The following is a 57,671-nucleotide window of genomic DNA, read 5'->3' as shown; positions in this document are numbered from 1 at the left end:
GCATGAATGGCAGCTTGTTCATGACGAGTTAAAACATGTTTCAAACCACTTTCGTATAACGCATCGTATACTGGTAAGATCGCTCCGCCTGGATAGCCGAAAACGGTCGTTACACCCAATTTCTTCAAACATTGAATCACGTGCCCAGCGCCTGTCATTTCTTCACACTGTAACTTCTCATACGCTGTATACTGCTGCTTCATTTCAATTAACTCCTCTCCTTATTTATGCTAAGCTTTCCGTCAGCCCGGGAACACGTACTCCTCTTTCTCTCGTTAATTTTTTAAATTCTTCGGTCAATTGTTTCGTTACACTTCCTGGTTTCCCATCTCCAATTTCTCTCGAATCAACTTTTACAACTGGAATTAACTCCGCTGCTGTTCCTGTTAAAAATACTTCATCCGCTACATATACATCATGGCGAGTGAATGGTCTTTCCTCACATGGAATACTCAGTCGTTCACATAGCTCGATAACACTATTTCTCGTAATACCTTCTAATGCTCCTAAATAGGATGGTGGGGTTAATACTTTTCCATCTTTCACAACGAAAACATTATCGCCAGAACCTTCACAAACATATCCTTGTTGATTTAACATAAGAGCCTCTAACACTCCTGCTTGTGCCGCTTCAATTTTTACAAGTACGTTATTTAAGTAGTTCATTGACTTAATGCGTGGATCTAATGCATCTGGCGTATTACGTCTTGATGCAACAGATACAACGCTTAATCCATTATCGTAAAATTCCTGAGGGAATAACTTTAATTGTTCTGCAATGATAATAACGCTCGGTTTCACACAACTTCTAGGGTCGAGCCCTAAGTCACCTTTTCCTCGTGAAACAATTAAACGAATGTAAGCATCCGCATACTCATTTTTTTGCAACGTTTGTAAAACTGCTTCTTCCATTTCGTCAACTGTCAGTGGGACTGTAAGTAAAATAGATTTTGCCGATTCATATAATCGTTTTACATGTTCTTTTAAACAAAATACATTTCCTCCGTAACTACGAATCCCTTCAAATACACCGTCTCCGTATAAAAAGCCGTGATCATATACTGAAACAACTGCCTTTTCTTTTTCTACAAATTCCCCATTCATGTAAATGTACTGGTTTCCCATCTCACATCGCTCCTCTTTTTTTCTCTATTTTTTGCAATCTATTTCTACATCGATTGCTGAGATGAGTATTTTTAACAGAATATTCAGTATATAAATATTAAAAATATACTCGTCTCAACAATCGATTACTTACATACTTGTAGCAATCCATTGCTGAGACGAGGGAATCGTGGTACCACTCAGCTTCCTTACACTTCTCACGAAATATAAGCTCTGCAAGTCCAATTAGACTTTTGTTTTTCTATCGGGAACAAACCCGCTACTTTTTACTAATTTTCAAAAGTAGTGCTCCGAGGTGATTTTCAATGAGTGCATTGTTACCACCCTCACAGCCTCGGGGCAGCTCTCTGAAACAATCTTTATCATTTACTCTCCTCTTCCACGCATTCTCTTATTCTATTTTCTAAAATAAAAACTCTCGCCTCAGCAATCAACTACTACAATTTAGTAGCTTTGATTGCTGAGGCGAGAGTTTCGCGTTACCACTCAGCTTCCTTATACTTCTCGCGAAATATAAGCTTCGTAGGTCCAATTAGACCCCCGTCCTTTTACCGGAGACGATGCCGCCGCCCTCTACTCAGTTTCCCTTTCGCAAGCGATGCTCCGAGGTGATCTTCAATGATTTGATTGTTACTACTCTCGCAGCCTTGGAGTAGCTCTCTGAAACGATCATAATCATCTACTTTCCTCTTCTTTGCATATACAACATATAAAGTTAGAAAATTTTTAATTAACTTTTATTTGTTACACGTATTATAGGACGTTGTTCTTTTCTTTGTCAACATGTTTTTTCAAAAAAAATCTAAATTCATTCTATTTATTTTTTCTCAAATCAAAATTGGAATGAATTACTTACATACACTCATATATTGCTTAAGTATGTTTGCACTACTACATAAAGAAAAATTTATGAGGAGATGAGAAAACTATGTTAAAAGGGAAAGTAGCGTTAGTTACAGGGGCAAGCCGAGGAATTGGACGAGCGATCGCTAAACGTTTAGCAAATGACGGTGCATTGGTTGCTGTTCATTACGGTAATCGAAAAGATGACGCTGAAGAAACTGTTCATGAAATTCAATCAAATGGTGGCCAAGCTTTTTCTATCGGCGCAAATTTAGAATCCTTACATGGTGTAGAAAACCTTTATAAAGCTTTAGATACTGAATTACAAAAGCGCACTGGTGAAACACAATTTGATATTTTAATAAACAATGCTGGCATTGGTCCTGGTGCTTTTATTGAAGAAACGACTGAACAATTTTTTGATAGAATGTTTTCAGTAAATGCAAAAGCACCATTCTTTATCATTCAACAAGCACTGCCACGTTTACGTGACAATAGCCGAATTATTAATATTTCATCCGCTGCGACCCGCATTTCTTTACCTGATTTTGTTGCATATAGTATGACGAAAGGCGCTATTAATACAATGACTTTTACACTAGCAAAACAGCTTGGAGCACGAGGAATAACGGTGAATGCAATACTTCCAGGATTTATTAAAACAGATATGAATGCAGAACTCTTGAGCGACCCGATGATGAAGCAGTACGCTACTACTATTTCCGCTTTCAATCGCTTAGGTGAAGTAGAAGACATTGCCGATACTGCTGCATTCCTTGCTTCTCCAGACAGCCGCTGGGTAACTGGACAATTAATTGATGTGAGCGGAGGATCTTGTTTATAAAAAACATATATTTTCAAATCTTTTTTATTGCGCAATAAAACAATTTATATAATACTATATAAAACATATACATTTAGGAGGATTACAGCAATGTCCGAAAAAACATACGAACTCGCAACCTTCGCAGGCGGTTGCTTTTGGTGCATGGTAAAACCATTTGATGAACTTCCTGGTATTCATAAAGTACTTTCTGGCTATGCAGGAGGTCATGTAGAAAACCCAACATATGAACAAGTAAAAGTTGGAACATCTGGACATTTAGAAGTTGTTCAAATTACATTCGATCCTTCTATTTTTCCTTATCAGAAATTACTAGACTTATATTGGCCACAAATCGATCCCACTGATGATGGCGGACAATTTTTTGACCGTGGTCCATCTTATCGTACCGCTATTTTTTATCATAACGAAACACAAAAAGGGCTTGCTGAAAAATCAAAACAAGCTCTTACAGAAAGCGGTATGTTTAAAGATCCAATCGTGACTGAAATTCGTCCTGCTGCACCTTTTTACGCAGCAGAGGAATACCACCAACATTTCTATAAAAAGAATCCAGAGAAATATGCTACTGAGCAAAAGGAATCTGGTCGTGAAGACTTTATTAAAGAAAATTGGCAAAAAAAATAATAAAAACGCATCGTGCTTTTTTAGTACGATGCATTTTTATTTTTGATAAAAGTACCATACAATTAATAGAACAATTGCTGTTAGTGACCAAAGTACTATCTCGTTTTTTACGCTATTCTTTTTCTTAGTCATTTCATTCCCTCCTAATAACAATTAAACATATTCAAGTTTTTCTTTGTTTAATTGTCCACCTTATATACGTGAATACATCCTTACAAATTCTAATAGCAAGACCACCAATAATTCCGATTGCAATTGAAATTACTAACATCTGTCCAAAACTAAAAGAATTTGTGTACGTTATGTAGAGAACGATACATATAAGTAAAACATCCGGTAAAGAAAGTAAAAACCTTTTAAGCATTCCTTTATCTCCTCTATACTTTATTTATATCTTCTACTGTAATTTTGAAATATAGTTTGTTCAAAAATTCCATTTAGACCCTCATTTTATGATAAATAATAAAAATCCCTTTTCAAAAGAGATTCTTATTCAGTAGATTTAAGTTTAATTATTTTCTACATATCCTATTCCATAATTACTCCTAAAATAGAATAATATTACTAATCATTTATTGTAAATTGACTATTTGCCAGGCGACCGAATGTCGCGCCAGCTACCTACATCGCATTGGCCAAATTCATTATTACCTACCGCTACCACCGTGCCGTCTGATTTTAGTCCGACTGTATGTGCACAACCAGCCGCTATCGCTACAATATCGCGCCAATCGCTTACGTTACATTGACCATACTCATTCCAGCCCACTGCCACCACGGTACCGTCTGATTTTAGTCCGATTGTATGATTCGTACCAGCCGCTATTGCTACAATATCTATCCAGCCACTTACATCACACTGGTTATGTTTATCATTCCCCACTGCCGTCACCGTACCGTCTCGTTTAAGACCAACAGTATGAAGATACCCAGCCTTGACCGCTACAATACCTCGCCAGCTACTTACATTGCATTGACCATATCGATTATTCCCCACAGTCGTCAATGTGTCGTCCAATTTAAGACCGACTGTATGCCAGTCACCCGCTGTGACTGCCACAATACCTTGCCAACTGCTTACATTGCATTCTCCTTCTTTATTTCGGCCCACCGCTACTACCGTGCCATCCGATTTCAGGCCAATAGTACGACGCCACCCTGCCGCAACCGCTACAATTTTATGCCAATCGTTTACATCACATTGTTCATGCTTATTCCAACCCACTGCTACCGCAGTACTGTCACATGTAAGACCGATTGTATGAGCATTACCCGTGTTCGTTGCCATATGAACATTGCCCACTGCGACTGCTTCAATATCTCGCCAGCCACTTACATTACATTCCCCTTCTTTATTCCGGCCCACCGCTACTACCGTGCCATCCGATTTCAGGCCAACTGTATGACAACGCCCCGCCGCTATCATATCTTTGGGCCATCGCTTCACTTTTTCTCTCGATAAAAGGTAATCCATGTTTTACCTCCTTGCATATAAGCAACTGTATCATAATAGATATTTTTATCAAATTTCATTATAAATCTACATTTACAAAGAAAGCTTATTTTACTTCTTCCAAAAATAAAAACCTCCAGTTTAAATACTAGAGGTTTTCTCGTTATTTCTTCAAGCGTTCAATAAAATCGTTCAATTTATCTAGCGATTTCATATTCTGATTGCAAGCTACACCATCTTTGCAAATGTAGTTTCCCTTTTTAACGAAAGTTCCTGGTACATCACCTTTAATTTCAACTAAAAACATCCCTACTTCTTCATGCCCATGACATAATGAACAAATACTTTTTTTATTTAAACTTTGGAACGTTCCTTGCAGACCAACAAACTTATTTTTATCATTTTTCGCTATAATAAATTTCCTGCTTGATCCTTTGTCAATCCAGCTTAAATAAGATAATTCTTTCATATCCAGTTCTTCCATATCGGGAAGTTTTAGCTTTTTTGCTTTAGGAAATAATTTTTTTAATGTTTGTGCTGTAACTTCTTGAAACGGAATTACATACGGATTTATTTTCATTAAAAATGATTCTGCATCTTCTCTATTTTGAACTGTTAATACCGTATCAATTAACTCTTTCTGTTCATCGGTTAAATTCTCAAATACATGTATTATCTTTTCGATCGCAAGTGATTTTAACGCTTGAATTACACCTCTATCGTTTGCCGTTGCATGCCCGTTTGCTAAAATATAAGCTTGTGATTTTATAAAATTATATTGATCACTTCTAATAAACGCTTCCATCTTTATCACTCCATACAAATTGTTGATCTAGTTTTATTGTATACAATGATTACGTTTTTTGATATGTAAAAGATAACTTAGAAACAAACATTACATACATCACTTATTCTCTACCGCTGCATTTCCTGACAAAAGAAGCCATCATCTGTTTTCCATTCCGCATATAATACGTCTTCAAATTTAGTAATTCCTTTTTGCTTTATTTGTTTATAAAGCCACCCTTCATCAAATCCTGCTTCCCTCAAATTATCCTTAACTACTTTCCCATCACTAATTAATGAAATTGGTAAGTAGACAGGCTTATGTTTTAAACTTAAATCATTTATAGTAGGAGATTCGTATTTACTTTTTTTCAGAACGCTTATGTTTCCATTAGGTTCCAATATCATATATTCAACTTCTCGGATTGAAAATATATCTTTTTGTTGCCTAAGCATTTGTTGTAATTGGTTTATATCCAAATGATTCGATTTTAATTGATCTCTGTCAATATATCCATTACGAATAATAATAGAAGGATATCCTTCAAAAAACCTTCTTGTCCCCCTATATTTTTGCGTTATCACTTCTATTGCGTAAATTAATACTGTCCATACTAGTACCGCATATAAAATGGACCAGACTTTCACTTCAGGGTCATATATCGTATTTCCAACCAATTCTCCGAGTACAATGGCAGAAATAAAATCAAAAGGTGTTAGCTGCGATATTTGTGTTTTCCCTAATATTTTAGTAGCAATTAATAAAACAAAAAAACCAACAAAAAGTTCTATCGTTATTTGTCCAAGATGATTCATATATGTTCACCTTTCTGCTTTTCACTCAAATGTTATGTATCCAATTTAGTAAAAAATGGCACATTGTCGCTATTATCATGTCCATTCACATCCAATAAATACAAAACAAAAAGAGTCTGATTCAAAGTAATATATGAATCAGACTCTTTTCCTCTTATTTAGAATACACAATCTTTTTAATCGTTTCCCCAGAAAGAAAATATTCTTCTGCAAGTTGATGAATAGCAATCCCACTTTTAAACGCTTCTTTAATTGCTTTATTTCTTTCATCTAGTTGTTTTCTTCCGCCAGATCGTGTACCCCATTTATAATGTTTCGTTTCTTGTTTCGGAATGTAAATTGTTTCACCTTGTATATACTTTTGAATTTCAGTAATTAAACTCTCTGGTAAAACAGCATTAGCTTTTACGTATTTCATTTCTGCTCGCCCCTTATTTTTTATGGTTCATTTCAATAAGGTGCAAAGCCAAATATAAAAAATGATACGAGCTCATATAGGCGATTGTATATTACTTGTCTACCTCACGCAAAGTATCGCCATTTCCATACTTGGCTTTGCATGAGACGTTGCAGTGTCTGGCAATTGAATTATAATCGCCATATAAACACCTCCTAATATACCTTTTGCATTTTATTATATGATAAAATCCCTCTCCTTGCATCTTCATACTTTTTCAGCAATAAATAATTAATTTTGATATAATACTTTTTATTGAATCAAAAATCATTGTGAGGTTACGTTATGAGGAAAAAAATTATCATTACAATCGTTACACTATTCTTTATTATCACGGCATTATTCGGAACATACAAATTGATGAACGCAAGAAGCTTTCAATTATTTGGAGATTTAACACAACGCGTAGAAACAAATGAAAAAGTGATCGCTTTAACTTTTGATGATGGCCCTACTAACAATGTAAAACAAATATTACCGTTACTAGATAAATACAACGCTAAAGCTACTTTCTTTTTAATTGGAAATGAATTAGAGAAAAGTCTATCATTAGGAGAAGCTATCGCGCAATCTGGGCACCAGCTTGGAAACCATACATATTCTCATAAAAGAATGATTTTCAAAACACCTTCTTTTATTAAAGATGAAATAGAAAAAACGAATTCATTAATCCGCCAAACAGGATTTACAGACGAAATTGATTTTAGACCGCCTAACGGAAAAAAATTAATTGGACTACCCTATTATTTAAATAAAAATAATATTGAAACGATTATATGGGATCTTGAGCCCGATACTTTTTATAAATCTGCGGCTGATAAAATTAAATATGTTAATAAAAATGTAAAACCAGGTTCTATCATTTTACTGCATTCTATGTATGATGAGTCTGATGACAATTTAAAAACGATTGAAGGTATTTTAGATTCTTTATCTAAGAAGGGCTATCAGTTCGTAACAGTAAATGAATTGCAAAAAAGAGCAAAATAAAAAGAAAGGTAGCGTATCTTTGTATGATACGCCACCTTTCTTTTTATATAATGCCAAGTACATTTAAGAATACGATAATAATCGCAATTGGTGCGATAAAGCGAAGTAAGAATAACCATAATACGAATAGTTTATAACCTTTATTTTTACTTACACCTAGCTCTTTCATTAATACATCTTTCTTCATTTTTAAAGGAACAAAGATAGAAACTAATAATACACCAAGTGGCATTAAAACGTTACTTACTGCATAGTCCGCTAAATCAAAGACTGTCTTTCCGAAAATCTTCAGATCACTTAATATACCGAATGATAATGCTGATGGTACCCCAACAACGAAGATTAATAACCCTACGATTAAGGCCATTTTTTCACGTTTCCCTTTACCTTTTGATGTTAACGATGCAACACTAATTTCTAACATCGAAATTGCTGATGTAATCGTAGCGAAGAAGAATAGTAATAAGAAAACGATGAAGAATAATTTTCCGAATGCCATTTTACTGAAAATAGCTGGCAACACGATAAATAATAGTCCCGGCCCTTGAGATGGTTCCATTCCAAATGCGAACACAACTGGGAAAATTGCAAGTCCTGCAAGTAATGTAATAACAAGAGTTAAGGCTACGATAGAAAATGCTGAACGTGGTAAGCTTTCTTCTTTCGGTAAGTATGAGCTATACGTTACCATAACGGCTACCCCGACAGATAATGAGAAAAACGATTGCCCCATTGCGTATAATATAACTTCTGATGTTACATGTGAGAAATCAGGTTGTAAGAAGAAACGAACGCCTTCTCCAGCACCATCTAATGTAAGTGCACGAACGATTAATACAAAGAATAAAACGAATAGTGCTGGCATGAAATATTTATTTACTTTTTCAACACCATTTTGTACACCTTTACTTACGATGAAAATAGTAATAAGGATGAATAATAGCTGTGATCCAACTGCTAAATATGGATTGGAAATGATTTCACCAAACGTAGCTTCGTATGCTCCATTTCCTTCCCATAGTCTACCTGTAATTGCATTCCATAAATATAATAAAATCCAGCCTCCTACAACACTGTAGAAAGAAAGTAATATGAAACATGTTACAATTCCTAATTTACCTAACCAAGGCCATAACGTTTTAGGAGCAATCTCTCTATATGCATCGACAGCCTCTTTTTGTGTACTTCTTCCAATAACAAATTCAGCTAATAATAGCGGTAAACCAATTAATAATGTGAAACCGATGAAAATTAGGAAGAACGCTCCGCCTCCTCCAATGCCGGCCATATATGGGAATTTCCAAATCGCCCCAAGACCAATTGCCGAACCTGCTGCAGCTAATACGAAACCTAATTTCGATGTCCATTGCTGTGAATTCATTTGTTAATCTCCTCTCTACCTCTTTTTCTTTGTTACAATTCGGTATTTATATTGTTCTATCAATACTCTTTTCTAATACGTTCACTTCCTCCCTAATAAAAAAACGTCCCTACGTAAATACGTAGGGACGACAAAAATATCGCGGTACCACCCTAGTTGTGAAGAACACTAAGAAACCACCTAAATAAAAACGCCCCTACGCAAAAACGTAGGGACGATAAAATATCGCGGTACCACCCTAGTTATGAAGCCACACCAAAGTTAGGACCTAAATAAAAAACGTCCCTACGTAAATACGTAGGGACGATAAATATCGCGGTACCACCCTAGTTGTGAAACAATCTTCACCACTTTATTTGATAACGGTATAAACTACCGTCTTTCATTTCCTCATAATGCGAGATTTATGAAAGATGCTCCAGGACGAACTTCATGAATAATCTATATACTGATTCACACCAACCATCAGCTCTCTGAAATAGGGAGATATTCACTACTATACCCTTTCATTGCCCAAATATTATTTTCCGAATTGATTACTATCATTTTTATCACACATTAAAAATAGTGTCAACTTATATTTTGAATTTTTATGTATTACAATCTATTTAAAAATTCGAAATATAAGTTTTAGTTTAGAAAACAAGTGGATTAGTACATAACGAATTCTAACAGGCAATAGAAAAAGAATTACGTATTATTGATACTTTTTCAATAATACAAATCATCTAGAAACATAACCTGTCTCTCTGTATTCATTTTTTAAGAGTTTGATGGATACCAAGAAAATTTCGCATCACTATCCAGTGGTCTATTTTTCGTTTCTTCTTTAATTACACGAAACCATTCATTTAGAATTTGAGTTTTTGGCAATTGAGCAGCAAGGTTATCTTCCCAAATTATATGTGAGAACCAGGCTTTCGTTTCCCATTCAAACTGCAATTGTGCGAACGAAATTATAGGGTGATCAGCTTCACGAAATTGCTCATTTACTGCATTTGAAACTTCTGGAGCTTGCGGTAACAACTCGTTCTGAATTCTATTTTTTATCTTCTCATTTTCTAGCTGATCCCAGAAATACAATTGCCCATTTATTTGATAAAAAATATCAAATGAAGCCTCACCTTTCTTCAAATTCAATAATACGAAGGCACGTTCCACATCATTGTCAGCTGCCTTTACAGCATTAATAATTATATTTTGTGCCATTGATACCCAGTAACTAGTCGCTTCCTCTACCGGTGATTCAACATACAATTCTTCACTTAATTCATGAAGAGTGGCCTCTTGCTCATTTACTTTTTCAACTTTTTTAAAAAACCTATTAAAAAAACCCATAACTTCCCCCTTATTACTATTTTCTATTTCACAAAATAAAAAATAGATTTTTCTTGCTCATCCACATTTACTCCTGGCGCGTATGTATGAACTTGTTGCAATACTTCTTCTATTAGCAACTCTAACTCCTGCACACTATTTTCTGGACTCCCTATTAATGTATCTGCCATACGTTTATATAATTTTTCAGGTTTAATAGTCATTCGTTCCACATTATTAGGCATCCATTTAAACGCTGGATGATGTACGTACATTTTATTCAAACCAAATAAAACACCAAATACATTCCTTTGTACTTCACAAATAACGTCATAAAGCATAAGCCAATCTTTCCGTTTTAAAAGCGCCTTTCGATTGTGCCAACGATTACTTAACCATAGATTTTCTGAAATCATCCGTTTTGCTAGTTCATCTGGATATGCCGCTACTCTATCTTTTAATTCATTCACTTTCCCTTCTCCATACAAACTAACACCATCATGAACAGATGATACAATACATTGTTTTTCATAACTTATATCATATTGATCCACCACATCCGAAATCACTTTCTCTACTGTCTCTGTTAAAAAGTTACTAATCTCTAATTTAATTCCCTCTTTCGTTAAATACGTTTCCGACCATTCTTCTTCCTCATACGGATGATATGATAATATTTTCCCATCAATATGATAAATAGGGGCCCTACGATCCTCATCTTCCGGCGGTGTTGACCATAAAATATGTAATTCTATATCTGAATGTTCATCTTCAAGTTTTCTAGCTACTGAACCCGCTAAAATAATAGCTTCCACTTTCGGATTTTTCCTATAAATCTCTGCCATCTCTATTGCTTTCTCTTTTAATCCCAATTCATTTCCTCCTAAAATTGCAGTAATCCCCTTACTTTTCATTTATCTATTTCGATTTTACAGCTTGCATTACCTTTTCAAATTCCTACTACATCATATTTCTATCCAATAGCGCTGAATAACTTCACCAGTACGAGAAGAAACTACTTCATTTTCTAACACACCGCCAACCTTTTGAATCGTTTTAGCAGAACCGATATTGGATTTATCGCAAGTTATTAACACTTTCTGTAATCCTAATTTTTGTGCTTCAGCTAATGCAAGTTGTAGTTGTTTCGTAGCGTAACCGTGGCGACGCTTATTTGGATGGACACTATATCCAATATGACCGCTTTCCCGTAATAATTCTGGATTTAATCTATGTCTAATATTCACAAAACCTATAAGTTCCCTTTTTTCAAAACTTAAAAACTGGCTAGATGGCACTCGATTAGCTAGTATATTTTCTCCTAGTTCTTGTTTACTCACTTTTTCAAACCATTCATCAAGAGAATCAAAGTTTTGTAAAGAACTACTTCCATGTGGTTGTTCCCCTGATTGTAAAAATGCCTGTCTATACGCCGTAATATGCTCACTATATTCATGGATTGGTTTTAATAGTTTCATTGTTCTTCTCCCCCTTCTTCATTCCATAAAACAAACACCTTAATAGCAGCTATTCACTATTAAGGTGTTTCTATCCTTTTTATTCAAATAACCCCATACTCAAATAACGTTCCCCTGTATCAGGCGCAATACATAAAACTTTTTTACCAGCGCCTAGACGTTTCGCTATCATGATTGCAGCGTAAACAGATGCTCCAGAAGACGGCCCAACTAATAATCCCTCTTGTCTAGCTAAGTTTCTCATTGTCGTTAAAGCCTCTTCGTCTGCAATTTGAATAATTTCGTTATACACTTCTATATTTAAGTTTTTCGGGATGAACCCTGGGCTTGTTCCTACTAGTTTATGAGGACCTGGTACACCACCTGATAAAACGGGAGATCCTTTCGGTTCCACTACTGCAATATATAAGTTTGGTAATTTCTCTTTTAACGTTTCACCAGTCCCTGTAATCGTTCCGCCTGTTCCTGCCGTTGCAACAAAGGCGTCAAGCTCTCCATCCATTTGTTCATAAATTTCAAGCGCAGTCGTATAGCGGTGAATATTCGGATTAGCTGGGTTTTCAAATTGTTGCGGAATAAAACTATTCGGTATTTGCTTTTGCAATTCTAACGCCTTCGCAATTGCTCCTGGCATTCTTTGTTCTGCTGGTGTTAAAACTACTTCTGCCCCGTATGCTTTTAATAAATTAATACGCTCTTTTGACATATTGTCTGGCATAATTAAAATCGCTTTATACCCTTTAGCTGCTGCATTCATCGCTAAACCAATCCCTGTATTCCCGCTTGTCGGTTCAATGATTGTATCTCCTGGTTTGATGAGACCATTTTCTTCTGCAACGTGAAGTAAATTATAAGCAGCACGGTCTTTCACACTGCGCGATGGATTAAACATTTCTAGTTTCACATACACATCTGCTGCGTCTTCCGGAATAAATTTAGATAATCGGACGACAGGTGTATCGCCTATTAATTCTGTTACGTTTTCACATAATTTCATAGCGCATCCCCTATTCTATCGTTTTCTTATCACTTGGCAGTAACCATGAAGTGAGTCCAATTAATGGTAGACAACTACATAATAGCATAATAAATTGCAGGCTATATATATCTGCTAATTTCCCAAGAACTACTGCACCTAATGCTCCAAGTCCAAACGCAAGACCTACGATTAATCCTGACACCATTCCCACTTTTCCAGGTACAAGCTCTTGTGCATATACAACAATTACACTAAAACTACTTGAACTAATAAAACCGATACATAAAAATAACGGTACGACCCACACAAGTGAGACATGTGGTAATAACAGTGCAAGTGGCGCTGAACCTAACATTGAAAATACGATGATATTTTTCTTACCAAATCGATCTGCTAACGGTCCTCCGAAGAAAGTTCCTAACACACCAGCAATCATAAATGCGAATACGAAATACTGGGCATTTTTTATAGATAAACCATAATGCTCTATTAAGTAAAATTGATAGAAATTCCCGATACCAGCACCGTACCAAGAACGTACAAAAGTAAGAAAAACAAGAAGTATAATAACGAATTTAATGTGTGTACTTACAATTGCATTTTCCGCCTCAAGCGCAGCCCTCTTCTTCCTTCTTACAGCGCCGGTTGCTAATTCATTTTTGTACCAATTCGATACGAAAATTAATAATACAATTCCTACTGCTGCAAATGCTGTAAAACCTAATGAACCAATTTGACCGAGTGGAACGAAAATTAGCGCTGTAAAAATAGGAGCTAAGGAATTCCCCGTGTTTCCCCCAACTTGATAAATCGCTTGCGCTAACCCTCGTTTTGCACCTGCCGCCATATACGCAACACGAGCGCCTTCTGGATGAAAAACTGCGGAACCTAAACCAATAAATAAAACAGAAATAATAACAATAATAAAGTTTGGTGCAAACGCGAGTCCAATCATTCCAAGCATGCTTGAAAACATACCGAGTGGTAATAAAAATGGTGATGGCTTCTTATCTGAATACATACCAAACACCGGTTGCATAATCGATGACGTCATATTTAAAGCAAACGCAATCCACCCTACTTGCATATAGGATAAATTCATCGTTTTTTCCAAAATAGGAAACAACGCCGGCACAACTGCTTGCATCGAATCATTTAAAAAATGCCCAAAGCTAATCGCAAATAAAATTCGATATATTGTCGGTGTTTCTACAGTTTTTTTGTGTGAAACTGCCTGCATATGTGAATCTCCCCTTTCTGTACAAAATATATATTTATTACAGTAGGTGTAATAAATTCTGACTTTTGAAACATTTCTATTCTATACTGCTTTCATTTCTTTTTCCAGAAATATAACTTAACTCCCGTCATTGGCTTGCATCCTTGTAACTTTCAGCGGTAAAACAGTACAAAAAAAGACAACCCAATCACATACTGGGTTGCCTCTTACATTAAATTGCAAAATGCTTATACTTCTCGTAATCACTCGTCTTACATTCTATTTCTAATTTGGTACCTTCGTTTTCGTAACTCGTAGATAAAACGTGTGCATGATTATTGAAATACGAAACTACCTGTCCTTGATCATATGGAATTAACATTTCACACTTCGTATACTCTTTATAGATGTGTGAGCGAATCATTTCTACAAGTTCTTCAATTCCAACATGTTTCTTCGCTGATAAATAAACGCGATCTTCTTGCACTTTCGGAATTTCAACATCTACCATATCTGATTTATTATAAGCATAGATCGTTGGAATATTTTCTACTCCAATTTTCTTTAACGTTTCATTTGTAATATCAATTAATTGTTCATAATTTGAATTTGCGTAATCTACGACGTGAATAAGTAGGTCTGCTTCCGCTACTTCTTCTAACGTTGAACGGAACGCCTTCACAAGATGATGTGGTAATTTACTTACAAATCCAACTGTATCTGTTAATAAGAATGATTTATTATCTGGCAAATCAATATTTCGTACAGATGTTTCTAACGTCGCGAATAACATATCTTTTTCAAATACTTGTTTTTCTTCTGTACCATTATAAATTTCAAGCATTGCATTCATCGTCGTTGACTTTCCTGCATTCGTATAACCTACTAATGCTACAACAGGTATTTCATTTTTCTTACGTTGCTTTCGCTGCGTTTGACGCTGGGCAACGAGCGCTTCTAAATCTTTATTTAACACTGAAATTTGTTCTTCAATTTTACGACGGTCTAACTCTAACTTCTTCTCACCGACACCTTTATTTTTCGTACCAACGCCGCCGCTCTGTCTTCCTAACGATTCACGAAGACCGATTAAACGAGGCATCATATACTGAAGATGGGCTACTTCTACTTGTAGCTGTGCTTCTTTCGTTTTCGCACGTTGCGCAAAAATATCTAAAATTAAAATGGTACGATCAATTACCTTACAATCTAAATCCTCTTCTAAATTTCGAATTTGTGAAGGAGATAATTCATCATTAAAGATGACCATATTCGCATCTATTTCTTGTACATACGCTGCTACTTCTTCAATCTTTCCTTTTCCGATATAATGCGATGGATTTACTCGTTGTAAATTTTGCGTTACTTGCCCAATTACCTCTACATCACAAGCTTCCGCAAGATTTGTTAACTCTTCCATCGAATATGCAAAATCATCTTCATTACCTACATTTACTCCAACTAAAACTGCTCTTTGTAATACTTCTTCCATATATTTATTCCTCCATTTCGATTACGTAAAATAAAAAACACAGGTCGCTGCCTGTGTTTTCGTAAACGGATAAGGGTTCATCAAAGAAATAGAAGAAAGCTGTGCTTTCATCCTATCTCATAGTAAAAAAAGTCCCAAAATCGTATACGTATCCACAATAAGTGTTCACCTATACAATCCCATTCTATTTATAAAGGCAAAACAAAAAGAGGGCGTATTCGTCCCTCCCTCTTTTTCACATATAAGCTTAATAAAGGGTTCCTTTAAAATAGGCAGACCAATCCCGTTCACTCTGTACACAGACAGAGCCTTTGAGCGCTATTCAATTATTGGCACAAAGTATTGAGACGTAATCTGATTAAGATCAAAGGAAGCCCCTCCGTTCATTTTAAGTTACATAAAGTGTAGCATAAGTAATTCGCTTTCACAAGGTTTAACAACCTATATCACACTAAAGAAAATCGTTATATTTTTACTTTAATCGTCATTTTTTGCGAATTTTTCTCACAATAAAAATAACAAAAGCAATTATCAATTTTAGAAACTTCTCGTATATTATTTTTACAACACTCGCTAAATTCCTTCATAGTAAGTTAAGTCGTTCAATACATCAAAAATCTATATTGACATTTTTATAACCTAATATTAGTATCAGGTTATAAAAATAAAAATTAGGAGATGTTCCTATGCATTCTAAATCTCGTATTACTGCAATTGGTACTTATGTTCCAAATCAAATATTGTCTAATAACGATTTAGAAAAGATGGTCCATACGAATGATGAATGGATTGTACAAAGAACAGGAATGAAGGAAAGAAGAATCGCTAGCGAAGAAGAATATTCCTCAAACTTAGCCATTAAAGCAATTAAAAATTTATGTACAACATATAAGAAAAACTTAGAAGATGTCGACTGTATCATTGTCGCTACTACTACTGCTGATTACGTTTTCCCTAGCGTTGCTTGCCAAATACAACAATACTTCAACATACCTCATACACTAGCTTTTGATTTAAATGCAACTTGTGCTGGTTTTACATATGGACTACACGTCGGTAATAGCTTAATCACTTCTGGATCACATGAAAAAGTACTTGTCGTAGCGACAGAGACATTATCTAAAGTTACTGATTATACCGATAGAACGACCTGTATTTTATTCGGTGATGGTGCTGGAGCTATTTTATTAGAAAGAGATGAAGACACCCCAAGCTTTATCGCTGCTCACATGGGAACAAACGGTGATGGCGGCATTCATCTATATAGAACAAACTTATCTACTACTATGAATGGCACACCACTGCAAACAAATGAAAAAATCGTTCAAAATGGAAGAGAAGTATATAAATGGGCAACACGTACAGTGCCAAAAGGCATAAAAGATTTAATACATACCGCAAATATGCCAGTAGATGATATAGACTGGTTCATACCCCACAGCGCTAACTTACGAATGATCGAATCTATTTGCGAAAAATCTCAAATTCCAATACAAAAAACATTAACGAGCGTGGAATATATGGGGAATACCTCTTCAGTCACCATTCCACTCGCTCTAGATTTAGCTATAAAAGAAGGGAAGTTAAATAATGGAGACACACTTTTACTATACGGATTCGGTGGTGGTCTTACACATTTAGGGCTTATTGTAGAGTGGAATTTAATTTAAGTGTATAAAAAGAGGCTCTAGTCAGTAACTAGAACCTCTTTTTCATTTAATTTCTTGCCCCTTTTCGAGACCATATCACAACAGGAATAAGTAATAACGCTAACACGCCTCCAGCCAATGACAATACCGCATAACTTGAATTCGCTACTACCATACCTGACATCGCTCCACCAGAAGCTCCAGCTAGCGCAATAAAAACATCTATTTTCCCTTGTGTTTTAGCACGTGTAGACGGTGTTGTGGAATCAACGATTTGTGCTGTACCACTTATCAATCCGAGGTTCCATCCTAGCCCAAGTAAAGAAAGAGCAACGATTAATAATAATAAAGAATCACTTGGCGCTATCGCAGCTATGACACCCGCTGCAAGTAAAATCACTCCACCAGCTATACTCATTGTAGTTCGGCCAATTTTATCAATTAACATTCCTGTAACGAGAGATGGAAGATACATTGCACCTACATGAAAACCTATCACAAGTCCTACTGCACTTAAACCGTGACCGTGGTGTCCCATATGAACTGGCGTCATCGTCATAATCGCAACCATCACTATTTGCGTAAGTATCATTACGATTGCTCCAACTGTAATACCTCGTTTATTTTCTTTCGCTTCTTCTGTTACTGGTTGCCCTTTATATGTATGTTCCTGTTTATATCTTTCTATTATGTTAGCAATAATTAACGGATCTGGACGAAGCATAACAAAAAGAACTAGACCCGCCAGTATAAATGCTGCTGCCGATAGTATGAACGGACCTGCAAGTTTAGGAACTCCAATTGAATGAGCAAAACTTCCCATTACCCCTACTAAATTTGGTCCTGCAACTGCACCGAAAGTCGTCATTACCATCGTAATACTAACAGCCGTTGCTCTCTGCTTCTTATCTGCTAAATCTGTACCTGCATAACGAGCTTGTAGATTCGTGGCTGTACCGGCACCATATATGAGTAAAGAAATAAGTAAAAGAATAATACTATTTGTTAAAGCTGCCATTACAACACCAATTGCTCCAAATCCACCTACTATGAACCCTGTTGCAAGACCTATCCGGCGTCCATATCGTTGCGAAAGCTTCCCTACTATGAAAGCTGCTAATGCCGATCCTAATGTAAACATAGCAGTTGGTAATCCTGCAAATGCATCTGTTCCAAGCATTTGCTGCGCAAGAAGTGCTCCCACTGTAATACCAGCAGCTAGTCCTGCACCGCCAAACATTTGTGAAATGCTGACGATTATTAACGTTCGTTTGTATAGTTTTTGTTGCTCTTCTTCTGTGTACACATGATTATCTATTAAAGCCCCTGCCTTATCTAGCAATTCCCCATCCTCCTTTTAAAATTAAGCCCTCTTGTTAATGTACTATGTATAACGTTACATATTCAATGGCATTTTCCATTCATCCCTTTCATTCTAAAAAACTTTCTAATCATACTCGACTTATCCCATGCTATATTAAAAATACTACTATTCACAATATGCAAGGAGGAAACAATGAAAAAAACAGGCTGCTATAGCCTGTTTTTCTTTACGCTTCTTCTACTAATCTTCCCCTTCTCTTTTTACTCAAAGCTTTCCCTTCCCAAAACAACAAACTTACGAAAGCACAAATTAAAATAATTGGCACACTTGCTTTATATAAATCTGTAAAACTCATAGCCATCTGATTCTTGGCATAATGATTCACATCATTTGAAAATGTGAGTACCTCTTTCTTTATACTTTCCTCTTGTTTTTCAACTTCTTTTGTCACTTGCCTCATAACTTCTTCTCTTTTTACATCTCTATATTCTACTGGAACTTCTCTTAATATTTCATCCGTCTTGTCGCGAATCAATTCTTCCTTTTTCTCTTTACTTAATCCTATTGTCATTGCATTTTGTTTCTTATTTATATTCGACTCTAAACTTTGATTCTCTATTTTCTCTTTAGTCATTTGTAAAATTTCAGTTTGCTCAGCACTATTCACATGAATATTACGCACCTTTTCTTCTGCATAACGATATACTTTTTCTTTATTGACAGTTAAATTGTGAGTTAAGTTAGAGACAAATATTGCAACCGCCAATACAATTCCAACTTGTCGTAACATTGATACAACACTTTGAGAAGCAGTTAACAGTTCTCCTTCAAACGAAGACGCACTTAAAACTGTAATTGGCCCCACTACTAAACCATATCCAACACCTAATATCATACACGGAATAATAATTTCTATATTTGTTGAATGAACATCAATCATTTGCAACCAATAGTAGGAAAGCCCCATAACAAGAAATCCTGACAAAATAATAGTTACTTTTCCGAGTTTTTTAATTAAAGTTGCTGCAACTGGTGAGACAAAAAATATCATTGCTGAAATAGGTGTCACTAAAAAAGCTGCTTCAATTTCCGTTCGACCTTGTAGTTTCGTCAAGAACGTTGGAAGCAATACAGTAACTCCAATTAAAAATAAATTACTTAATATAACAACGATCGACGCTCCGACAAACATTCGATCTTGAAATAACTTTAAATTCACCATTGGATTATGAATCTTTCGTTCTACTAAAACAAATAGAATAAGAGAAATAGTGCTAATTGCATAACAAGACAAAGCAATATTACTTTGCCATCCCCATGTATTACCTTTTACTAATATGAGAGTAAATGAAAAAATTGCTGTACTACTTAATAGTAGTCCTACCCAATCTATTTTTGAGATAATACGTTCTTCATTTTTTATTTGCAGCATAATGCAGCATAAAATGATTCCAAGAATACAAATTGGAACATTTACGAAGAACACCCATCTCCAACCGAAATTTTGTGTAATAATTCCACCTATCACTGGTCCCATAGCAGCTGACAATCCTTGTGTTACTCCTAAAATCGCAAGCGCAACATGCCTCTTAGCTAATGGCATAGCTGATACACCAATTACCATACTTGTTGGAAATAAAATCGCTGCCCCAATGCTTTGTATAAAACGAGAAAAAATAAGAAAATCACCTGTATTAGCAAAAGCGCAAAGTACCGATCCACCACCAAAAATCACCAGACCAAGAACATACATCTTTGCTTTTCCAAAGATATCAGCTATCCGCCCTAACGGAATGGCAAGTACTGCAATCGTCATTGTATAAACATTTAATACCCAAGACATCTTTTCTAATGAAGTATTTACACTCGATTGTATTGCTGGTAAAGCTATATTCATAATTGTCGTATCAATCATACAAAGAAAGATACCTAGACACATTAAAAAGACAATCTTAATACCCTTTGATTGTTCCATCTTTATATACCCCTTTATTTATTGTGAACGCGTTTTTCATTCTTCTGTTTTATTGTTTTCTTCCGCCTCTAACTCTTCTAATTTTTTCTTCAAAGTCTCTACTTGTGCACTATACGATGCAATACCTACATCTAGTGAAATTTCTTCGACGAAAGTAATACCTACTCTCCACTTTTCATATTTCAATCGAAGATCTGCAATGTACGCTTCTTTTCTTTCAATTTCATCTTTAATCCATTTTTTTATCGTCACATCATCACTATAGTTGCCAAAATACATTCTCATTAAAAAATCCGAACGTAAAACATCCTTCTCTACAGGCGTCTGCATATATTGATAAAACTCTTCACGTCCTTCATCTGTAATAAAGTACATTTTCTTATTCGGTTTCCCCTCTTGCATGACAACCTCTTTTTTTATTTTCCCCTCATTCTCCAATTGTCGTAACGTTGGATAAATCATTCCAAAACTTCCATCAAAAAAGTGGGTAAATACGTCTTCAAAAACAATTTTAATATCGTAACCAGACATTTCTTTTCCCATTAATAAACCTAAAACAACATCTCTTCCCTTCAAAGTAAAACCCCCACATATTATATAATCAATAATCATATTAACAATGTTAATATGATTATTGATTATATACCTTATTCTGTTAATTGTAAAATGTTTCTAAATAAAAAAGCCCCATAATTTGGTTTTACCAATTCACAGGGCCATTTTCTTATTTACTCCTTCACACCTACATCTTGCAAAACTTCAATATCCTCTTTCATTTCATAATAATAAGAAGGCAATTCTATACCATGTTCTAAGAAATAATCCTCTATGAATGAAATAATGATTTTTAACGTTTTCACACGGGCATACAATTTATCGTTACTTTCAATAATATGCCACTTCGCATTTGGCTTACTTGTTCTTTCAAACATGTCTTCCATCGCTTCAACATACTCATCCCATTTTTCACGATTACGCCAATCTTCATCTGTAATTTTCCATCTTTTCAAAGGATTTTTCTCTCTATCGTTAAATCTCTTTAACTGTTCCTCTTTACTTATATGGTAGAAGAACTTCCCTATTATGTAATGGTCATCTGTTAGTAGTTTTTCAAAATCATTAATCTCATCATATGCTCTCATCCACTCTTCCTTTGTAGCAAAACCTTCAACACGCTCAACTAACACACGACCGTACCATGAGCGATCAAAAATGGTAATTTGCCCGTACTGTGGAATTTTGCGCCAGAAACGTTGCAAATAATGGTAACGTTTTTCATGAGGTGCAGGCGCTCCAATTGGATCTACTTGGAACCCACGTGGGTCAAGATGTTCCGTCACCCGCTTAATTGCCCCACCTTTACCAGCCGCATCCCATCCTTCCATAACAAGCATAACCGCGATTTTTTCTTCTTTCAAAATTTGTTGTAATGCTAATAAGCGCCTTTGATATTTTTCGAGTTTCTTGTTGTACTTAGATTTTGATTCAATTTTTTTCGTTAAATCTACTTTAGCAAGATGTCCATTTTCCATAAAACAAATCCCCCTTGTTGTATGACAATGTTATTTTAACATATTTTTGGTAATTTTTTCATATCCTAAAAAGCTGTGTAGGAACATCTCTACACAGCTTCCTTCTCTAATTTCACATCTACAAGCACATTTAACTACATTAAAATAAATAATTTATACGGAACTCTTAGTATATTCTTTTTTTAAAACGTAAAAATAGCCCTTTTAAAAAGGGCAGTAATCTAAGTATAGAAAAAACAAATTTATTCTTTCTTACTACATACGTAATTATGCCAGCTATAAGAGTAGTGAATAAGATATTGATTCACTACTCACAATACTCACTTTACATTATATGGTATATTTACTCGTAAAAAGAAGATAATAACAAGTAAATCCATTAAAGAATGGGAGCTCTCAAAAAATGAAACGAAAAATATTAACTCTCTTTACGCTTATATGTTTAGCACTACCAATGCAAGCTAGTGCTTACACATTTCAGTCACTACCGATTGCGTCAAAGTCTAAACAATGGTATGTCGAAATTGATAAATCTCATAACTCAAACAAGCAAGCAATCCAGCCAAAGCAAGGTGTATTTGATACGTATAGTTTACTCGTAAAAAACATCGGTCATGATGTATCAAACGTATCTGTGGAAATACTTGATAACAATCCTACCTCTAAGGCTACCTTTAAACCTACTACACCTAATGAAAATATTTCTAAAAGTCATACAAGCTTTGAGTACATGGTATTCCCATTAGACTTTAATAGTCATAATTTTAAAGTTGTGATCACTTGGGAAGAAAAGAATTTCTCTTATAACGGCCATCCGGTAAATGAAAGTAAAAAAATGAAACAAACATTTGTATTTAGTGAAGAATAAGTCCTAATTTCTTTAGGGCTTATTCTTCTTTTTTGAAACCTGCTTGTATCGCTTCCGTCACTTCTTTTGTGATTTCTAATTTTGTTGCTTCGATACTAATTTTTTGCGCCAAATATGTATGGAAGGCTTTTCATTACAAAGTTGTTTTATTAATACTGGTTGATTATATGCTAGGTTATTTTCTATATAGGTCTAGCCCTCTTTTCCCATATAATCAATTAAATCGACGAATACTCGGTACAGACAATGCTATTCCAATTGTTAAAATTACTAAACTAGCTAGTGTTATAATAGTTATCTCGCCACCTATGACAGTAGCTAACCAGCCTACAACTACATACCCTAATGGCAATAAAGCAAAAGAACCCAACATATCAAGACTTGCCACTCTTCCGAATGCTTCTTCTGGTACAAGTTCCTGTAAACTCGTTTCCCAAATGAGTCCAAATATCATCATGCCAAATCCTTCAATTGCCATTAAGAATATTAAAGCGGGTGCCCAAGAAATGAATGGCATAATTAATAAAGCAATACCACTCATTAAAACACCTCCATAAGCCAGTAATCCTCTCTTATGCCACCGCTCTTTCCCACCAAATATTAATGCAGCAATTACAGCCCCACCACCAGAAAAGGCCATGCCAAGTCCATACACGTAAGCTTCAAAATGATGATGAACATTAAATAACCACGGAATTAATACGACGATAATGCCGGCATAACAAATATTTATAAAAGAAAAAACTAAAATTGTAATCCACAGCCACGGATGACTTTTTAAAACTAATACACCTTCCATAAACTCTTGTTTGTAATTAAGCTTACTCTTTTCAATGGGTTTTACTTTTTCAAACTTAATTTCTTTTAAAAATAATAAACATAAAAATGATAATAAGTACGTTACTGCATCTAGTCCGAAACCTATCCCTGCAGACGCAACCGATACGATTAACCCACCAAGTGCTGGTCCAATTAATCGTATACCTTGATTACTCATTTGAGTGAGTGCGTTAGCTGCATTACGAATTTCAGGAACGAATACTTTCGCCCTTACAGCAGAATATGCTGGTTGGAATATCCCTTCCATAAGTCCGTATAAGGCAACGAGAATGTATAAAACTGTAATTGTTAATAAATCCATAAATATAAGCGATGCAAGTAATAGCATTAATATACAGCGGAGTATATCCGTAAATAACATTAATTTAACCCGATCAATTCGGTCTACAATTAAACCTGCAAACGGTAAAGCGAGAATATTAGGTAGCATGTACATTGCCATTGTCATTCCCATCACAACTGTTGAGCCAATTAATGAATACACAACAACTGGGAGTATGACCATAGTTATCGAACTACCTAAGGCCGAGAGTAATTGTCCAATCCATAAAAATTTAAAGTGTGGTGATACTTTAACCGGTAATAATAATTTACCAACATAACCTAAACTTTTCTCCTTTTGTATTTCTCCTTGCATGTCTCTTCCCTCTTTTCGAATGACTATAGAATTTATAATTTATAACTTAAAATTTATAATATTCAATTTATAATTATATAAGAAACAATTATGTTATGGTAAAATTATCAAAAAAATATAAAGGAGAATACATCATTATGCCTCTAAATTCACATAACATCGAACACCAGATCTATACAATGTGTATGATCCAACGTAACAATGAAGTTTTACTCATAAAACGCCCCAACCATCGAGGTTTCCCTGGCTACATCGCTCCTGGCGGCAAAGTAGATTTCCCCGAAAGTATCGTTCAAGCCGCTATAAGAGAAGTAAAAGAGGAAACTGGATTACTTGTTTCGAATTTAACTTTTAAAGGATTAGATGAATATGTAAATCCGAAAGGTAATGTTCGGTACATGGTATTTAACTACTGGACAGACTCATTTGAAGGTGAACTTCTTTTAAACCCTCCTGAGGGCGAATTATTATGGATACCAATCGATACAGCACTACATCTTCCTATGCAAGATTGGTTTAAAGAGAGATTCCCATTATTTTTTGAAACAGGCACTTTTGAAATTCAACGTGTTTGGGATAATGAGCTAAATAAACAAATTTCTATGACAATTACCCATACATAAAAAAGCTTGGAAACCTGTCCAAGCCTTTCTTACTTCTAAGTAATTTTTTCAATCTTATAATGAATATGTAAAAATTTAAGTCCAAATATCCACATGCTATGATGAGCTGTTAACATTTTATCCTTATCCTCTGTAATGACGAAAGTCTCTGCTAACGGTAAACGGATTGTTAAGAACTGAGTATGTAAATAAATACCCTCATCTCCCTGACCATTTTCTCTTAACTTACTAGTAATGATTAAATCATGACTATCATTATATATTTTCAAAATACCAGTCATATTCGAATAAGGTAAAGGTAAGGCGATATTCATATATGTCTCATTCTTATTTGTATGCTTTGAATAAAGAGCTACAAAAATAGATTCACCTGCTTCATTTTTCCTTAGCCAAGCCCTTACATTCTCTCTTCCATCTTTCTCATCTATTACATTAATGATAGAGCCATGCATCGTTTCCCAATTGCCGCCCATCCCTAAATGTATTTGTCCCACACGCTTACTCATTTTCTCATAACAAAATGCAAATGGGCGGAACCAACGAGCCCATTTAATATTTGATTGCAACTCATACTCTGTTGTATTTTCATAAAAACGAATAATACTTAAAGGTACCTTCGTCACGTCAAATGACTCACTATGAAAATCAGTTATTTGATCAACTAAACCGTTGTATTCCTTACTGCCTACTAAATTGCCGCTATATAAAAAAGCCTCACCAATTGCCACACTTCCTCTTAATTTACTCATTGGTTTCCCATAGTATTTATAATTCGGAACACTCTTTTCGATCATCCAGCCGACAAATGCCGGTAACGCTACTCCAATTCCATTGACAACACCATGAATCCAAACCATTTGAGCAATTGTAATCGTCATTACATGCTTCAAATTCCCGTATGAGTATATAAGTGAGAACATAATTGTAACCATGAGTGTACTAGACGAAACGATTAGTAGAATCTTTGCACTGATAGCATTAAATTTTGCTCTCCAAACGTAAAATCCATACCCATAAATCGCACATAAATATAGAAACACTGCAAAAAATTCAAATATTCTCGAGTATGTAATTCCTATTGCGACTGTCATAGGTGAAATCATGATGATAAACATAATAACATCATATACTTTACTTCTCTTTTCTCTTTTTCTCCCTATTAAACCAGCTGATAATGGCAATAGAAACGCCGAATAATGAAAATGTGCAGCTGTGAGTAAAACAATGTCAGAGCTAAACTGCATAATTGAAAGTTTTGCTACTGAAGCAAAAAACCAAAAACCACCTAAAAACAAATAAATAAACGCACTATCTATGGCGGTCTCTTCTAACGGCTTCCATCCTCTTTCTAGCAATCTACTTACACCAAATAACGCAACAATTCCTGTATATACAAACCAAACTAGCGCAAATACATAGTGATTTGTGACGAAAGCTAGCATTGCACAAATTGCTGCAATTGGATATAAAAACGATACGAATTTATAAAATAATAAATACGATCCATCTCTTTTTCTTTTATCAATAATACAAAGTGACATTGGTATAAATAATAAAACAGATAATAATATAATTGCTTCAACAGGATTTATATTCGACCGCTCACATAATAGAAAAACAACATAACCAGCAAGCCCAAATATTATATTTTTCATATCGTTTATTTCCTTTCCACAAATGTTCCCTTATATGAAAAAAGCGAGCCAATTAACGGGTTTCGTACTTGTACATGAATTCGAAAACACTGTAGTGTTGCATCATAACTTTCAACAATTTTTGCTTCACCATACAAGAATTTTGGCAACGGAATTTTTCTTCCAAACATATAAAACCATTGTTTCTTTGAAGCAATATGCATTGCCCCTAACTCATCGATATGAAAATGTAGTGTAGAAACGAGTAAATGTGGTTCGCCAAAATAATCTACAATTTCATTTTCGTTTTCATCCAATTGCATAACTGCGTTAAAATATCTTTTCTTATTATGAAAATAAAAAGTACGGTTCCACCTTACTAATTCTTGTCCATATTCATCTCGCTCAGCTATGTTTTGTATCGTAAATGGAATTTCCTCTCCTCGTTCCGAGAAAAACATTCGAAACTTCGATGCAATTTTCAATATAAATTTCACGAAAAAAGAGCCACCGTAAATTTCATCCATCTTTCCTTCCCCTGTAAAACTATTCTCTTCTGTAATGGCATAACGCTTCTGCAATTCAGGATGAAGATTTTTATAGGTATCCCCTAATAATCGTTCATACATATTAGCCATACACTTATCCCTTTCTCGCCCTCTTGCAATTTTTCGCGCTTGGTAAATCGAAACTATTTATATAACCGACAATTGATAACCCCATTAGAAGAACATTTAATGTAATCGGATTAAACGGCCCTGTAAAGCTTGCGATATTCGTAAATCCTGCCGCTAACGTTAAAACTAGTAATACAATAATATGCAGTATAAATAATTTTCGTTTTGTTAGTGGCAACAGCCATACGACACCGAAAATTATTTCTAACACCCCAATTATTTTAAGTATATATACACTACTTTCATTTGAACCAATTAATACAGAAAGCATCTTTACTTCTTCTGAATGAGTAAACAGTAGTTTCGGCACTATCCCTTGATATATCCATACAAAAGCAAATAAAAAGCATACGAGCCAATACGTCATTGTTCTTCTAATTAGTAACCTAGGATGAAGCCCCTTTTCTAACCATAATTTTAAGGCATCAAAACTCCAAGCGGTCGCCCAACCTAATAACGGACGAAAAATATAGGAATCTATTACATTTCCTATACGACCAAATCTTGTATCATAATCATATTGTGTCTCAAAATGGATGTATTCTTTATTCGGCGTATACTTCCAATAACCACGTCCTATTTGAATAAGAGATAATGTATTATCCGTCCAAAATTTTAAAGAGGAAATTCTTTCACCAGTTTCTTTTCTTATTTCACCTATTGATTCCCCTTCTCCAGCTATTTCAAGCCCAAATCCAATCTTTGTTTTATACAAAAACTTCTGTGGTTCTCCTTCTTTTTTCCCTAAATACGAAATTTCAGTAAAGCGAGCATCCCACTCTGTATGTATATCTGGTTCTTGCGTATATCTCCATAATTTTTCCATCGTCGTGTTCATTTTTGTCGCAACATAAATAGGCTGTTTCCTTTTCATTCTCCCACCTCCTATGCACTATAAGTTTAATGTACATGCAATGAATTTATTTTGCTACATTTTTCACAAACTTTTCTGGAAAAAGAAAGAATTTTTAAAATATATGTAAAACACTTGATTCCCCGAAAAATTTAAATTATTATAAAACAAATGTTACCAATAACTTCATAAATCAAACACTCTCGCCTAAAACGTGAGATAGAGGTTGCGATACTTATGAGTATTCTAATGGAGACACAGAGATGTCTATGAACTTAGATGAAAGGAAGTATTGCCGAAATTGATAAATTTCTCTGCATTTGTCAATTGGGGCTGTTTTCGAATAGAAACAGAACTGTCATATGTACAGACGTGTACGTATGAAGAGCTATCTACAAAAAAGAGATATCATTTTTTTATGATATTCCTTTTTTGGCGGTTTTTTTATTAGCTCCGTTTTCTGTTTCCCTTTTCCTGTAACAGCACCATCCTCACTTATTTGAGATGGTGTTTTTTGTTTGTCTTTCTGGTAACTACAGGAGTATTGGGATTTATATATTTCCTAATCTATTCTTAAAAATAGACGAAAGAAGGAATTTGTAATGGAAACAATTGTTCAAAAATTTGGTGGCACTTCTGTCGGAAGCGTCGAACGCATTCAACATGTAGCAAATTTAATTATTGAAGAATATGAACGAGGTCATAGCATTGTCTCTGTCGTTTCAGCAATGGGAAAAAGCACAGATGAACTTGTCGCACTCGCTAACGCTATCACAGAAAATCCAAGTAAACGTGAAATGGATATGCTTCTATCTACAGGAGAACAAGTAACTATTTCATTATTAACAATGGCACTGCAAGCAAAAGGCTATCATGCAATTTCATTAACAGGGTGGCAAGCAGGTATTACGACAGAATCTGTACATAGTAGTGCACGGATTACTGACATTCATACAAATCGTATTCAATCTTATCTTGCTGAAGGCACGATTGTTATCGTAGCTGGTTTCCAAGGTATAAGTGTAGAAAATGAAATTACAACGCTTGGCCGTGGTGGTTCTGATACGACTGCTGTCGCACTAGCCGCTGCACTTAAAGCAAAAAAATGTGATATTTATACGGACGTGACAGGCGTATATACGACGGACCCACGAGTTGTAAAAGATGCTTACAAATTAGACGAAATTTCTTATGACGAAATGTTAGAGCTTGCTAATCTCGGTGCCGGCGTATTACACCCGCGCGCTGTTGAGTTTGCTAAAAATCATAACGTAGTTTTAGAAGTTCGCTCAAGTATGGAACAAGAAAACGGAACAATTGTAAAAGGAGAATGTAACATGGAACAACAATCAATCGTTAAAGGTATTGCATTTGAGGATAACATTACACGTGTCACAATTAAAGGATTAGAACAAGGCTCGCTTTCAACAGTTTTCTCTACATTAGCAGCAGCACACATTAATGTAGATATCATAATTCAAAGTATTACAAATGAAGGAACTGTACACCTCTCCTTCTCCATTCATTCGAATGATTTAAGAGAAACTTTAGAAGTTTTGGAACAAAATCAAGAAACTCTTCACTATGAATCTGTAGAACATGAAAATCACTTAGCAAAAGTATCAATCGTAGGATCTGGCATGGTATCTAACCCAGGTGTCGCTGCAAATATGTTCACTACTTTAAAAGAAGAAGATATTCATATTAAAATGGTAAGTACATCAGAAATTAAAGTGTCTGTCGTTATTGACCGCCTTCATTTAGTAACAGGCGTTGAGGCGCTGCATCAATCATTTATGGCGAAAATTGAGCCTTTCGTGCAAATGAGCTAATCTCATCTATTTAGTAATACTAAAAAAATCATATTAATGTATTACATTCCTATTAAATAAAAAGCTGTTCGTTAACACGATGCTATATGACATATTAAAAAACACCTTGTCACATTTTCCTATACTGTGACAAGGTATTTTTAACTGAAAGGAATTTGTAACTACTTAGTAGTATAATTATGAGGATAATTAAATAATAGACTTTTATACATAAGGAGATAAGACTATGGCAAAAAACAAATTACTACGAATGGACAATGTCAGCATCGTTGTAGAATCCCTTGATAACGCAATCTCTTTCTTTGAGGAGATTGGCTTGAATCTCGAAGGTCGAGCCAATGTCGAAGGCGAATGGGCTGGTCGCGTAACTGGACTCGGTTCTCAGTGCGTAGAGATCGCTATGATGGCCACTCCAGATGGCCACAGCCGAATTGAACTTTCGCGATTTCTCACCCCTCCTACTATAGCAGATCACCGAACAGCTCCTGTAAACGCCCTCGGTTATCTACGCGTCATGTTCACCGTTGAAGATATTGACGAAATGGTATCGAGACTCACTAAGCATGGTGCAGAGCTCGTTGGCGAAGTAGTTCAGTACGAGAACTCGTATCGTCTCTGCTACATTCGTGGAGTCGAAGGAATTTTAATCGGTTTGGCGGAAGAACTCGGTAATAAGTAAGCAAGTGACGTTTTGTAAAAAAGAGGGAATAGCTCTATATTTAAGCTATTCCCTCACTTCTATTAAAACAGATGAATGTTTTCTTTTTTACAAGCTGCACGTAAATCGTCAGGCCATACAGAAGATTGAACTTCACCGATATGTGCTTTACGTAAGAAGTACATGCACATTCTTGATTGTCCAATGCCACCGCCGATTGTTAATGGTAGTACGTCTTCTAATATACCTTTATGGAAATCATACTCACGTTTGAAGTCTTCACCAGTTTTCGTTAACTGCTCATCAAGTGATTTACTATCAACACGAATTCCCATTGATGATAATTCAAATGAAGATTGTAGTACTGGGTGCCAGAATAAAATATCACCGTTTAATTTCCAATCGTCATAATCAGCTGCGCGTCCGTCGTGCTTTTCACCTGAACGAAGTGCATCACCAATTCCAATAATAAAGACTGCACCGTGTTCTTTCGCAATTGCATGTTCACGATCTTTCGGTGTTAATTCTGGATATTTATCTTCTAGTTCTTGAGAAGTAATGAAAACAATCTCTTCTGGTAAATACTTTCCAAGGAACGGATATTTTTCAAATAAGTGATCTTCTAAATCTTTGAATATTCCATAAATTGTTTGTACTGTTTTTTGTAAGTAATCGACAGTACGCCATTCTTTTTGAACGATTTTTTCCCAATCCCATTGGTCAACGTAAATGGAATGCGTTGCATCAAGTTCTTCATCACGACGAATCGCGTTCATGTTTGTATATAAACCTTCACCAGCTTCGTATCCGTATTCATGTAATGCAAATCGTTTCCATTTCGCTAGTGAATGAACAATTTCTAATTCTTCTCCTGAATGTAACATATCAAATTCAATTGGGCGTTCTACACCGTTTAGGTGATCGTTTAATCCTGATTTTTTCGTTACGAATAATGGTGCAGATACGCGGAATAGTTCAAGGCGTTTTGCTAATTGGTCCTCGAAAAATGTTTTAACTTCCTTAATTGCGATTTGAGTCTCTCTTACTGTCATTAATGATTGATACATGGTGGTTTCCTCCTAAAATGTTTGGATGTTGTGAAAAGAAGCCAACAAAAAAAGCCCTTCTTTCCCAAAAAACTGGGACGAAAGGCTTTGGTTCCGCGGTACCACCCAAATTAGCAACAGAGGTTGCTCACTTATACAGTACGGAGATAAAATATCTCGATACTGTTCTTCTTGTAACGGCGAAGTTCCCGGCTAAGTCTACTTTCCTATAAAGGATTTCGGTTAGCAACTCCAGGAGGTTCTTCATAATAGGCTTCGTATCAGGCTCACACCACCCCTGACTCGCTTAAACTACGTCCTACTACTACTCGTCCTTTCATAGTCGTTTTGTTGTCACATCTCTGAAACATTTTATTAATGATTATTCTATACAAAAAATAAAGAAAGTCAACAAAAAGTTTTAAAATGTTTTTCAATTCTTTATTTTACGGCTTTATTGATTGTTGTTAATTTAACATCTTTACTTTTTCTGCCTCGTCAATCCAAAAAATGTTTCACTGATCGAAACTAACGTATACACAACAATTAATGTGATCGTTCGGAATATAGAATCCGCAGTATTTCTTATTATTTTCATTTTCTTTATAATTCCTTTCAGTTTACTTGCAATTTCATGATATACTATAGCATTCAAGCAGTTTATTTTTACTTAAAGTAATCATAGTCATTTATAAAGAGTATTTTCTAAATCATTGACTATTATCAAATAAGATTTTTATATAACGGAGTGATCATATGAGTAAAACGAAAGCAAAACCGAAAAAAGGTGTAGGACAAGGTACAGGAAGTAAAGGATGGAACCGTTGGCAATCAAGTGCAAAGAAAAAGGCAGCTGCCAAACCATACAAAAGTAAAGGTACAAAGAAGTAATTTAAATAACATTTGATTTCTTTACTTTGTACAAAACAAAATATAATTATTACAACAAAAAAGCTATGCCCTCATCAATTTGAAGGCATAGCTTTTTTATATTAAATCATTAAAATATCTCGAATTTCTTCCTCTGTGATTGAGGACAATTTCTCTTCTCCCGGCTCAATCACTTCAGCGATTAAATTTTTCTTACTTTCTTGCAGTTCATGCATTTTCTCCTCAATTGTTCCCTGAGCTACTAGCTTTATAACTTGCACTGTATTTTTTTGTCCCATTCGATACGCTCTATCGGCCGCTTGTTGTTCAACAGCTGGATTCCACCATAAATCATATAATATTACTGTATCTGCACCAGTTAAATTAAGTCCGGTACCACCAGCTTTTAAAGAAATGAGAAATAGCTCTCCTCCTCCTTCGTTAAACCGATCGCACAGCTCTACACGTTCCTGCGCTGGTGTACTCCCGTCTAAATAAAAGTATGGAATTGCTTGTCGATTTAACTCACGACCAATAATAGAAAGCATCTTCGTAAATTGAGAAAAAATTAATATTCTCTTCCCTGTACTTCTACATTCCTCTAGAATCTCTAACAGTTGTTCAAATTTAGCTGAACTTCCTTTGTAATCATCAACAAATAAAGCGGGATGACAACAAATTTGTCGCAATCTCGTTAAACCAGCTAAAATTCTAATTTTATTTTTACGTAACGTGTCTTTGTCTAAATGCTTCAACGTTTCTTCCCTTAACTTCGCTAAATAAGCAGCATAGAAACTCTTTTGATCGGGTAATAACTCCGATGATTGTAAGTGCTCTATTTTCTCTGGCAACTCATTTAATACGTCCCCTTTTAACCGTCTTAATACGAATGGTTTCACTCGCTTCGCTATATCTTCACGCCTTAAATCACCGAACTCTTTTCTTCCTGGTAATAATTCCGGGAAAACGACATGGAAGATAGACCATAGCTCTTCTAATGAATTTTCTACAGGTGTCCCCGTTAGTCCGAAACGGTATTCAGCTTGAATTGTTTTCACAGCTCTTGCCGTTTGTGTTGTAGGGTTTTTAAACGCCTGTGCTTCATCAAGAAATAGTGTATGAAATGGTCTTGCATATAATCTTATATCTCTTCTCAGTAATGGATATGACGTAATTATGACATCAAATTCCGCTATATCTTTCAAAATCTTCCGGCGCTCTGCTTGGTTTCCATCTGCAATAACCGCTCTAATATGCGGGGCGAATTTTTTCAATTCACTAAACCAATTATAAACAAGAGATGATGGTGAAACGACTAATATAGGCAGCTTCTTTTCTCGAATCTCAGGCAAAACAGAATCTATAAAAGCAATGCTTTGCAACGTTTTTCCAAGTCCCATATCATCTGCCAAAATACCGCCAAAACGGTAATAAGCAAGTGTTTTCATCCATTCGAACCCATATACTTGATACTTTCTCATTTCTGCATTTAAAGTATTTGGCACAGCAAACTTTAATTTTTTCGGATTTTGAATGTTTTCTACTAACTCTTGAACAGAATCATCCACACTTAAAACATTGCCTTCATGAAGTCCATTCATCCATTTTACACTCCGAATAAGCGGAACATTTACCTCTTCTCCATGTAAAAATTCTTTCCGAATACCTGATTCTTTTATAAACTGATTAATTTCATTAAACTCTTTACTCTCTAGCGATAAAAAAGAACCGTTCGCCAATCGATAATATTTACGTTTCTCTTCAAGAGCCGCTAATACACCTTTAATTTCTGCTTCTGGTATTCCTTTTATATCAAAACGAAATGACAACCAATCAATTCTTTCTTTTCTTCTCACTCTAATAAGAGGAACTACATCCCCTTTACTAATTCGCAATTTAATTGCTGTCGTCGCATAAATATCAACTAAACCTTTTAATGTTGGCACGACGTGATATAAAAAGTTATACTCAGCTTCTTCATTATGCATAAAGTAACCGCCTTCTGTTTTTGCAAAGGCACTTTCACTCATAATGTCTAAAATCTCTTTTTCCTTTTTCTCATCACGATTAAAAACAGACGGCTGTCCATCCTCTTCTAGCGGATTAATCATGACGTTCCCATAGTGAAATTCAAGACCTGCTAATAAGCGATTTTTCACGCGGTCTAAATACAATTTCGCTTTTAGCGAAGGTGTTTCAACACGATCCGATATTACTTCATCAATGTGTACAGTTCCGAGCTTCATTAATCCTGGTACAACTTTCCCGACGAAATGTTCCATCTTACTTTCTGGAATATAAAACTGATTACTATTTGAGCGACTTATCATCTTTTGTAATTCAATAAGTCGCATACAATCTTCAATGTGTAAGTGATATAATTTCCCATCGTAAAGTGCATTGTTATACATATCCATAACTCGTACACGATTTAGACCATCTATATGAAGTGTAAATCCGCCATTATTTCCCTTTGTAAATTCAAAGTGTAACGGCAACAAACCTTTTGAAACTTGTAATCCCTGAAACAGTTGTTCATTTTGTTTCAGCTGTACATATTCAACTTTAGAAAGTGAAGAGAGCATATCTTTCCATGAAGCTGGTGGTATGAATATCATACTTTCATCTTGTTTCGCATGTACTTCTAGCGCATCCTCATACATTTTTTCGTTATGATACATTTTAATGAGCTGCTGGATAATCGCATCCGTTTCTTGTTTAAAACTATGTACATCTGGCGTATATGTAAATTCATTTGAACAATGAAAAGACTCTCTTTTCTCCACCTTAGAAAGAAATTCTCTAATATGATTTATGAAATACACTTTGGCAAGTTTCAATTGAATTCCAAGTAGAGCCCCACCACTTCTCGTAGCTACTGGTGTACATATAAACTCAACATCTAATATTTCGCGTGTATCAAAACGGTGTTGTTTACTTTTTGGCCTCAGTGGTTTGTCCGCAAACAGCTGAAACATACCACTTGTCAATTGATCGTTTCTGTTACTAGTGGAGCTCATTCCACCTGTTTGTTGATTATAGTTTATTTGTATTAATACTGCTGCAACATGTTGACAATACGTTTGAAAAGACGATAATGAAGGACAACTACATTTTGCAACAACATCACCCTTTTTAGCTTTTTCTACTGTAACATGGAAATCCTCGTTCCCTTTTACTGTAGCCTCGCAAATTTCTTTATTTTTATCATAATGATTTATTATCACTTTATTTGATTTATAATAGGCTTCACCTCTTTTATATGAGGTCTCTCCGCACACTTCTTTAATAATCGATTTATTCAATGTGAAACTCATCGCTTTGACACTTCCTTAATATAAAACCATTTTCTCTTACTTAACATTTTACATGCTCCACGAGAAAATATAAAATGTTGATTTAACAAAAAAGATGCTTATTTATAAGCATCTTCTTCACTCTATTTCCATCAACCTCTTCGCCTCAAAATACAACACTTGAATAAACTTCTTTGTATTAATTCGCGTATGACCAGAAGATGCAAGTCCATCTTTCGTCATTTCTGTCATCCGTTTTCTAACTACAGTGAAATCGAAAAATTTTGGAGCATAGCTTTCAAATTTTGGATTTGAAAAGTCTGTTAGTCCTAAAGAAGCCAAATGATTTAACGACTGATAAATAGCTCGACGTACTCTTTGTTCAGACGCTTTTTTCTCTTTATCAATATCCGCCTCTAAAGCTATATCCCCTAATTTCCTTATCGTAATATGATGAAAAATTTCTTTTAACGCAGGAAAGCCAAAGTCAAATGTCTGTGCCTTTTCTTGACCATATAAATATTCCAGCATACTAAGTAAATCTTTACTTCCATTCTCTCCCGCAATACCGAGTTCTGATAGTAAAAAGCGCCCTAAATCCCCTATCTTTTTTCCTTCTTGTACTGGTTCAGTACGCAATTGCGGTTTTTCCCACTGAAACACGTTATTCAATGATTTTTGAATATCATGTATAGAACGCTCCAATCTAATACGCTCTATCACTTTGCGTACAACAGATACAACTTCGATTTTATTTAATGGTTTTGTAATATAATATTCTACACCAAATGTATATGCCTCACCTATAAGCTGCTTCGATTCCACCTGAGAAATCATAATAATTTTCCCCGTGAAAGTTGACGCAATGTGACGAACCGTTTCAATTCCGTCCCTCATCGGCATCAACAAATCAATAAATAAAATATCTATTTTTTTAAAATTTAGTTGATCCGCTTCAATAAAAGCTCCGTCATCCGCCTCACCAATTACTTCTCCAAGATCTCCATCTTCAATAATTTGCGACAGCATTGAACGGAAAACTTCATCATCGTCTACGATATAATAAAACAAATCTATTCCCCTTCCCGCTTTAAACTGCACTCCGGTAAACAAACGATAAACTTACACCCTTTTCCGGTTTCATTGTCTTCTAATCTTACTTCTCCGCCTAGCTCTGTTACCATTTCATGTATGTAAGAAAGTCCAATGCCTGTTGACGGTGTTCCTGTTTGATCATACTTGGAAGTAAACCCGGGCTTAAATACTAATTTTTTATACTTTTGTGCAATACCAGGGCCATCGTCAATTACTTCAAATATTACATGTTGCTCTCGTTTATATAAATCAATATGAATGAGACCTCTATCTTCAATTGCTTCCACTGCATTGGCAACTAAGTTATTAAAGATTGATAGCACTGTATACACGTGATATGCAGCGTGTTCACCTTCTATATATTTAGCAAAACGTATATCTTTCTCTAGCATTCCAGCGTACTTTTCATTTATTCTTACAATCATTTCTGTAAGCTCATGTCCTTCTACATACTCAGCTACATTTTTATCTAATAACAGTTTAGATAATCCCGCAAAAATTCTTTGATTATCCTTTTTTATTTCGTGCACTTCTCCTGCTATTTTCAATGCTGTTTTACTACTTGAATCAGCGCTTACTTGTAAATTTCGATATAGTTGATATGCTTCTTGTGTAATTAACTCTGCATTTTGTAATGTCTTTTTCAAATGAACAGATTCCACATATAAATTAGAAAGATGCATTAACATGTTTTCATTTTCTTTTCGAACTTGCGATTCTTTTAATTTCGTTTCATATAAATTCATCATATTTAAAAAACCAAGTGCAAAGAAACTACGAAAAATAGCAATAATAATAAGTTTATTTACTTCAGAAATCGTTATTGTTGTACCGAGTACTAACATGTGATAGAACGCAAGTTCTGACATACTTGCAACAATTTCAATTGAAATGCCAAGGCATCCAATAATGATTGGTTTCTGATGGAACTTATTTACCCTGCAAAGCGAAAAAAGACTGCCATAAATAAAATAATAGAAGAACACAGGATAACGCAAATAAAATGATTCTGTCATATGAAATGAACCTTGCATGATCCAGTCAAGACATACTCGGAATAAGACTACAGATATACCAACAAGAATACCTGCAACTCCTGCTGGTACTCTTCTTAAAAATAATAATAAAAAGAAAAATAGCGGTGTACCGAAGCTAACTCGAAACGTATCATTAAAGGGATGAAAGTTCAGCTCCCCAGCAATAGGAACAACGACCATTAATATAATTAAAAGGGACATATCTTTCTTCCATAATTGATTCCAATTCAAAGGTGCCACTTCCTATACTTTTTTTCAGTAGTAAAGCGAAAGCCCGCTTATTGTTATAAACGGGCTTTTTTTCTATATTCTAACCTTTTCTACCGCTTTTATTTGGCGGTACTCCGGCTCCCATATTGCTTCTTTCACTGCCATCTTAATATCGTTATCACTTAAGTTCACTCTTGCAACACCTTCTGCAACTGCAACTTTAGCTACTTCAATTGCAACCATTTCTGAGATATTACGTAATTCTTCGACCTCTGGTAAAATAGGTGCTCCTGGCTGACTTGTATCTACCATACTTGCAACTGCTTCAGCAGCTGCTGCGAACATTCCATCCGTCATAACACTTGCACGTACTACAATTGTTCCAAGACCAAGCCCTGGGAAAATAAGTGCATTATTTGATTGTCCAATCACATACGTTACACCGTTATATGTAACTGGTTCAAATGGACTTCCTGTTGCAACTAATGCTCTTCCTTCTGTCCACTCGATTACATCTGCTGGCTTTGCTTCAGCAAGCGGTGTTGGATTCGACATTGGTAAAATGATTGGTCTTTCTACGTGAGAAGCCATTTCTTTAATAATTTCCTCTTTAAATGCGCCCGCAACAGTAGATGTACCAATTAAAATTGTCGGTTTTACATGTTTCACAACTTCAGCAAGTCCGATCATATCATTTTGCTTCCACTCACTTACTTCCGCTTCTTTTCTTGCGTACGGAATTTGGAAATCAAGAAGGTCTTCCATATTATCTGTAACTAATCCGTTACGATCAATACACCAGAAACGCTTATATGATTCTTCTTCAGATACGCCTACGCGGACCATCGCATCTCTAACTTGATCTGCGATACCGATTCCAGCCGTACCAGCACCAAATACAACAACGCGGTGTTCACTTAATGGTACACCAGAAGCTTTCACTGCCGATAACACAGCAGCAAGTGAAACTGCACCTGTACCTTGAATATCATCATTAAATGTACAAATATCATGACGATATTTATCTAAAATTTTTCGTGCATTTCGAGAACTAAAGTCTTCCCAATGTAAAAGTGCTTTCGGGAATTGTTTATTCACTGCTTGTACAAATGTATCAATAAATTCATCGTAAGCTTCACCAGTTATACGAGGGTGACGATTTCCAATATAAAATGGATTGTTTAATAGTTCCTCACGATTTGTACCCACATCTAAAATTACCGGTAATACACGGCTAGGATCGATACCAACTGCGGCCGTATAAACAGCTAATTTCCCGATTGCGATGTTTATACCACCAACACCCCAGTCACCAATTCCAAGTATGCCTTCTCCATCTGTTACAACGACTAAATCAATGTTTTCAGCTGTTGCACCGATATTGGCGAATGCTTCTTCGATACCCGACGGATCGTTAATTGATAAATACACACCACGCGGTTTACGGTATTCATGACTATACCTTTGAATTGCTACACCGACTGTTGGTGTATATACAATTGGTAACATTTCACGTAAGTGATTTGTTAATATACGATAAAATAATACTTCATTTCGATCATGTAACGCTGTTAAATATACGTTCTTTAATAAATCATCCGGCTGAGAACAGAATTGTTCATATGCTCGGCGTGCTTGTTCTTCTAATGTTAAAACTGCTGGCGGTAATAACCCTTTTAAACCTAATTCTTCTCTCTCTTCTTGCGTGAAAGCGACCCCTTTATTTAAAAGTGGTGTCGATAATACTTCTACTCCTCTTAATGTCGTTTCTAATGAACCATTAGAAGCTACTGTAAACTTACTCATAACATCCCTACCTCTATTCATATATAGCATTTCTATATTGTAAACAAAAAAGAGGGGATTGTCCCCCCTCTTCTTTTAATTTTTCTTTAAAAGAGTTGCTCCTGCAATCCCTGGGTGCGTCATTTCGAATGGATCTAGAATTAACTCTAAGTCTTCTTGTGACAGTACACCGTTTTTCACACAAAGTTCTCGAACGGATTGACCTGTTGCAATTGCTTCTTTCGCAACGCGAGCTGCTGCTTCATAACCGATATGAGGGTTCACGGCTGTAATAATTCCTACACTCTTCTCAACATACTCTTTTAAGCGATCTTCATTCGCTTCAATTCCTTTTAAGCAATTATCTGTAAAGGCACGGAAACCGTTATTCATAATGCTAATCGATTGAAGTAAGTTGAAAACAAGTACTGGTTCCATAACGTTTAATTCTAACTGTCCTGCTTCTGAAGCAAGGCAAATTGTATGGTCGTTACCAATTACTTGGAACGCAATTTGATTAATTACTTCTGGCATAACAGGGTTTACTTTCCCTGGCATAATAGATGAACCTGGTTGACGAGCAGGCAACATAATTTCCGCTAAGCCAACACGTGGACCTGATGCCATTAAGCGAAGGTCATTCGCAATTTTAGACATATTCATCATACATACTTTCAGTGCTGCTGATACTTCTGTGTATGCATCCGTATTTTGCGTTGCATCTACTAAGTCTTCTGCACCAACAAGTGGCAGTTCACTAATTGTAGCTAAATGTTTTACAACTGCTTCAATATATTCTGGATCTGCATTTAAGCCTGTACCAACTGCAGTTGCTCCCATATTTACTTCATATAGATGTTGACGTGATTGCTTGATACGTTTCATATCACGTTCAAGTACGCGAGAATACGCTTTAAATTCTTGTCCAAGACGAATTGGCACAGCGTCTTGTAAATGTGTACGACCCATTTTAATAACATGATTGAACTGCTCTGCTTTTAATTCAAATACATCGTGCATATAACCCATCGTTTGTAATAAGCCTTCTAATGCATTTAATGTTGCAATATGAATCGCCGTTGGGAATGCATCGTTTGTTGATTGCGCCATGTTTACATGACTATTTGGACTAATATAATGATAGTCTCCCTTTTCCATTCCTAATAATTCAAGAGCACGATTGGCCATGACTTCATTTGCATTCATATTCATTGAAGTACCTGCTCCGCCTTGGATTGGATCTACAATGAAATGATCATGCCATTTTCCATCAAGAATTTCTTGAGCGGCTTCTGCGATCGCGCCGCCCTTGTTCAATTCCAATCTTCCTACATCTGTATTAGCAAGCGCTGCAGCCTTTTTTACAATTGCGAATGCTTTAATTAAGCCTTCATGGATTTTGTATCCTGTAATTGGGAAGTTTTCTACTGCACGCATTGTTTGTACGCCGTAGTATGCATAGTTTGGCACTTCTTTTTCACCTAAAAAATCTTTTTCAATTCGAACACCATTTTTAACTTCAGTTAATGTTGCCATGATTATTCACTCCTTAACGATTTCTTATGCTGCTTTTGTTTCTTTGACTGTTTCTACATATTGTTTTGCTTTCTCATTATCGAATTCGCCTTCCCACTTCGACATAACAATGGCCGCTAATGCATTTCCTAATACATTGACAGATGAGCGAATCATATCTAAAATGCGGTCAATTCCCGCAATTAACGCGATACCTTCTAGTGGTAACCCCATTGAACCTAACGTTGCTAATACAACAACGAACGATGCACCTGGAACTCCCGCCATACCTTTGGATGTTAACATGAGAACGAATAATAACGTTATTTGCTCCGTTAATGACATGTGCACACCGTACATTTGTGCAACAAACAATGCCGCTAACGCTTGATAAATAGCCGATCCAGTCAAGTTAAATGTATAACCTGTCGGAATTACGAAAGAGGCAACTGCCTTTGGACAACCGAACTCTTCCATTTTTCTCATTATATTAGGTAAAACAGCTTCTGAACTTGCTGTCGTAAACGAAAGAATCAGTTCTTCTTTTAAAATTTTCATTAATGTAAAAATGTTTACGCCAACCATTCGTGCATTAATACCTAATACAATCACAACGAATAGTATAACAGTTACGTATACAGCTAGCACTAGTTTTCCTAGCGGAAGTAATGTCGCTACACCAAATTTTGCAACCGTAACGGCAATTAATGCGAATACACCAAATGGTGCAAATTTCATCACTTGATTTGTAACCCAAAACATGGCTTCGAGTACGCCTTCAAAAAAGTTAAAGACAGGCTTTCCTTTTTCCCCAATTGCCGCAACTCCTAAGCCGAATAATACTGAGAAGAATATAATCGGTAATAGGTCACCTTGTGCAATCGATTCAAATACGTTTTTCGGTACAATGTGAACAATTGTCTCAGCAAAACCTTTCTTCTCGGTTGCATCTGCAGTTTGTTTATAAGAAGAAATATCACTTTGCTGTAAATTACTCATATCAACACCAGTACCTGGTTGGAATATATTCGCTGCAAGTAATCCCATTAAAATAGCAATTGTCGTAATAATTTCGAAATAAAGAATTGTCTTACCGCCCAGTTTCCCAAGCTTTTTCATATCTCCTACACCAGCTACTGCAACAATTAATGCTGAAATAACAATTGGTACTACAATCATCTTAATTAAGTGAATAAATATATCTCCAATTGGTGTGATATAAGAAATCGCCGTTTTATTGCCATAAAAGACTGCCCCTACTACAATCCCTAAAACAAGCGCTACAAAAATTTGTGTTGCCAATCCGAATTTTTTCATTTATGTTCATCCCCTTCATGCGAACGCTTTCAATTTGAATTTATAAAAGCTACTTACACATCTTATAAGCGAACCTACAAAATCATACAAAAACCTACAAGTTCGTCACAAAAAATTCAAATATTTTTATTCTTTTTTTCATTGACACCATTTTGTTAAAAAACGATAAAATAAACTTGATAAGTAATCAGATTGTTTCGTATAATCAAAAAGATATATACTTAAAAAAAATCGAAATGAAAAGGAGTGGATGTTATGAGAAACTATACAAAGAAATTCGTCCTATCTTCTTCTTTTCTTTTTCATTTTCTTAAAAAGGAACAAAGGCATTCGCCTTTGTTCCTTTTTTATTGCGATCTATATAGGGGGAATAGTTATGAGACCATATAAACGTGTCTTAATTAAATTAAGCGGCGGTGCACTTGCCGATCAAACTGGAAATAGCTTTAACTCCAAACGATTAGAACATATCGCAAACGAAATTTTATCCATTGTTGATTTAGGTATCGAAGTATCCATCGTCATCGGTGGCGGTAACATTTTTAGAGGTCATCTAGCTGAAGAATGGGGAATTGATCGCGTAGAAGCTGATAATATCGGTACGTTAGGTACAATTATTAACAGCTTAATGCTTCGCGGTGTTTTAACAAGTAAAACAAATAGAGAAGTGCGCGTTATGACTTCCATTCCATTTAATGCAGTAGCTGAACCATACATTCGTTTGCGTGCAGTCCACCATTTAGATAACGGTTATATCGTTATCTTTGGAGGCGGAAACGGGCAACCGTTCGTGACGACAGATTATCCAAGCGTACAAAGAGCTATTGAAATGAATAGTGATGCCATATTAGTCGCAAAACAAGGTGTCGACGGCGTTTTTACAAGTGATCCAAAGCATAACAAATCAGCAAAAATGTACAGCAAACTAAACTATAATGATGTTGTTAGACAAAATATACAAGTCATGGATCAAGCAGCATTACTGCTTGCCCGAGACTACAATTTACCAGCACATGTCTTTAACTTTGATGAGCCTGGAGTGATGAAACGAATTTGTTTAGGGGAGCATGTAGGGACGTTGATTAATGATGATGCTTCATTGCTGGTGCATGAAAAATAATGATTTCCCACCAAAAAAGGGTGTCTTTTGTAGGCACCCTTTCCTAATTCATCATCACAAATAGAAGTCAACCAATCCCGCTACTTTCTCCTTACAACGCTCCCAAAAAGATAACTTTTCAAAAAACTCTTTCGTCATTTCTTTCGAATCATGAAAATCCTCTGTTAACGCCTTATTAACTTGTTCTACAATAGGACCACCATAAATATAAAAATTCATTTCATCATTTATATTGAAGCTACGCGAAGTAAAGTTTGTTGTACCTATAACAGTTAACTCATTATCAATCAGCATTAACTTTCCATGAAACATTCCTTTTTTATACCCATATACAGTAATCCCATTATTAACAGCCTGACGTATGTATGGATACGCCGCTTCTTTTATAAGAGGTAGATCTGGTTTATATGACCAAAGTATTTTTACTGTAACACCACGCTTTTGCGCCGCGATTAAAGCATTCATAGATTCTTTATTTTTCGCTATAAAATACGGCGTTGCAATTACAATTGAGTGCTGAGCTTGTTTTATGAGCTCTATATATTTCTCAGCAACGTAATGGCCATTGTAACTAGTCATAGTATGTAATGTATTCCCTTTGCTAGCCTTATTCGTACTTCTCTTTATCTCTTCTTTCGTATCTCGCTTCCAATCTAAAGCGAATTGCTCCTCTAAATCTTTTGCTCCTTCTCCTTTAAGCCGTACATGATAATCACGCCAATATCCAAATCGCTTATCTTTCCCCAAGTACTCATCTCCTATATTAAATCCGCCTGTATAGCCAATTTCTCCATCAATCGTCGTAATACGGCGATGATTACGATGATGTAGGGAATAAAACCCGAATGGTAATTCCTGTTTTCTACTATATGTAAAATGCACGCCACTTTCCTGTAATTCTTTTTTCACCTTTCTTTCAAATGATAAATCGTTAAGTAAATCGACAGATAAATATACGTTTACTCCTTCTCTCGCCTTCTCTTTTAATAAGTTTAAAAAAGTATGGCTACTTTTATCATCCGACAAAATGAAAAAGTACGTGTAAATAGATTGCTTCGCCTCTCTTATATCAGTAAATAACTGTTTATAAAATGACTTTCCTTCTACATATAATTGAAAATCACTATAATGAGGAGCGTACTCTGTCGGCATATTTTTCCCGACTTCCATTTTTCTTCCGAGCGTAACGTCAATATGCATCCAAATTAAAACAAAAACGAAAATAGTAATTACAATAGAAGTAACTCGCAATATTTTTTTAATCATTTTGATTTCCTTCCGCTCATTTTCTTTCCACCTTTCTATTTTGTCATTCAAATTTAGATTTCATGCTTCATACAAAAAAGGATGCGACTTAACGTCACACCCTTTTCATATTAAACAAAGTTTCTCGCATCATTATTTCTTCCAAACTTATAAATAGCAATTAAGAAGAATGCTACTGCAAAGGCAAATAAGATTAAAATATTTAAATACAAATCTGAAATTGGAATTCCTTGTTGTAGTTTTGATACTGTGTCTAATAGCCATCTCTGCGGAAGAAAATCAGCTACTTTTTGTACCGCTTTTGGCATAATGTCATAAGGAAAATAACATCCAGCCAGTAAACATGTTGGTACAATAATCATATTTTGCAGTGCATTTGCTGATGCTGAGTTTTTCGAAAAAGCGACAAGGACTAACGATATTCCAATCGCTATTAAAGCAAATAGCATGAGTACACCAATCATCACTATGAAAGGCATATTGATATTTATATGAAAAATATTCGTTAGGAATAAGATTGTAATCAGAATTTGTACTGTTAATAGCAGCATATTTACCCCGACATTAGATAATATGAATTTCTTCCCATCTATCGGCGTTGATAAGAGTCTAAAATACGTTCTATTTTCTTTTTCTTTTAAAATATAACCTGATAAGTTCGCTGCTGAAAATAGCATAAACATAATAAGGTAACCCATCGTTTGGTTTGTCATATCTTTATTTTTCGAAGTATCTTCTAGCGTCTCAGTTTTCATTTTAAATGAACCTTTTTGATATCCTGCGTACATAGTATCAAATGCACTTTGATCTGTTCCTGCTACTTTACTAATAGCTGCTACATTATCAATATAATTGTATAAATATGATTTTATAAATCCTGTTACTTGATCACCTTTAATCGATGAAATTTCAATATGATTTGGTTTCCCTTCTCGAACACTTTTTGAAAAACCAGAATCTAATGTAATAACTCCATCAAGTTTTTTGGAAGTGAGTTTATCTTCTACTTCAGATTCTTTAATTTTACTTACCTTTACATGATTTAATCCTTCTAAAAATTTCACCGTATCATTTGCTATAGATTGATTTTCTTTATTAATAACCCCGATATTTAACGTCCCTTGCCCCATATTCCCATACATCGAGAAGGAGATTAGTGTTCCAATTATCGGCAAACTAATAATAATGAATAACCCTTTTTTATTTTTCAAAAGTACAGATAACGTTTTTTGTATGAGCCATAAAATATCTTTCATACTATAGCCCCTCCCGTCTACGTAATGCAATAATTGCAATTAATAAAAAGAGTGCTGAAATGCCAAGGTTTAAACATATTACCGGTAGTGCTGCTCCTACATCATTTGCATAAATAATTTTCATAACAGCTGTGTTTGCCCACGTTAATGGTGATAAATTCGTAACGAAATTTTCTTCTATTACGAAATATGCACCACCAAAAATAGAGGATAATTGCACAATAACCATAATAATTGCTCTAGATGATTCCGGTGTTTTTGTAATATATCCAATTCCTAAACCGAAGCTAATTGCTAGAAAAATTTGTGTTAATAAAATAAGAAATATGATTCCAAGATGGTCGCCCCAATTCGCTTGAAAAACAAATTTACTAAATAACATGACGAGTAATATGCACAGAGCATTTGCTACTAGGCTACCAAGTACTTTTCCAATGAATATTTCAGCCTTACTTATAGGTGCAGCAATGAGACGATCTCCTGTTTTACGTATTCGTTCTCCTCGAATTAAAGAACTCGCTCCCATCGCAGCATATAGTGCAATCATCGTTGTCATTACAACCGCGTAGTAATCCATAGAACCTGGTTTTTTCGCAGCTTGTAAAGATGTTTCTTTTATATAATCATTATGATTTCCGCTTGAAAAAACTGTGCTCACCTTACTAGGATCTACTTTTGCAACTTCGGCCGCTACATTGTACTTATCAACAAATGTTGTAAGCATGCCTTCCACAATACTTCCCTCAACACTACTTTTGTCACTTCCATAAAATTTTGCACCATCTTTATTTAACTCTACATAAGCAGCATATTTATTTTGCTTCACTTCTTCTTTCCCATCTATACCTTCGGAAGCTTTTTTAAAATGAATAACCGATTTATCGACTTCTTTCGTAAATGCTTCGAACGATTGAGAAAATGTGCTACTCGCTTCATCTTTGTAGAGCACTTGTATATCTTTAATCGCTTGACTATCGCTATCAAATGCATTCGTTAACGCTGTTCCTAACACAAGCATAAGTACAACCGGAAATGCTAACATAAAAACTAAAGTTCTTACGTCTCTGAAATCTCTTTTAATATGCATAACTGCAATATTGAAGATGTTCAATTGATGAACCTCCCTTTACCTTTTCTTCATTTACCTTTTATTTATCTCGTAAGTTTCTTCCAGTCAACGTAAGGAATACTGTTTCTAAGTTCGGGGCCTGCTCCTCTACCGAACGAATTTCAATATCATGATTAATGAAGTGCTGAATAATTTTATTTAAATTGTTTACTCCTGCATCCGAGTTTACTTTAATTACGTTCTCTTCAATTTGAACAGCTTTCACACCGTTTATCTCTTTTAACTTTTTTACATCTAAATTTTCTACTGACTTCACTTCAACCCAAATATCTTTCGTATTAGTAATAATCGCTTTTAACTGTTCTTTCGTACCTTCTGCAATTACTTTACCGTGATCTACAATTGCTATTTTCGTACAAATCTCTTCTACTTCTTCCATGTAGTGGCTCGTGTAAATAATGGTACTTCCCATTTCATTTAATTTTCGAACAGACTGGAGAATATAGTTTCTTGACTGTGGATCAATTCCCACTGTCGGCTCATCCATAATAATTAACTTCGGTCTATGAGCGATCGCACAAGCGATATTCAATCTTCGTTTCATCCCGCCAGAAAAGTTTTTCGGATAACTTTTATGTTTATCACTAAGCCCCACAAACTGAAGCGCTTCCTCTACTCTTGCTTTTAGCTCTGCTCCTCTTAAACCGTACAATCCAGCAAAGAATTTCACATTTTCATAGGCAGTTAACTCTTCATAAATCGCAATATCTTGCGGAACGATACCGATATTCATCTTCGCAAATCGATTATGTTTTTTTATATTTTTTCCTAATATGCTAATTTCACCTTCATTACTTCTTAACAACCCAGCAATCATATTTATCGTTGTACTTTTACCAGCACCATTTGATCCTAAAAAGCCAAATATCTCTCCTTCTTTAATAGATAAAGACATATTATCTACCGCGATGAAATCACCAAATTTTTTCGTTAAATTTTTAATTTCTAATGTATTCATCATTTCACCCCTATTTCGGTTTCTCTGCTTTTAGTATAAACAAAAAAAATGAACCTGCTCAGTGCAGAAGTTCATTCTTTTCACATGAGATTATTCACTTTTTTCATATGAGATGGTTCATCCTCGTACCATTCTCTTTATATTGGCAACAACATCGTTACTGAAAAACCACTTGTCCCATCTACAATAATTTTTCCGTTTACAGACGCCGTTCGCTCCTCCATCCCCATAATACCGAGACCTTTCTTAACAAGAGCTGCGCCTTTTCCGTTATCCTTCACTTGCACCTTAACCATCTTATTAAGTACATGAATATCTATAGAAATAACTGTCGCATCAGCATATTTCATCGCATTTGTTAGTGCCTCGGTAACATTTTCACCAATAATTTTCCACTGAATGGGAGAAATCATATCTAAGTTTCCCTTATATACGAAAGGAATGTTTACATCATGCTTACTAGCAAACTCCTCTATGAATAATTTCATACGGTGAATGCCAATTTGCTCAGTTGGTGGCTTCATATTTTTTAATGTAATGCGAATACTTTCAATTCCATCTTTTGAAATATGAATTGCATTTTGTAATAACTCCGCAGATTTTTCTTTATCTATCCCCATTAATCTCTTTGCAGCTTCCATTTGAATTAATGCACCTGTCATCGAGTGACCAATTTTATCATGAATTTCTTGTGATAACCGATTTCTCTCTTCTAGCTTAAATGTGTATTCTGATTGTCTTATGTACTCTTTATTTTCATGTAAGCTTTTCGTAAGTCGTTGCATATCTTTTCGCATCTTATCATTTTGCGATTCAAGCTTTACTACACGTGATATATATCGATCTGCCATAGTTAAAACGAGAAAAGAAAATGCAACAATTAATCCATAAGTCATTCGAATGCTTTCATCTGTAATTGTAATTGGAAGCATCATAATAACAAAGCGTGACCAATTCTTGTCTATGTAATGGAATGTAATTTCGTATAAATTCAAAGGTAAAAACAAAATAAAAAACGGATGAACCCTCCATGTTAATAACATAACTACACTAATTGAAATACAAATCAATATTTTTTTGTACGTATCTTTTTTTAATATAGAGATTAGCACGTTTACAGAAAGATATAAAAGCAAAGCAAATATAACCCATGGTAAGTTCGTAACATTTGAATGTATGTAACTGAACACAATATATATAAAGACAATTAATTTACTTACAGTTAACCAAAATTCCATATCATTAATCTACTTTCCCTGTTAAGTAGTAAATCGCAATTTGTGTGCGATGTTCAAGTCCCGTTTTCCCTAAAACTGATGTAATATAATTTGCGATTGTTCCTTCAGATATAAAAAGCTGTTTCGAAATTTCTTTATTTGAGAAACCTTTTGCAATTAATGCGATAATACTAAGCTCTCTTTCAGTAAAAAGACTTTTATCTATTTTACATTCTTCCTCTTTACTTTCCATTAAATTGGACTTAATTTTATCGAGAACTACATCTTGCATAACAGTTTGGCCATTATATACCCCTTTTATTGCATCACGAATACGCTCCGGATCGTTATTTTTTAATAAATACCCTTTCGCTCCGTTTTTTACTGCATCCAAAATATATTCATCATCATCAAACGTCGTTAAAATAAGCGGTTTTGTTTTCGTCTCTTCACAAATAAACTTCGTCGCCTCTACACCGTTCATATTTGGCATACGAACATCCAAAAGAGCAATATCAACTTCATGCTTTTTACAATATGCTACAGCTTCTTCTCCATCATTTACTGTATCTACCACTTCGAACTCTTCATATGTATTTAAAATAATTTTCATGCCTTCTCTAATAAAAGAATTATCGTCTGCTATTAATATTTTAATTTTCATGTTTGTTAGTATGGACCTTCCTCCTACTAACATTCACATCCTTTCTCCGTATAACATTTCCTACTTGCTCATTATATACTTCTGCTTACCATTTTTTCACACTTTTTTCATCTAGCTCTTCTGCAAAAAATATATTATTCTTTTTTTACAAAATGTGTAGGGTGACTTATCATTCTTTACGTCTATATAATAGAATGCGTCAAAAAGGAGGGAGAGACCCATTGAGGAAAAACAATTAATTGAAAAAGCACAACAAGGAAGCGAACATGCTTTTCGTATCCTCGTGCAAACATATCGTCATTATATTTTTCAAGTTATCTTTTCTATTGTAAGACATGAAGAAGATGCGAAAGATGTTACACAAGAAGTATTCGTAAAAATTCACGCCTCTCTCCCAAATTATCAATTTCGCGGATTAAAAACGTGGATGGCACGTATTGCCACCAATCACGCTATTGATTATAAGAGGAAGAAAGCTCGAGAAAGTGAAGAACTCTCCTTATGTAAAGAAAATGAGGAAAATATACAGTCCTCTCATAATATTGAGGCTTTATTATTGACGAAAGAGCAGAAATTACTCATTGCTCAAAAACTGAGAGAACTTCCTGAAAATTACCGTGACGTCGTTCTCGCACATTACTTACAAGAAAAAAGCTATCAAGAAATTGCTTTACAGGAAAACATTGAAGTAAAAACAGTCGAAATGAAACTGTATCGGGCAAGAAAATGGATTAAAAAACATTGGAAGGAGGAAGAGTTTCTATGATGCATTATTCAAAAGAAGATTGGCGCAATTATACATTAGATTTTATAGAAAGCAATGAACGTGAATCTATGGAAGAACATCTTTATGAATGTGATCATTGTTTAGCACTTTATATGGAAAGTATTGATGAACAACATGAAAACCTTCCAATGATAAATGATGATTCATTTACGAACGAAGTTATGACGCAAATTAATTTTGAAACACTACAGTCTAATGAAAATATAAAAACAACCTCACTAAAGCGCACGATCATTCACTACATAATTGCGACTGCGGCTACAATTATTTTTATGGTAAGTGGTTTATTTCAGTATATTTTTACAGCGACATCAAATTTAGAGAAATCTTCAAAACATAACGAGTCTTCTATCTCACAACAAATTGTAAACAAATCGGTAGACACATCGAAAAAGGACGGAGGTTCAAAGCATGAATAAAAATCCCTTTTTAGCACTTGTATTAGGGCTAATTCCTGGGCTTGGACATTTATATTTAAAGAAATTTGGACGGTTTATTTTATATAGCGGAGGGGCTGTATTTCTATTTATCTTTGCAGCATTTTGTACAATAGCATTAGGAGCCCGTGATATTGCTTTTCTTTCTCTATTTTTACTAGTCGTGTTATGGGCAATCAATTTATTAGATTTAGTTATCACTATTATTAATCAATCGAAAAAACAAGCTGCCGGAGAATTCATAGAATCCTCTAAAGAGAGCGAACGATTTTATATCATTCTCTTATCCATCATCCCTGGACTTGGCCATTTTCAATTAGGACTTATGCAACGCGGACTTACATTTTTAGTAGCTTGCACAGGAATCGGAAGTATGATCATTTTCGTTGCACTTTTAACATCGCAAGAAAGTTTTCTTATCTTCCTTATTACATTACCTGTTTTATGGATTTACAATTTCTTTGACGTTGTTCAGCAACTCCAGAAAAAAGAACGTGGCGAGCAATTAGATGATCGTACTATTTTCGAAGAGTTTGAAGAGCACCGCGAGCAAGGAAAGAAAAATAAAACATTTGCTTCTATTTTAGCGATGTTCCCCGGAGCAGGTCATATGTATTTAGGCTTACAACGCCGTGGTCTTCAGCTTATGGCAGCCTTTTTACTATCTATTTATTTACTCGACTTATTAAGACTTTCTGCGTTTTTATTTTTAGTGCCAATCATTTGGTTCTATAGCTTTTTTGATGCTTTACAGCAAACAGCAAAATACGGAAAAGAACGAGTACAAGACGAACCCATTATCGATTATTTTATAAATCATCAAAGATGGATTGGTATCGGATTAATTACACTCGGTGTTTATTATTTATTAGATCAAACAGTCCTTCCTATTTTGAATGATTATTTTGTAACTATATTTAATATTCATCTTAGTGAACTATATTATCGCTATTTCCAAACATCTATCGTTGCGCTCCTTTTAATTGGCGGCGGCTTTAAATTGTTACTTGGAAATAAAGAAAACAAAGGTGGGACAAGCGAATGAGGACTTGGCGTGTTGGAACATTCTCAATGGGGCTTTCTATTATATCGTTAGGATGCTTTTTACTATTTTCAGTCGTAAAAGGAATTCAAGTATTAGATACACTAACTGCATGGTGGCCAGTTTTACTTATCATACTTGGAGCTGAAGTTTTACTATACCTTGTATTTTCTAAGAAGGAACAATCATTTATTAAATATGATATTTTCAGCATTTTCTTTATCGGCGTTTTAGGAAGCGTCGGAATTGCTTTTTACTGTTTATTATCAACTGGATTACTAGAAGAATTTCGTCATTCTATTAACACAACGAGACAAACGAGTAATATTCCAGACGGACAATTTGATATACCTGAATCTATCAAAAAAATTGTAGTAGATGCAGGGCATCAGCCTCTAACGATAGAGGGAAATAATACAAATCAAATTCACCTTTTGGGAACTTATGAAATGACGACGAAAGCAAATGAAAAACTCAATTTAAAACAAGATGATTTCCTTTCAGTTCAAACGGCTGGAGAAACGATGTATATCAATTTAAAATCATTACCTGTTCAACATACGTTATTTAGTTCAGCACCACAAGTGAAACCAACGCTTGTTCTTCCACAAAATAAAAATGTGGAAATCCGTGCTTCAAATAACGAACTATCTCTTTATCCAGGTCAATTACAAAATAATTGGTTTGTACAAGAAAGCTCAAGAGTGTCTGTCCATCTTGCAAAAGAGAGTGATGTTTCTTTAACAGCAGTAACGAATCAAAAAGAAACACACGGAAGCACACCTTGGGAACAAGTAGAAGATTTAACAAAAAAAGAAAATACTTCTTCAGAAGAAGATCCAGAATTAAACAACCAAGAACATTGGTATAAAAATTCAATTAAAACTGGAAATGGCACGCACAAGTTAAATATTGAGAAAACTTATAATTTAAATATGAGCGTTATTGAAAAATAAGAAAAACCTTCCGCAATTGCGGAAGGTTTTTCTTATATAATCGCTTTAATTCCTTCTAACACTAATCCAATCATAAATCCGCAAACCGCCCCGTTCACTCGGATCCACTGCAAATCTTTACCGACATTATTTTCAATCATTTCGATTAACGTTTTATCGTCTAACTTATCAAGGTTTTCTTGTACAAGCTTACCAATTTTCGAATGGTTCTTCTCAATAAGATTCACAACTTGTTTTTGTAACCAATCTTCTATTTTTTGAACTGTCTGTTCATCTTCTTTTATTTTATTCATTTGTTTTTGTAAAAATGGAATAACATATTGATTAGCAAATTCTTCATTATTTACAAAAGCAACTGCTCTTTGTTGTACTTGCTCTAGCATCTCTTTTATTTTGTCAGTAGCATTCCAATTCGCAATCCACTTTTCTTTCCAATTTTCTAATTCCTGTAATAAAGCTTCATTTTCTTTTACATTGATAATCTCTTGACGAATCTTCGCTAATATAAGTTGTCTTGTGCTATTATCAGCCTCTTGTAAGCTGTTAATATTACTAATGATAAACTTCTGCAAAATACCGCCAATTTTATCTTCATCTACAATATTCATAAATGATTTCAAAGTAAACTGCAAGAATCCATCTACTTTTATATTTTCCATCGCCTTCATACCTAAGCTACCGAGCTGGTAACGAGCTTCATCTTGCGCTGTCCAATCTTTTACCTTCACTAATATGTAATCAAGTGTCTTTTCATCATATTCTTGCACAACTAATTGATCAACAAGCACTTGTAAAATATTACTTGTATTAATTGTATGTAAATATGTTTTTAATTCTTTTTCAATAATAACAGCTAACTTTTCTGTATCTATTGTTACAATTGCTTTCTCTGCAATCGTTACAATCCCCTTTTTCACAGCATCAGACTGCATTTCTCTCTCAGCAATTTGCAGTACCATTTGTGCTAACTGCATCTCTTTTACTTTATTCGTAATACTTTCTTTCGTTAGCCATTCATTTTCTAACGTATGAATGAGCCCTTTTGTTACCCGTTTACGGTTTTTAGGTAACAAAGCTGTATGCGGAATTGGTATTCCCATCGGATGACGGAATAAAGCAGTAACCGCAAACCAATCCGCAAGTCCCCCAACCAATCCAGCTTCAAATCCACCTTGTATAATCTCTCCAGCTACCGTTCCTTGAAAAGGGATAGAAGCCGCAAAGCCGACACCCATAACCCCAAGCGAAATACCCGCTATATATTTAGTCTGTAATGACATCGTATACACATCCTCTTATTATGTAAAATAAAGCTTTTTTGTTATATTTATTCAATATTAGTTATCCTTTATATATACTATAAAGAACTATTGTGAAAATAACAAAGATTTTTATGTACATGAAAAAATGAGGCTACAACTAGCCTCATTTTTCTTATATCGTTAATTCCAAACCTTTCCTATAATATTCATTCATTACATCTTTAGGAACCATGCTTCCACCCGTTCCCCACACAATATGAGTACCTTTTTTCACTTTCTCTGTTAACTGTTGCTTTTGTAAATACTCATCTTCTTTACACACTTTCACTGGCCCTATCATACCTGCTAGTGCAGAAGGCTCTAAATAAATATTCTCCGTATCAGCTAGTTCTTTTAACAATCTATATAACTCTTCATCGTTTACTGTATAATTTCCACTTAAAAATGGTTCCATCGTTTTCCCGACAAATCCAGACGGTCTTCCTACCGCAAGTCCATCCGCATCTGTTACATTATCAATTCCGATATCTTGAACGGCAATTTTGTCATGAAGGCCTGTCATTAAGCCGAGTAACATACATGGTGAGTGTGTTGGCTCTGCAAAGAAACAATGAACGTTGTCTTTATACAATAACTTTAAACCGAATGCTACTCCGCCAGGTCCTCCTCCTACTCCGCACGGAAGGTAAACAAATAAAGGGTGATCTTCATCTACTACAACCTCTAGCTCTTCTAATTGCTTTTGTAATCGTGATGCTGCTACTGAGTATCCTAAAAATAGATCATGTGAGTTTTCATCGTCTACAAAATAACAGCTAGGATCCGCATCTGCCTGTCGTCTTCCTTCTTCTACTGCTTTGCTATAATCATCTTCATATTCAATAACGTTTACACCTTTACTTCTTAATAAACTTTTCTTCCATTCTTTTGCGTCTGCTGACATATGAACAGTTACATTAAAACCTAGATTCGCACTCATAATTCCTATGCTAAGTCCTAAATTCCCTGTAGAACCTACCGCAATTGAATACTTCGAGAAAAACTCTCTACATGTATCACTATCTAAAATGGAATAATCATCTTCTTCTGTTAACATTCCGTGCTGCAATGCTAGTTGCTCAGCATGTTTCAACACTTCATAAATGCCACCTCTAGCTTTAATTGATCCTGATATCGGGAGATGACTATCACATTTTAATAATAATTCTCCTAAAATAGGTTGCTTGTAATTTGTCTCTAAAGCTTCTTTCATAGAAGGTATTTTTACTAAAGGTGATTCGATTATGCCGTTAGTCCCTTTCGTTTCAGGAAAAACTTTCGCAATATATGGCGCAAAACGCTTTAATCTCTCTTCCGCATCTTTTACATTCTCTTCATTAAGTGGTGAATCTTTTATTGCCCTTTCATACTTTTCTATGTGTGGGTTTATCCAAAATACTTCTTTTGTTGCAATAAGTTTATTCACTAATGGGTATTCTGCTTGTAATGCCCCTATTTCTTTCATTTTGTTTCCTCCTTATATCCTTGTAGCTCACCATATAATAAATTATAATTAAATTAATTTTAATATAGTTTAACACAAATCGTTCACTTTAGTTAATTTTAATTTAATTTATTTAAATATAATTTAATAACCCTTGAGGAGATTTTCATTATGGAAAATATAGATATTGGTAAAAAAATTGAAAAACAAAGAAAAGAAAAAGGTTTAACTAGTAAAGAACTAGCAAAGATGGCCGATATTACACCATCTATGTTAAGTCAAATTGAGCGTGGGTCGGCTAACCCTTCTATTCAAACATTAAAAGTGCTTGCTAAAGCTCTTGATGTTCCAACATTTAGCTTTTTACTTGAAGATACAAATACAGACGATTTAATTGTACGTTCCCATAAACGAAAGAAAATGATTATCGATAATTTATCATATGAAATGCTTTCACCTGATTTCACTGGAAATTTAGCAACAGCAATTATGACCGTCCCGCCTAATACAGCTTCATCAGAAAATGTGCTAGAACATAAAGGAGAAGAATTAGCATTTGTCTTAGATGGGAAAATCACATTATATTTAAACGAGGAAGAATACGTATTAGAAACTGGTGACAGTGTAAAGATACCTGCTTATTTAAAGCATAAATGGGTGAATCATTTTGAAAAAAACGCGATAGTTTTATTTTCTGTTACTCCGCCGATTTTTTAATGTATAAATAAAAACAGGATGGTTCTTATAAAATGCGGATTATCCTGTTTTTATTAAATAAGAAAGTGAAATTTTTGTTAAAAACTTAACAGTTGGACCCAATCCGAACAATCCTCCTAAAAACATATTTACAACTGAAACTATCCCTCCCATTGATGCTAACGTATCATGAGTCAGATTCATCCCACCACTACCAGAGGCACTTGTAATATTCACATAAAAATAAGAAATACGTAAAAATTAATTGATTTTTCAGAATTTTGTTGAAAAATATGGTAAAATCACTCTTATACTTCT

General features: G+C 35.0%; 53 protein-coding genes, 1 riboswitch and 4 other annotated features (1 of these 58 running past the window's edge). Of the genes, 15 read left to right on the top strand and 38 right to left on the bottom strand.

From position 1 onward, the window contains the following. Both ilvB and ilvE read right to left on the bottom strand, forming a co-directional pair. Positions 1 to 203, bottom strand: the start of a protein-coding gene (ilvB, locus tag DOS87_RS09135; RefSeq protein ID WP_098578043.1) for an acetolactate synthase large subunit. 1,513 nt of this gene lie to the left of the window's left edge; the window shows 203 of its 1,716 coding nt (coding positions 1-203); the start codon lies at positions 201 to 203; its stop codon lies beyond the left edge, outside the window. A gap of 22 nt (positions 204 to 225) precedes the next feature. After that, complete coding sequence (ilvE, locus tag DOS87_RS09130; RefSeq protein WP_000528163.1) at positions 226 to 1,125, bottom strand: branched-chain-amino-acid transaminase; 900 nt, start codon at positions 1,123 to 1,125, stop codon at positions 226 to 228. 151 nt (positions 1,126 to 1,276) lie between these two features. Continuing rightward, positions 1,277 to 1,516: a binding site (T-box leader), on the bottom strand. A 67-nt stretch (positions 1,517 to 1,583) separates the two neighbouring features. Then, positions 1,584 to 1,829 (bottom strand) — a binding site (T-box leader). Between the two features lie 224 nt (positions 1,830 to 2,053). Here ilvE and DOS87_RS09125 point away from each other — a divergent pair. Together DOS87_RS09125 and msrA are read left to right on the top strand one after the other, a co-directional pair. Then, positions 2,054 to 2,812, top strand: a complete 759-nt coding sequence (locus tag DOS87_RS09125; RefSeq protein ID WP_000911802.1) for an SDR family oxidoreductase — start codon at positions 2,054 to 2,056, stop codon at positions 2,810 to 2,812. A gap of 90 nt (positions 2,813 to 2,902) precedes the next feature. Next, positions 2,903 to 3,439, top strand: coding sequence for a peptide-methionine (S)-S-oxide reductase MsrA (gene msrA / locus DOS87_RS09120; RefSeq protein WP_001291896.1), 537 nt, complete (start codon positions 2,903 to 2,905; stop codon positions 3,437 to 3,439). A 163-nt stretch (positions 3,440 to 3,602) separates the two neighbouring features. On the opposite strand, the gene DOS87_RS09115 is transcribed toward msrA, so the two are convergent. From DOS87_RS09115 to DOS87_RS09095, 5 genes are all read right to left on the bottom strand, one after another. Next, positions 3,603 to 3,803: a hypothetical protein gene (locus tag DOS87_RS09115; RefSeq protein WP_000919319.1), complete on the bottom strand. Its 201-nt coding sequence runs from the start codon at positions 3,801 to 3,803 to the stop codon at positions 3,603 to 3,605. Between the two features lie 222 nt (positions 3,804 to 4,025). After that, positions 4,026 to 4,913, bottom strand: a complete 888-nt coding sequence (locus tag DOS87_RS09110) for an RCC1 domain-containing protein (protein ID WP_208730241.1) — start codon at positions 4,911 to 4,913, stop codon at positions 4,026 to 4,028. A gap of 142 nt (positions 4,914 to 5,055) precedes the next feature. Beyond that, the gene (locus DOS87_RS09105; protein WP_000387067.1) at positions 5,056 to 5,697 is read right to left on the bottom strand and encodes a FusB/FusC family EF-G-binding protein; all 642 of its coding nucleotides are present in this window, start codon (positions 5,695 to 5,697) and stop codon (positions 5,056 to 5,058) included. A 110-nt stretch (positions 5,698 to 5,807) separates the two neighbouring features. After that, positions 5,808 to 6,494, bottom strand: a complete 687-nt coding sequence (locus DOS87_RS09100; RefSeq protein ID WP_001015971.1) for a DUF421 domain-containing protein — start codon at positions 6,492 to 6,494, stop codon at positions 5,808 to 5,810. 154 nt (positions 6,495 to 6,648) lie between these two features. Next, positions 6,649 to 6,912, bottom strand: coding sequence for a CD3324 family protein (locus DOS87_RS09095; protein WP_000878325.1), 264 nt, complete (start codon positions 6,910 to 6,912; stop codon positions 6,649 to 6,651). 324 nt (positions 6,913 to 7,236) lie between these two features. Here DOS87_RS09095 and DOS87_RS09090 point away from each other — a divergent pair, with 324 nt between their 5' ends. Beyond that, entirely contained in the window at positions 7,237 to 7,941 is a 705-nt protein-coding gene (locus tag DOS87_RS09090; protein WP_001227581.1) for a polysaccharide deacetylase family protein, read from the top strand. Between the two features lie 43 nt (positions 7,942 to 7,984). Here DOS87_RS09090 and DOS87_RS09085 read toward each other — a convergent pair whose 3' ends face one another. From DOS87_RS09085 to hflX, 7 genes are all read right to left on the bottom strand, one after another. Further along, positions 7,985 to 9,322, bottom strand: coding sequence for a sodium-dependent transporter (locus tag DOS87_RS09085; protein WP_001088185.1), 1,338 nt, complete (start codon positions 9,320 to 9,322; stop codon positions 7,985 to 7,987). A gap of 296 nt (positions 9,323 to 9,618) precedes the next feature. Further along, positions 9,619 to 9,841: a binding site (T-box leader), on the bottom strand. A gap of 243 nt (positions 9,842 to 10,084) precedes the next feature. Then, positions 10,085 to 10,660 (bottom strand): hypothetical protein, encoded by a 576-nt coding sequence (locus tag DOS87_RS09080; RefSeq protein ID WP_000505537.1) that lies wholly within the window; start codon positions 10,658 to 10,660, stop codon positions 10,085 to 10,087. Between the two features lie 23 nt (positions 10,661 to 10,683). Beyond that, a complete protein-coding gene (locus DOS87_RS09075; protein WP_000523164.1) occupies positions 10,684 to 11,511 on the bottom strand; it encodes a DUF4037 domain-containing protein in 828 nt (275 codons plus the stop codon). Positions 11,512 to 11,604: 93 nt separating this feature from the next. Further along, positions 11,605 to 12,117, bottom strand: a complete 513-nt coding sequence (locus tag DOS87_RS09070; RefSeq protein WP_000771276.1) for a GNAT family N-acetyltransferase — start codon at positions 12,115 to 12,117, stop codon at positions 11,605 to 11,607. 79 nt (positions 12,118 to 12,196) lie between these two features. After that, positions 12,197 to 13,114 carry a cysteine synthase A gene (gene cysK / locus DOS87_RS09065; protein ID WP_000762269.1) on the bottom strand — a complete coding sequence of 306 codons (918 nt, stop codon included), beginning with the start codon at positions 13,112 to 13,114 and terminating at the stop codon, positions 12,197 to 12,199. Positions 13,115 to 13,124: 10 nt separating this feature from the next. Next, positions 13,125 to 14,336, bottom strand: coding sequence for an MFS transporter (locus tag DOS87_RS09060; RefSeq protein ID WP_001149399.1), 1,212 nt, complete (start codon positions 14,334 to 14,336; stop codon positions 13,125 to 13,127). Between the two features lie 211 nt (positions 14,337 to 14,547). After that, the gene (gene hflX / locus DOS87_RS09055) at positions 14,548 to 15,807 is read right to left on the bottom strand and encodes a GTPase HflX (protein WP_000393288.1); all 1,260 of its coding nucleotides are present in this window, start codon (positions 15,805 to 15,807) and stop codon (positions 14,548 to 14,550) included. 686 nt (positions 15,808 to 16,493) lie between these two features. On the opposite strand from hflX, the gene DOS87_RS09050 reads away from it, so the two are divergent. Beyond that, positions 16,494 to 17,477 carry a ketoacyl-ACP synthase III gene (locus DOS87_RS09050; RefSeq protein ID WP_000555769.1) on the top strand — a complete coding sequence of 328 codons (984 nt, stop codon included), beginning with the start codon at positions 16,494 to 16,496 and terminating at the stop codon, positions 17,475 to 17,477. 46 nt (positions 17,478 to 17,523) lie between these two features. Here the strand turns inward: DOS87_RS09050 and DOS87_RS09045 are convergent, their stop codons facing one another. The 4 genes from DOS87_RS09045 to DOS87_RS09030 all read right to left on the bottom strand — a co-directional run bounded on the left by DOS87_RS09045 (position 17,524) and on the right by DOS87_RS09030 (position 22,287). Further along, positions 17,524 to 18,798: an MFS transporter gene (locus tag DOS87_RS09045; RefSeq protein WP_000884518.1), complete on the bottom strand. Its 1,275-nt coding sequence runs from the start codon at positions 18,796 to 18,798 to the stop codon at positions 17,524 to 17,526. A 208-nt stretch (positions 18,799 to 19,006) separates the two neighbouring features. Then, positions 19,007 to 20,755: an MFS transporter gene (locus tag DOS87_RS09040; protein WP_000438123.1), complete on the bottom strand. Its 1,749-nt coding sequence runs from the start codon at positions 20,753 to 20,755 to the stop codon at positions 19,007 to 19,009. Between the two features lie 36 nt (positions 20,756 to 20,791). After that, positions 20,792 to 21,331, bottom strand: coding sequence for a PadR family transcriptional regulator (locus tag DOS87_RS09035; protein WP_000678344.1), 540 nt, complete (start codon positions 21,329 to 21,331; stop codon positions 20,792 to 20,794). A gap of 152 nt (positions 21,332 to 21,483) precedes the next feature. After that, positions 21,484 to 22,287: a polyphosphate kinase 2 family protein gene (locus DOS87_RS09030; RefSeq protein WP_000427314.1), complete on the bottom strand. Its 804-nt coding sequence runs from the start codon at positions 22,285 to 22,287 to the stop codon at positions 21,484 to 21,486. Positions 22,288 to 22,690: 403 nt separating this feature from the next. Between DOS87_RS09030 and DOS87_RS09025 the strand changes: the two genes are divergently transcribed. Next, entirely contained in the window at positions 22,691 to 23,155 is a 465-nt protein-coding gene (locus DOS87_RS09025; protein WP_098578040.1) for a hypothetical protein, read from the top strand. Positions 23,156 to 23,369: 214 nt separating this feature from the next. On the opposite strand, the gene DOS87_RS09020 is transcribed toward DOS87_RS09025, so the two are convergent. Beyond that, a complete protein-coding gene (locus DOS87_RS09020; RefSeq protein ID WP_001161167.1) occupies positions 23,370 to 24,632 on the bottom strand; it encodes an MFS transporter in 1,263 nt (420 codons plus the stop codon). 137 nt (positions 24,633 to 24,769) lie between these two features. Between DOS87_RS09020 and DOS87_RS09015 the strand changes: the two genes are divergently transcribed. Next, positions 24,770 to 25,255 carry an 8-oxo-dGTP diphosphatase gene (locus DOS87_RS09015; protein ID WP_001130579.1) on the top strand — a complete coding sequence of 162 codons (486 nt, stop codon included), beginning with the start codon at positions 24,770 to 24,772 and terminating at the stop codon, positions 25,253 to 25,255. A gap of 35 nt (positions 25,256 to 25,290) precedes the next feature. Here the strand turns inward: DOS87_RS09015 and DOS87_RS09010 are convergent, their stop codons facing one another. From DOS87_RS09010 to DOS87_RS09000, 3 genes are read right to left on the bottom strand one after another with little or no spacing between them, the layout of a single operon-like run. Beyond that, positions 25,291 to 26,910 (bottom strand): YndJ family protein, encoded by a 1,620-nt coding sequence (locus tag DOS87_RS09010; protein WP_000789396.1) that lies wholly within the window; start codon positions 26,908 to 26,910, stop codon positions 25,291 to 25,293. A gap of 5 nt (positions 26,911 to 26,915) precedes the next feature. Further along, positions 26,916 to 27,527, bottom strand: coding sequence for a DUF4166 domain-containing protein (locus tag DOS87_RS09005; RefSeq protein WP_000002648.1), 612 nt, complete (start codon positions 27,525 to 27,527; stop codon positions 26,916 to 26,918). Between the two features lie 4 nt (positions 27,528 to 27,531). Then, positions 27,532 to 28,440 carry a DoxX-like family protein gene (locus DOS87_RS09000; protein WP_000823953.1) on the bottom strand — a complete coding sequence of 303 codons (909 nt, stop codon included), beginning with the start codon at positions 28,438 to 28,440 and terminating at the stop codon, positions 27,532 to 27,534. 191 nt (positions 28,441 to 28,631) lie between these two features. Continuing rightward, positions 28,632 to 28,818: riboswitch (Lysine riboswitch) on the top strand. Positions 28,819 to 29,021: 203 nt separating this feature from the next. Here DOS87_RS09000 and DOS87_RS08995 point away from each other — a divergent pair. Both DOS87_RS08995 and DOS87_RS08990 read left to right on the top strand, forming a co-directional pair. After that, positions 29,022 to 30,251, top strand: coding sequence for an aspartate kinase (locus tag DOS87_RS08995; RefSeq protein WP_000448041.1), 1,230 nt, complete (start codon positions 29,022 to 29,024; stop codon positions 30,249 to 30,251). A gap of 226 nt (positions 30,252 to 30,477) precedes the next feature. Beyond that, complete coding sequence (locus DOS87_RS08990) at positions 30,478 to 30,930, top strand: VOC family protein (RefSeq protein WP_001107256.1); 453 nt, start codon at positions 30,478 to 30,480, stop codon at positions 30,928 to 30,930. Between the two features lie 62 nt (positions 30,931 to 30,992). Here the strand turns inward: DOS87_RS08990 and asnA are convergent, their stop codons facing one another. Continuing rightward, the gene (gene asnA, locus DOS87_RS08985) at positions 30,993 to 31,976 is read right to left on the bottom strand and encodes an aspartate--ammonia ligase (protein ID WP_000284912.1); all 984 of its coding nucleotides are present in this window, start codon (positions 31,974 to 31,976) and stop codon (positions 30,993 to 30,995) included. Positions 31,977 to 32,046: 70 nt separating this feature from the next. Next, positions 32,047 to 32,305 (bottom strand) — a binding site (T-box leader). Between the two features lie 406 nt (positions 32,306 to 32,711). Here asnA and DOS87_RS08980 point away from each other — a divergent pair. Further along, positions 32,712 to 32,846: a DUF3934 domain-containing protein gene (locus DOS87_RS08980; RefSeq protein WP_000047588.1), complete on the top strand. Its 135-nt coding sequence runs from the start codon at positions 32,712 to 32,714 to the stop codon at positions 32,844 to 32,846. 101 nt (positions 32,847 to 32,947) lie between these two features. Here the strand turns inward: DOS87_RS08980 and DOS87_RS08975 are convergent, their stop codons facing one another. The 6 genes from DOS87_RS08975 to DOS87_RS08950 all read right to left on the bottom strand — a co-directional run bounded on the left by DOS87_RS08975 (position 32,948) and on the right by DOS87_RS08950 (position 43,080). Next, a complete protein-coding gene (locus DOS87_RS08975) occupies positions 32,948 to 36,142 on the bottom strand; it encodes a DEAD/DEAH box helicase (RefSeq protein ID WP_208730240.1) in 3,195 nt (1,064 codons plus the stop codon). Positions 36,143 to 36,259: 117 nt separating this feature from the next. Continuing rightward, positions 36,260 to 37,192, bottom strand: coding sequence for a response regulator (locus tag DOS87_RS08970; protein ID WP_098578037.1), 933 nt, complete (start codon positions 37,190 to 37,192; stop codon positions 36,260 to 36,262). A gap of 2 nt (positions 37,193 to 37,194) precedes the next feature. Then, positions 37,195 to 38,493, bottom strand: a complete 1,299-nt coding sequence (locus DOS87_RS08965) for an ATP-binding protein (RefSeq protein ID WP_079245336.1) — start codon at positions 38,491 to 38,493, stop codon at positions 37,195 to 37,197. Positions 38,494 to 38,556: 63 nt separating this feature from the next. Continuing rightward, entirely contained in the window at positions 38,557 to 40,269 is a 1,713-nt protein-coding gene (gene malS, locus DOS87_RS08960; protein WP_000033289.1) for an oxaloacetate-decarboxylating malate dehydrogenase, read from the bottom strand. A 75-nt stretch (positions 40,270 to 40,344) separates the two neighbouring features. Continuing rightward, positions 40,345 to 41,784, bottom strand: a complete 1,440-nt coding sequence (aspA, locus tag DOS87_RS08955) for an aspartate ammonia-lyase (protein WP_000224185.1) — start codon at positions 41,782 to 41,784, stop codon at positions 40,345 to 40,347. A gap of 24 nt (positions 41,785 to 41,808) precedes the next feature. After that, positions 41,809 to 43,080: a cation:dicarboxylate symporter family transporter gene (locus DOS87_RS08950; RefSeq protein ID WP_000713293.1), complete on the bottom strand. Its 1,272-nt coding sequence runs from the start codon at positions 43,078 to 43,080 to the stop codon at positions 41,809 to 41,811. A 376-nt stretch (positions 43,081 to 43,456) separates the two neighbouring features. Between DOS87_RS08950 and pyrH the strand changes: the two genes are divergently transcribed. After that, positions 43,457 to 44,200 (top strand): UMP kinase, encoded by a 744-nt coding sequence (pyrH, locus tag DOS87_RS08945; RefSeq protein ID WP_001248060.1) that lies wholly within the window; start codon positions 43,457 to 43,459, stop codon positions 44,198 to 44,200. 54 nt (positions 44,201 to 44,254) lie between these two features. On the opposite strand, the gene DOS87_RS08940 is transcribed toward pyrH, so the two are convergent. The 6 genes from DOS87_RS08940 to DOS87_RS08915 all read right to left on the bottom strand — a co-directional run bounded on the left by DOS87_RS08940 (position 44,255) and on the right by DOS87_RS08915 (position 50,690). Beyond that, positions 44,255 to 45,466, bottom strand: coding sequence for a phospholipase D-like domain-containing protein (locus tag DOS87_RS08940; protein ID WP_000591944.1), 1,212 nt, complete (start codon positions 45,464 to 45,466; stop codon positions 44,255 to 44,257). Between the two features lie 110 nt (positions 45,467 to 45,576). Further along, positions 45,577 to 46,722 carry an ABC transporter permease gene (locus DOS87_RS08935; RefSeq protein ID WP_000651861.1) on the bottom strand — a complete coding sequence of 382 codons (1,146 nt, stop codon included), beginning with the start codon at positions 46,720 to 46,722 and terminating at the stop codon, positions 45,577 to 45,579. Between the two features lies 1 nt (position 46,723). Next, complete coding sequence (locus tag DOS87_RS08930) at positions 46,724 to 47,833, bottom strand: ABC transporter permease (RefSeq protein ID WP_098578036.1); 1,110 nt, start codon at positions 47,831 to 47,833, stop codon at positions 46,724 to 46,726. 37 nt (positions 47,834 to 47,870) lie between these two features. After that, positions 47,871 to 48,809: an ABC transporter ATP-binding protein gene (locus DOS87_RS08925; protein WP_098578035.1), complete on the bottom strand. Its 939-nt coding sequence runs from the start codon at positions 48,807 to 48,809 to the stop codon at positions 47,871 to 47,873. Between the two features lie 137 nt (positions 48,810 to 48,946). Next, positions 48,947 to 50,047, bottom strand: coding sequence for a sensor histidine kinase (locus tag DOS87_RS08920; RefSeq protein ID WP_000397660.1), 1,101 nt, complete (start codon positions 50,045 to 50,047; stop codon positions 48,947 to 48,949). Positions 50,048 to 50,051: 4 nt separating this feature from the next. Continuing rightward, entirely contained in the window at positions 50,052 to 50,690 is a 639-nt protein-coding gene (locus DOS87_RS08915; protein WP_000694093.1) for a response regulator transcription factor, read from the bottom strand. A gap of 283 nt (positions 50,691 to 50,973) precedes the next feature. On the opposite strand from DOS87_RS08915, the gene DOS87_RS08910 reads away from it, so the two are divergent. The 4 genes from DOS87_RS08910 to exsE are packed head-to-tail and all read left to right on the top strand — an operon-like array spanning position 50,974 to position 53,912. Beyond that, the gene (locus DOS87_RS08910) at positions 50,974 to 51,456 is read left to right on the top strand and encodes an RNA polymerase sigma factor (protein ID WP_001195483.1); all 483 of its coding nucleotides are present in this window, start codon (positions 50,974 to 50,976) and stop codon (positions 51,454 to 51,456) included. Then, the gene (locus DOS87_RS08905) at positions 51,453 to 51,896 is read left to right on the top strand and encodes a hypothetical protein (RefSeq protein WP_000972351.1); all 444 of its coding nucleotides are present in this window, start codon (positions 51,453 to 51,455) and stop codon (positions 51,894 to 51,896) included. Before DOS87_RS08910 ends, DOS87_RS08905 begins: the two co-directional genes overlap by 4 nt. Beyond that, positions 51,889 to 52,959: a hypothetical protein gene (locus DOS87_RS08900; protein ID WP_001039098.1), complete on the top strand. Its 1,071-nt coding sequence runs from the start codon at positions 51,889 to 51,891 to the stop codon at positions 52,957 to 52,959. Before DOS87_RS08905 ends, DOS87_RS08900 begins: the two co-directional genes overlap by 8 nt. After that, entirely contained in the window at positions 52,956 to 53,912 is a 957-nt protein-coding gene (gene exsE, locus DOS87_RS08895; protein ID WP_098578034.1) for an exosporium protein ExsE, read from the top strand. The genes DOS87_RS08900 and exsE overlap by 4 nt, the downstream gene beginning before the upstream one ends. Before the next feature lie 32 nt (positions 53,913 to 53,944). Here exsE and DOS87_RS08890 read toward each other — a convergent pair whose 3' ends face one another. Next, positions 53,945 to 55,192, bottom strand: coding sequence for a DUF445 domain-containing protein (locus tag DOS87_RS08890; protein ID WP_000058309.1), 1,248 nt, complete (start codon positions 55,190 to 55,192; stop codon positions 53,945 to 53,947). Between the two features lie 154 nt (positions 55,193 to 55,346). Then, positions 55,347 to 56,678 carry a D-serine ammonia-lyase gene (locus DOS87_RS08885; protein ID WP_000658546.1) on the bottom strand — a complete coding sequence of 444 codons (1,332 nt, stop codon included), beginning with the start codon at positions 56,676 to 56,678 and terminating at the stop codon, positions 55,347 to 55,349. Between the two features lie 150 nt (positions 56,679 to 56,828). Here DOS87_RS08885 and DOS87_RS08880 point away from each other — a divergent pair, with 150 nt between their 5' ends. Continuing rightward, positions 56,829 to 57,374: a helix-turn-helix domain-containing protein gene (locus tag DOS87_RS08880; protein ID WP_000427637.1), complete on the top strand. Its 546-nt coding sequence runs from the start codon at positions 56,829 to 56,831 to the stop codon at positions 57,372 to 57,374. A 39-nt stretch (positions 57,375 to 57,413) separates the two neighbouring features. Here DOS87_RS08880 and DOS87_RS08875 read toward each other — a convergent pair whose 3' ends face one another. Beyond that, positions 57,414 to 57,590, bottom strand: coding sequence for a hypothetical protein (locus DOS87_RS08875; protein ID WP_003309331.1), 177 nt, complete (start codon positions 57,588 to 57,590; stop codon positions 57,414 to 57,416). Between the last annotated feature and the right edge of the window lie 81 nt (positions 57,591 to 57,671).

Origin of the sequence: Bacillus sp. CR71 (assembly GCF_003429245.1) — a bacterium.
In the GTDB taxonomy this organism is placed as follows: Bacteria; Bacillota; Bacilli; order Bacillales; family Bacillaceae_G; genus Bacillus_A; species Bacillus_A thuringiensis_S.
This window is presented reverse-complemented; position numbering and strand designations above follow the sequence as displayed.

Coding starts and splice junctions, on each gene's coding strand:
- DOS87_RS09115 (WP_000919319.1), bottom strand. CDS start 3,803: ATGCTTAAAAGGTTTTTACTTTCTTTACCGGATGTTTTACTTATATGT.
- DOS87_RS09110 (WP_208730241.1), bottom strand. CDS start 4,913: ATGGATTACCTTTTATCGAGAGAAAAAGTGAAGCGATGGCCCAAAGAT.
- DOS87_RS09050 (WP_000555769.1), top strand. CDS start 16,494: ATGCATTCTAAATCTCGTATTACTGCAATTGGTACTTATGTTCCAAAT.
- DOS87_RS08940 (WP_000591944.1), bottom strand. CDS start 45,466: ATGATTAAAAAAATATTGCGAGTTACTTCTATTGTAATTACTATTTTC.
- DOS87_RS08885 (WP_000658546.1), bottom strand. CDS start 56,678: ATGAAAGAAATAGGGGCATTACAAGCAGAATACCCATTAGTGAATAAA.
- DOS87_RS08920 (WP_000397660.1), bottom strand. CDS start 50,047: ATGGAATTTTGGTTAACTGTAAGTAAATTAATTGTCTTTATATATATT.
- DOS87_RS08975 (WP_208730240.1), bottom strand. CDS start 36,142: ATGAGTTTCACATTGAATAAATCGATTATTAAAGAAGTGTGCGGAGAG.
- DOS87_RS09000 (WP_000823953.1), bottom strand. CDS start 28,440: ATGAAAAGGAAACAGCCTATTTATGTTGCGACAAAAATGAACACGACG.
- DOS87_RS09030 (WP_000427314.1), bottom strand. CDS start 22,287: ATGGAAAATGGACATCTTGCTAAAGTAGATTTAACGAAAAAAATTGAA.
- DOS87_RS08905 (WP_000972351.1), top strand. CDS start 51,453: ATGATGCATTATTCAAAAGAAGATTGGCGCAATTATACATTAGATTTT.
- DOS87_RS08900 (WP_001039098.1), top strand. CDS start 51,889: ATGAATAAAAATCCCTTTTTAGCACTTGTATTAGGGCTAATTCCTGGG.
- DOS87_RS08890 (WP_000058309.1), bottom strand. CDS start 55,192: ATGTCATTACAGACTAAATATATAGCGGGTATTTCGCTTGGGGTTATG.
- DOS87_RS09015 (WP_001130579.1), top strand. CDS start 24,770: ATGCCTCTAAATTCACATAACATCGAACACCAGATCTATACAATGTGT.
- DOS87_RS09090 (WP_001227581.1), top strand. CDS start 7,237: ATGAGGAAAAAAATTATCATTACAATCGTTACACTATTCTTTATTATC.
- DOS87_RS09020 (WP_001161167.1), bottom strand. CDS start 24,632: ATGCAAGGAGAAATACAAAAGGAGAAAAGTTTAGGTTATGTTGGTAAA.
- exsE (WP_098578034.1), top strand. CDS start 52,956: ATGAGGACTTGGCGTGTTGGAACATTCTCAATGGGGCTTTCTATTATA.
- cysK (WP_000762269.1), bottom strand. CDS start 13,114: ATGAAATTATGTGAAAACGTAACAGAATTAATAGGCGATACACCTGTC.
- DOS87_RS09005 (WP_000002648.1), bottom strand. CDS start 27,527: ATGGCTAATATGTATGAACGATTATTAGGGGATACCTATAAAAATCTT.
- hflX (WP_000393288.1), bottom strand. CDS start 15,807: ATGGAAGAAGTATTACAAAGAGCAGTTTTAGTTGGAGTAAATGTAGGT.
- DOS87_RS09070 (WP_000771276.1), bottom strand. CDS start 12,117: ATGAAACTATTAAAACCAATCCATGAATATAGTGAGCATATTACGGCG.
- DOS87_RS09085 (WP_001088185.1), bottom strand. CDS start 9,322: ATGAATTCACAGCAATGGACATCGAAATTAGGTTTCGTATTAGCTGCA.
- ilvE (WP_000528163.1), bottom strand. CDS start 1,125: ATGGGAAACCAGTACATTTACATGAATGGGGAATTTGTAGAAAAAGAA.
- DOS87_RS08915 (WP_000694093.1), bottom strand. CDS start 50,690: ATGAAAATTAAAATATTAATAGCAGACGATAATTCTTTTATTAGAGAA.
- DOS87_RS08925 (WP_098578035.1), bottom strand. CDS start 48,809: ATGAATACATTAGAAATTAAAAATTTAACGAAAAAATTTGGTGATTTC.
- DOS87_RS08950 (WP_000713293.1), bottom strand. CDS start 43,080: ATGAAAAAATTCGGATTGGCAACACAAATTTTTGTAGCGCTTGTTTTA.
- DOS87_RS08995 (WP_000448041.1), top strand. CDS start 29,022: ATGGAAACAATTGTTCAAAAATTTGGTGGCACTTCTGTCGGAAGCGTC.
- DOS87_RS09100 (WP_001015971.1), bottom strand. CDS start 6,494: ATGAATCATCTTGGACAAATAACGATAGAACTTTTTGTTGGTTTTTTT.
- DOS87_RS09105 (WP_000387067.1), bottom strand. CDS start 5,697: ATGGAAGCGTTTATTAGAAGTGATCAATATAATTTTATAAAATCACAA.
- DOS87_RS09010 (WP_000789396.1), bottom strand. CDS start 26,910: ATGAAAAATATAATATTTGGGCTTGCTGGTTATGTTGTTTTTCTATTA.
- DOS87_RS08980 (WP_000047588.1), top strand. CDS start 32,712: ATGAGTAAAACGAAAGCAAAACCGAAAAAAGGTGTAGGACAAGGTACA.
- DOS87_RS08880 (WP_000427637.1), top strand. CDS start 56,829: ATGGAAAATATAGATATTGGTAAAAAAATTGAAAAACAAAGAAAAGAA.
- DOS87_RS09060 (WP_001149399.1), bottom strand. CDS start 14,336: ATGCAGGCAGTTTCACACAAAAAAACTGTAGAAACACCGACAATATAT.
- pyrH (WP_001248060.1), top strand. CDS start 43,457: ATGAGACCATATAAACGTGTCTTAATTAAATTAAGCGGCGGTGCACTT.
- DOS87_RS09125 (WP_000911802.1), top strand. CDS start 2,054: ATGTTAAAAGGGAAAGTAGCGTTAGTTACAGGGGCAAGCCGAGGAATT.
- DOS87_RS09025 (WP_098578040.1), top strand. CDS start 22,691: ATGAAACGAAAAATATTAACTCTCTTTACGCTTATATGTTTAGCACTA.
- msrA (WP_001291896.1), top strand. CDS start 2,903: ATGTCCGAAAAAACATACGAACTCGCAACCTTCGCAGGCGGTTGCTTT.
- aspA (WP_000224185.1), bottom strand. CDS start 41,784: ATGGCAACATTAACTGAAGTTAAAAATGGTGTTCGAATTGAAAAAGAT.
- asnA (WP_000284912.1), bottom strand. CDS start 31,976: ATGTATCAATCATTAATGACAGTAAGAGAGACTCAAATCGCAATTAAG.
- DOS87_RS08990 (WP_001107256.1), top strand. CDS start 30,478: ATGGCAAAAAACAAATTACTACGAATGGACAATGTCAGCATCGTTGTA.
- malS (WP_000033289.1), bottom strand. CDS start 40,269: ATGAGTAAGTTTACAGTAGCTTCTAATGGTTCATTAGAAACGACATTA.
- DOS87_RS09040 (WP_000438123.1), bottom strand. CDS start 20,755: ATGGAACAATCAAAGGGTATTAAGATTGTCTTTTTAATGTGTCTAGGT.
- DOS87_RS09095 (WP_000878325.1), bottom strand. CDS start 6,912: ATGAAATACGTAAAAGCTAATGCTGTTTTACCAGAGAGTTTAATTACT.
- DOS87_RS09080 (WP_000505537.1), bottom strand. CDS start 10,660: ATGGGTTTTTTTAATAGGTTTTTTAAAAAAGTTGAAAAAGTAAATGAG.
- DOS87_RS08935 (WP_000651861.1), bottom strand. CDS start 46,722: ATGAAAGATATTTTATGGCTCATACAAAAAACGTTATCTGTACTTTTG.